This window comes from Allosphingosinicella indica (genome assembly GCF_900177405.1).
Classification (GTDB): domain Bacteria; phylum Pseudomonadota; class Alphaproteobacteria; order Sphingomonadales; family Sphingomonadaceae; genus Allosphingosinicella; species Allosphingosinicella indica.
In genome coordinates this window covers 1,360,693-1,417,063 of the sequence record NZ_LT840185.1, presented here as the reverse complement: position 1 = coordinate 1,417,063, position 56,371 = coordinate 1,360,693, and the positions used below count along the sequence as shown (strand labels likewise).

The window sequence follows — 56,371 nt, the reverse complement described above, 5'->3', positions numbered from 1 at the left end:
TGTTGGCGGCGTTCCAGAAGGACGCGCGCACGCGCCGCCCCTGGTTCATGATCTTCTGCTGCTCGAACAGCTTGGTGAACATGATGTAGAAGGTGAAGACCGACATCGCCACGAGGATGAGGAAGGTCGCCCAGGCGATGAGACCACCCTGTTCCAGGGCGGCCATCAGGCCATACGGGTTCTCCACGGGAGCTGCTGCTGCTGGGGTCGTCATGCTCGTACTTTCCTCTTCGTCTCAAATAACTGGGTTTGCTCAAGAAAGACCGACTAGTTCGGAATCTCCCAGCGGATACGGTTGGAGTAGCTGTCGGCAATCGCGGTGCCGTTCTCATCCTTCGCCGGCGTGAAACGCGCACGGCGGGTGATGAGGCGACAGGTCGCTTCGTCGAGCGCGCTGTTGCCGCTGGACGAGGTGACTTCGCAATTGGTGACACGACCGTCGGCGCCGACCTGGACGCGGAAGCCGGTTACGCCCTGCGCTTCGGCACGAAGCGCGCTGGACGGATAGTCCGCATTGGTGGCCCAGCTCGCCGGGTTACCGCGCGGCTTGGCACCGACGGCAGCCTGCTTGGGCTTAGGCGGCGCGGGCGGCGGCGGCGGCGCGACCGGAGCGGTCGGCGTGATCACAGGCGGCGGCGCGATCGGCACCGACTGGACGATCGGCGGCGGCGGCGCGTTGGTCCGCACGATCGGCGGCGGCGACACGACGGGCGGCGGCTCGACGACCTTCTCGGGCGGCGGGGGCGGCGGCTCCTCGGGGGGCGGCGGCTCTTCCGTCACGTCGAAGGTCTTGAGGTCCTGCGCGACCTTCTTGACGACATTGTAGGCCAGGCCGGTAATCAGCGCATAGCCCAGCAAGGCGTGGAGCAGGGCGACGATGATGATCGCCGTGATCCTGCTCGAGCTCATCTCGCGATCAGCGTAGGACATTAATCAGTCGCACTCCTCTCGAACGCCCGGACCATCGTTTGATGGCGAAAGCCTGCGGATCGGCCCGGGTCCATGCTTAACGCCAGCGTTCCATGGACAAGACCTGTGTCTCTATCGCGACACAATGGGGCGCGCAATCCTCCTGTGGATATCCGCCGATCCGGCCGCGGAAGGGCTGCAATCCGCGGTTAATGGGGCTAAACGCACTGTGGAGAGCCATTTTGGAACGATGTGAATGAAAAAAAGCAATTCATCCCTGCCCCGCATTGCTGCGGCGATTCTGCTCGCCGGCAAAGTTTCGGTCTCGCTACCGGCTGTTGCCGATTCGCAAATCCCCGCCGCTGCCGCCGAGTTGACCTATGCCGATCTCGCCGATCTTGCCGCGCCATCGCCGGTGGTGGCGCATGTCCGCGTGACGCGGGCGACCGCGCTGAAGCCCGATCGCGCACCCGGCGTGCTGCCCGGCATGACGCGCTTCTACGTCCAGGCCGAGGTGGTGAACCTCATCCGCGGCACCAACGGCATTCCCGCCGCCGTCAGCTACCTCGCCGATGTCGCCAACGATGCGCGCGGCCGGCCGGTGAAGTTCGCGCGCCGCGCCGAATTCCTGATTCTCGGCCGCCCGGTCGCGGGCCGCATGGGCGAGGTGCAGCTCACCGCGCCCGATGCGCAGATCCCCTACACGCCGGCGCGTGCCGACCGCATCCGCGCGATCCTGCGCGAAGCCGTCAGCCGCGACGCGCCGCCGCGGATCACCGGCATCGGCCGCGCCTTCCACGTCCCGGGATCGCTGCCCGGCGAGAGCGAGACGCAGATCTTCCTGCAGACCGCGGACCAGCGGCCGGTGTCGCTCAGCATCCTCCGCCGCCCCGGCGAGCGGCCGCGCTGGGCGGTGGCGCTGACCGAGATCGTCGACGACAGCGCCGCGCCGCCCGAGCGCGACACTTTGCTCTGGTATCGCCTCGCCTGCGCGCTCCCGGCCCAACTGCCGCGCGAAAGCCTGGCCGAAACCGACGCGGCCGGCGCGCAAGGCATCCGCGCGGACTATGCTTTCGTGCTGCAGGCGCTCGGCCCCTGCGCAAGAACGCGGCGCTAGAACACTAGAAGGAAGACAGCTCGACGCCCACACCCGCGCAATCGGGGTAGATGTCGGGCTTGCGGCTGGAGACGCGCAGGCCCGTCACCCCGCGCCGGGCGGCGACGATGTCGTAGACCGCGCGCACGAACGTCTCCTGCAGATTGTAGCGGCCCGCGGCGGCGAGGGCGGCGATCTCGGTGCGCAGGAAATCATAATTCCACGCGCGCTCGGGATGATCGGCGTCGGCGAAGCTTGCCTCGTCCACCCACACCTCGACCGAGACGATGAGCCGCTGCGGCGTGCCGACCTCGAAATCGTGAAAGCCGATATCGACCGGCAGATCGAAATCCTCGAGCACGATCTTGCGCGTCCTTGGGGCGAGCGCCTGCGGCACGAGGCCGTCGAGCGTGATGGGGCGGTTCATGGCTTGGGCTCCAGAAACTGGACGTCGCGCGGCAGGCCGAGGAAGCGCTGGCCGCCGTCGAGGGTGATGATCTGCCCGGTGATGGTGGGCGTGGCGATGAGGAAACGGAGCGCGGCGACGATCTCGGCGACATCGACGCCGCGTCCGAGCGCGTTCATCGCATGCACCTCCTCGAAATTCGCGCGGCTCTGCGGGCCGGAGACGAGCGTGACCGACGGCGCGATGCCGCACACGCGGATGCCGCGCTCCGCCCACACCCGTGCGCTGAGCTCGGTAAGGCCGGCGAGCCCCATCTTGGAGATGGTGTAGCTGAAGAAATCAGGGTTGGGCGCGGCAAGCTTGGCGTCGAGAAGGTTGACGATCAGCCCGCCGACATCGCCCGCCCGCGCGGCGAACGCCTGGCTGAGCAGCGCCGGCGCACGCAGGTTGATCGCCTGATGCGCGTCCCATTCGGCAAGCCCGAAATCGTCCGCGGAATCGAGCACGAAACGCGATGCGGAGTTGACCAGCAACCGCGCGGGCGGAAGCCCATCCAGCGCGGCGAAGATGGTATCCGCCGCCGTCGGATCGGCAAGATCGGCAGAGACCGTCCGCGCGTTGCCGAGCTCGGCGGCAAGCGCCTCCGCCGCATCTGCCGATCGGCCGTAGTGGATGAGGAGATGCCAGCCGCCCGCGGCGAGCGCGCGGCACAGCGCCGCGCCGATGCGCTTGGCGCCGCCGGTCACGATCGCGGTGCGCGGGCTTGGAAACTCGTCCATTCCCGCGCCGATAGGAGCGCGCCGGGTTCGCGGCAAGCTTTGCCGGGGCGCAAGCGATGCGCTAACCCCTCGCCTTATGCCGATGGACGAACCGCCCGCCGATCTCGCCGGCCTCAGCCTCGCCGACATCGCCGCGCTGGCGGAGGCGAAGAAGCTGCCCCCCGTCGACAAATGGAACCCGGCGCATTGCGGTGACAGCGCGATGCGGATCGCACGCGATGGCACCTGGTATCACGAAGGATCGCCGATCGGCCGCCCGGCGATGGTGCGGCTGTTCTCGACCATCCTCCGCCGCGAGCCCGACGGGCGGCACGTGCTGGTGACCCCGGTCGAGAAGCTCGACATCGAAGTCGAGGACGCCGCCTTCGTCGCGGTCGAAGTGAAGAGCGAGGGCGAGGGCGACGCCCGCCGCCTCGCCTTTCGGCTCAACACCGGCGACGTCGTGGTGGCGGGGCCGGAGCATCGCCTGCGCTTCGATGCGCGCGAGGACGGGCCGCACCCCTATCTTCACGTCCGCGGCGGGCTGGAGGCGCTGGTCGCACGGCCGGTCTATTACGAGCTGGCGGAGATGGCGATCGCCGACGGCGGTGACACGCCTGGACTGTGGAGCGACGGTATTTTCTTCGCGCTGACTGGTAGCCCCTCCCCTTGATGGGGAGGGGTTGGGGTGGGGTGGCGTCTCCGAATAAGGTGCTAACTTCTCAACCTCCACCCCCACCCAACCCTCCCCCATCAAGGGGGAGGGCTTAAGGCGCGAAAGGTCCCAATGTTCGCACTGGCCATGGAGGGTGCGGACGGCGGGTTCGCGCGGCCTACGACTGCGAACGATAGAAAAGAGCTGAACGCGGGGATTGTCGCAGAAATCGGGGCTGCAGGACATCACGGACGGCGTTTGCGATTATGGCAGCGTCTCCGCTAAGGCGCGGCGGATGAACCGCGCCGCACCTTCCCCCGCCGGCCTTGCCGATCGCCTGCGGCGGGCGCTGGCCGAAGGGCATGCGCACAGCCCCGATCTTCTGCCGGGGGACGGCGGCGAGCCGTTGGGCGCGGTCGAAGACACCGCCGCCGCAGTCCTCGTCGCGATCACCGACCGGGCCGAGCCGGGGGTGCTGCTGACGCTCCGCACCGAGGGCCTCCGCCGCCACGCCGGGCAGGTCGCTTTCCCCGGCGGGCGCGTCGATCCCGGCGATGCGGATGCCGTCGCCGCGGCGCTGCGCGAAGCCGAGGAGGAGATCGCGCTGCCGCCCGCGGCGGTCGATCTGATCGGTCTCGCCGATCCCTATCGCACGATCACCGGCTTCGCGGTGACGCCGGTGCTGGGCGTCGTGCCGCCCGATCTACCGCTGGTCGCCGAGCCGGGCGAGGTCGCGGCCATCTTCGAGGTGCCGCTCGCCCACATCCTCGATCCCGCACACCACCGCCTGCAGAGCGTCTTCTGGCAGGGTGCGCCACGCACCTTTTATGAGATAGACTGGGACGGGCAGCGCATCTGGGGAGCCACCGCCGCGATGATCGTCAACCTTTCGCGCCGGCTGGCGCCCTTCGCATGACGCTGCCGCCCGCCCCCTGGCAGACCGATCCCGACATGCGCCGCCTGCTCGGCGTGCTCGGCGCGCCAGAGGGCGAGACGCGCTTCGTCGGCGGCTGCGTGCGCGATACCCTGCTCGGCATCACCGTCGCCGACATCGATCTCGCCACCCGGCTCCAGCCGCAGGACGTGATGGACCGGCTCAAGGCCGCACACATCAAGGCGGTGCCCACCGGCATCGCCCACGGCACCGTCACCGCGGTGATCCATGGCCGCCCGGTCGAGGTGACGACGCTGCGCCGCGACGTCGCCACCGACGGCCGCCGCGCGACGATCGCCTACACAGGCGACTGGGCCGAGGATGCCGCGCGGCGCGACTTTACGATCAACGCGCTCTCTGCCGATCCCGACAGCGGCGAATTGTTCGACTATTTCGGCGGGCTCGACGATCTCCACGCGCGCACCGTGCGATTCATCGGCGATCCGCTGATCCGCATCGCCGAGGATCACCTCAGGATCCTGCGCTTCTTCCGCTTCCACGCGCGCTTCGGCGCCGGCCATCCCGACGCCGCCGGGCTCGATGCCTGCACCGCGCGCGCCAACGATCTGATGGCCCTGTCACGCGAGAGGATCGCGGACGAGCTGCTGAAGCTGCTCGCGCTGCCCGATCCGGCGCCGACGATCGCGCTGATGCTGGAGCGCGGCATCCTGAAGCCGGTGCTGCCCGAGCTGGCCGATGCCGCGCTGCTCGCCGATCTCGTGTTGCGCGAGCGCGCCGCCGATGTAGCGCCCGACGCGCTCCGCCGCCTCGCCGCGCTGCTTCCCGCCGACCCGAAGGTCGCCGAGGATATCGCCGCGCGGCTGCGCCTCTCCAAGAAGGCGGGCAAGAAGCTGGTCGCGGTGGCGGGGCGCACCCCATCCGATCGCGCCGACGGACCCGCGCTCGCCTACCGCATCGGCCGCGAGGAGGCGGTCGACCGGCTACTGCTGATCGGCGAGGCGGAAGCCGCGCGCGGCCTTGCCGGCTGGCAGCGCCCGCATTTCCCGCTGACCGGCGGCGATCTCATCGCCATGGGCCTGCCCCCCGGCCCCGCCGTCGCCAAGACGCTGCAGGCGATCGAGCGCGAGTGGATCGCCTGCGGTTTCCATGGCGATGCGGCGGCAGTGCGGGAAATGGCGAAGGAGATGCTGCCGGAGGGCTGATCGACGCGGCGCCCGACCCCCATCATCCGTCATGCTGAACTTGTTTCAGCATCCATCCCGATGACGATCGGGACCGTCTCCGAGATGGACCCTGAAGCAAGTTCAGGGTGACGAGAGAACAGATCAGCCCCGCAGCTCCGCGCCGAGCTTGGCGGCGGCTGCGACGATGCGGTCGGCGATGGCTTTCAGCTCCTCGTCGGTGAAGCTCTTCTCGCCTGGCTGGAGCGTGACTTCGATGGCGATCGACTTCCTGCCCTCGGGCACGCCGGCGCCGGTGAAAACGTCGAACAGGCTCGCGCCCGCGATCGCCGCCTTGTCCGCGCCCCTGACCGCGCGGAGCAAAGCGTCGGCGGCGAGATCGGCGGGGACGAGGAAGGCGAAATCGCGCGTCACTGCCTGCAGCGCGGGCGGCGCATAGGCGCTGCGGATGCGGCCCTGTGCGCGCTTGGGCGGGATGGCATCGAGGAAGATTTCGGCGGCGACCGCAGGGCCGGCGAGATCGAACGCCTTGAGCGTCGCCGGATGAAGCTCGCCGAACTCCGCGAGAATCGTCTTGGGGCCGAGGCCGAGCCGCGCCGAGCGGCCCGGATGATAGACGCCCGATGCGCCGGCGAGCGCCTGGAGATTGTCGACCGGCGCGCCGGCGGCGGCGAGGATCGCCATCACCTCGGCCTTGGCGTCATAGGCATCGACGCCGCCCTTGCCGCCCTGCCAGTGGCGCGGGCTGCGATCGCCGGTGAGGACGAGGCCCAGGGTCGGCCGTTCGCCCTCCTCCAGATAGCGGCGGCCGACCTCGAACAGGCGGACGCGCGTGCTGCCGCGTGCCGAATTGCGCCGCGCCGCGGCAATGAGGCCGGGGAGCAGCGAGGGGCGCATCGCCTTCATCTCCTCGCTGATCGGGTTGGCGAGCACCCAGGCACTGCCGCCGAACGGCACCGCCTCCGCTTCGGAAATGAAGCTCCACGTCACCGCCTCGTTGAGGCCGCGCGCCGCGGCAGCGCGGCGGACGCGGCGCTCCTGGAGTTGCGCCGGGGTCGCGGTCGGTGCGGCGACACCCGCGGGGCGCGGCAGCGGTGTCGCGGGAACCTTGTCGATCCCTTCGATGCGGATCACTTCCTCGACCAGATCGGCGGTGCCGTCGACGTCGCGGCGCCAGCTCGGCGGCGTCACCCGCCAGTCGCCGCCGACCGTGAAGCCGAGCGATTCAAGGATCGCGCGCTGCCGTTCGGGCGCGATGGCGAGGCCGCCGAGCGTCTCGGCGCGGGCGGGATCGTAGATATAGCTGCGCGCGCCCTGCGGCGCCTCGCCGCTACGGGTGACGCCGCTTGCGGTGCCGCCGCAATGATCGAGCACCAGCCGCGTCGCGATCGCGATGCCGGTATCGAGGAAAGCGGGATCGGCGCCGCGCTCGAAGCGCTGGCGCGCGTCGCTGGTGAGGCCGAGCGCCTGGCCGGTGCGGGCGATCCGCTCGGGATCGAACCAGGCGCATTCGATGATCACGTCGGTGGTGGTCTCGCTCACCCCCGAATCCTCGCCGCCCATGATGCCGCCGATGTCGTGGACATGCGCGTCATCGGCGATCACCGTCATCTCGGGCGTCAAGGCGTAGCGCTTGCCGTTGAGCGCCAGCACCGTCTCGCCATCGCGCGCACGGCGGGCAACGAGGCCGCCGGAGAGCTTCGCCTTGTCGTAGACGTGCAGCGGACGGCCGAGATCGAGCATCACGAAATTGGTGATATCGACGAGAACCGAGATCGGCTTCTGGCCGACCGCGCGGAGCTTGGCCGCCATCCATTCGGGCGCGGCGCCGTTCTTGAGGCCGCGGACTTCCTGCCCGTAGAAGGCGGGACAGCCGGCCGGATCCTCGGTGCGGACATCAGGCCCCGGGCCCTCGCCCTCGACCGGCGCGATGCCGCAGCGGTAGACGTCGTCCAGCGGCTTCAGCGTGCCGAGCCCGGCGGCGGCGAGATCGCGCGCGATACCGCGCACGCCCATGCAATCCTGCCGGTTGGGCGTGATCGCGACGTCGAACAGCGGATCGTTCAGCCCGGCATATTCGGCATAAGCGGTGCCAACCGGCGCGTCGGCGGGAAGCTCGACGATGCCCTCATGATCCTCGCCCTGCTCCAACTCGCGCGTCGAGCACATCATGCCGTTCGACGTGACGCCGCGGATCGCGGAGACCTTGAGCTCCATGCCGTTGGCCGGCACCACCGCGCCGGGAAGGCCGAGTACGCCGACCATGCCCGCGCGCGCATTGGGCGCGCCGCACACCACCTGAAGCGGCTGGCCGTCGCCGGAATCGACGCTGAGCACCTGGAGCTTGTCCGCCTGCGGATGGCGATCGGCGGTGAGCACCCTCGCGACGCGGAAACCGGAGAGCTTCGCGCCCGGATCCTCGACGCTTTCGACCTCCAGCCCGATCCGCGTCAGCGCATCGGCGATCGCGTCCACGTCCGCGCCGGTCTCGAGATGCTCCTTGAGCCAGGACAGGGTGAATTTCATGAGCGCAATCCTGCTCCCCTCCCTGCACGCAGGGAGGGGTTGGGGGTGGGTACGTATCCGAAGGGGGCGGCGCGGTTGGCGACCCACCCACCCCCGGCCCCTCCCTGACAGATAGGGGCGACTTTGATGACCCCTCCCCGGCAGCAGGGAGGGGAGGAAAGGACGGTCATGCCCCTACCCCTCCGCTCAGCGTGGGCACGTCGAGCGCGGCGAAACCGTAGTGCTTCAGCCAGCGGATATCGCCGTCGAAGAAGGCGCGGAGATCGTCCATGCCATATTTGAGCATCGCCAGCCGGTCGATGCCGCAGCCGAAGGCGAAGCCCTGCCACTCCTCGGGATCGAGCCCGCAGGCGGCGATCACCTTCGGGTGGACCATGCCGGAGCCGAGCACTTCCATCCAGCCATCGGAACCGCCAATCACACGGCGCCACTTCTCGTAGGAGAAGCCGACATCGACCTCGGCGGACGGCTCGGTGAACGGGAAGTAGCTCGGCCGCAGCCGCAGCACGACGTCGTCGCGCTCGAAGAAGGCCTTGAGGAAGGTCTCCAGCGTCCATTTGAGATGGCCGAGCGTGATGCCCTTGTCGATCACCAGCCCCTCGACCTGATGGAACATCGGCGTGTGCGTCGCGTCGCTGTCCGACCGGTAGGTGCGGCCGGGCGCGATGATGCGGATCGGCGGCGGCTCGCTCTGCATCGTGCGGATCTGCACCGGCGAGGTGTGGGTGCGCAGCAGCATCGGCCGCCCTTCACCGTCCGTGCGCCCGAAATAGAAGGTGTCGTGCATTGCCCGCGACGGATGCGCCTCGGGAATGTTGAGCGCGGTGAAATTGTGCCAATCGTCCTCGATCTCGGGGCCGGTGGCGACCGCGAAGCCCATGTCGGCGAAAATCTCGGCGAGCTCGTCCATCACCTGCGCGACTGGGTGGACGGTGCCGATGTCGAGCGGCGCGGCGGGGAGCGTCATGTCGAGCGTCTCGGTGGCAAGCCGCCGGTCCAGCTCCGCCGCTTCCAGCGCCGCCTTGCGCGCGGCGATCGCTTCGGTGACGGCCTCGCGCAGCGCATGGATGCGCGGCCCTTCGGCCTGGCGCTCCTCGGGCGACATGCCGCCCAGCGTCTTCAGGAGCGCGGTGACCGCGCCCTGCTTGCCGAGCGCCGCGACGCGCTCCGCCTCCAGCGCGGCGAGATCGCCCGCGCCTTCGATTCGCGCCAGCCAGTCGCCGGTCATCTTTTCCACATCGGACATGCCAGCGCCCCTAGAGGAGAATCCCGGCTCAAGGAAAGCCCCTCGCCGCCGGGCGGTGCCCGGCCGCATTGCACCGGCCCCGCTCGGCGCCTAGATTTGCGACATGCTCGACATCCAGATCGCCGCCGCTGCGCCGCCGCCCTTCGTCCGCCGCGAGGAATACCGGCCGCCTGAGTGGCTGGTGCCCGAGATCGCGCTGGACTTCGATTTGGGCGCCGAGCGGACGCAGGTGCGCGCGACGTTGACCGTCGCGCGCAACGGCGATCATGCCGCACCGCTGAAGCTGGACGGCGAGGCGCTGAAACTGATCTCGCTGACCGTCGACGGCGCCGAGGCCGACTACAATCACGAGGCGGACGAGCTGACCGTGCCGATCGCCGGCGACCGCGCGGTCGTCGAAACATTGGTCGAGATCGCTCCCGCCGCCAACACCCAACTCATGGGCCTCTACGAATCAGGCGGCATCCTCTGCACCCAGTGCGAGGCCGAAGGCTTCCGCCGCATCACCTTCCTGCCCGACCGGCCCGACGTGTTGAGCCGCTATCGCGTCAAGATGACCGCGGACAAGGCGCGCTATCCGGTGCTGCTCGCCAACGGCGATCCCGTGGGCGCGGGCGATCTGGCGGACGGGCGGCACTGGGCGGAGTGGCACGATCCCTTCCCCAAGCCCTCCTATCTCTTCGCGCTGGTGGCGGGCGATCTGGTCGCCAACCGCGACAGCTTCGCGACGCGATCGGGCAAGACCGTCGATCTCGGCATCTGGGTGCGCGACGGCGATGTCGAGCGGACGCGCCACGCGATGGCGGCGCTGAAGGCTTCGATGGCGTGGGACGAGAAGGTCTACGGTCGCGAATACGACTTGGCCGTGTTCAACATCGTCGCCGTCGCCGATTTCAACTTCGGCGCGATGGAGAACAAGGGCCTGAACATCTTCAACTCGCGCTACATTCTGGCCGATCCCGACACCGCGACCGATGCCGACTACGACGCGGTCGCGGGCGTCGTCGCGCACGAATATTTTCACAATTGGTCGGGCAATCGCGTCACCTGCCGCGACTGGTTCCAGCTCTCGCTGAAGGAAGGCTTCACGGTCTTTCGCGACCAGCAGTTCAGCGCCGACCAGGGGAGCGCCGCGGTCAAGCGGATCGAGGACGTCCGCGCGCTCCGCGCCGCGCAATTCCCCGAGGATTCGGGCCCGCTCGCGCACCCGATCCGGCCGGAATCCTATATCGAGATCTCCAATTTCTATACCGCGACCATCTACAACAAGGGCGCCGAAGTCATTCGGATGCTCCACACCATCTTGGGGCCGGAGAAGTTCCGCGCCGGGACCGATCTCTATTTCGACCGGCACGACGGCGAGGCCGCGACCTGCGAAGATTTCGTCAAGGCGATGGAGGATGCGGGCGGCACCGACCTCGCTCTCTTCCGCCGCTGGTACAGCCAGGCCGGGACGCCGCGGGTGCGTGCGTCGCTGACCCATGACGCCGGCGCGGGCCGCGCGCATCTGACGTTGGCGCAGCAGGTGCCGCCGACGCCGGGCCAGCCGGTGAAGCAGCCGATGCCGATCCCGCTCAAGATCGCGCTGTTCGGCGAGCGATCGGGCGACAAGCTCGCCGACCGGCTGGTGCTGCTGGAGGGCGATGAACAGGAGATCGTGCTCGACGGCGTCGGCGAGCGGCCGGTGCTTTCGATCAACCGAGACTTCTCCGCGCCGGTGGTGGTGGAGGCGGAGCGCAGCGCCGCCGATCTCGCCTTCCTCTCGGCCAACGACGACAATCCCTTCGCGCGCTACGAAGCGATGCAGCAGTTGATGCTCGACACGCTGATCGCCGCGGCGGCGGGCCAGACGCCTGATCACCGCCCGGTGATCGAGGCAGTCGAGCAGACGCTGACCAATACGGACCTCGATCCCGCCTTCGTCGCCGAGGCCGTGCTGCTGCCGAGCGAGGCGTTCGTCGGCGATCAGATGCTGGTCGTCGATCCCGAGGCAATCCACCGCGCCCGCGAGGCGCTGCGCGCCGATCTCGGCACCGAGCTGGAGGGGCTGTGGCGCAGCGCCTATTCCGCGCATGCGGCCAACCGCTTCGAATATTCGCCCCCCGCCAAGGGCGCGCGGCGGCTGCGCACCGTGAGCCTCGGCTATATCGCCGCATCGGGCGCATCGGATGCGCCGCAGATGGCGAAGCGCCAGTTCGACAATGCCGACAATATGACCGACCGGCAGGGCGCGCTCGGCATCCTCGTCAATTCCGACGCGCCCGAGCGCGCGGCGGCGCTGTCGGCTTTCTACGATCGCTATCGCGCCGACGGGCTGGTGCTCGACAAATGGTTCGCGGTGCAGGCGCTCTCGACCCGGCCCGACACGCCCGATGCGGTGGCGGCGCTCGCCGAACATGTCGATTTCACGCTCGCCAACCCCAATCGGCTGCGTGCGCTCGTCGGCTCCTTCTCGGTCAATCAGCGCGCCTTCCACCGTGCCAACGGGCAGGGCTATCGCTTCCTCGCCGACATGATCCTCAGCGTCGACAAGCTCAATCCGCAGACGGCGGCGAAGCTGGTGCCCGCGCTCGGCCGCTGGCGCCGCTTCGACGAGGACCGCGCGGAGAAGATGAAGGGCGAGCTGCAGCGGATCGTCGCGACGCTGGGGCTCAGCAAGGACGTGTTCGAGCAGGCATCGAAGAGCCTCGCCTGACGAGGCATCCGTAAGCCTTCTTGCGCGTTGGGGCAGGCACCCAGCGTTGGAGAAGGATATGACCAGCAAGTCGCTCGCCGATCTCGCGGAAAAGATGCGCGACATCGATTTCACGATGCTTTCGACCAAGACATCGGGCGGCGCGATCCACGCGCGGCCGATGAGCAACAACCGCGACGTCGATTATGACGGCGATTCCTATTATTTCACCAATGGCGACACCGCGATGGTGGCCGAGATCGAGCGCGATCCCGAAGTCGGCCTAGCCTTCCAGGCCAAAGCCGGCATCATCGGCCAACGCCCGCTATTCGTGGCGGTGCAGGGCCGCGCCGAGCTGATCCGCGACCGCGACCGTTTCGCCGCGCACTGGACCAAGGATCTCGACCGCTGGTTCGAGCAGGGGATCGACACGCCGGGCCTGGTGATGATCAAGGTCCATGCGCATCACGCGCATTACTGGGACGGCGCCGAGGAAGGTGAAGTGTCGCTGGAGCGCGCGGCCGCCTAGGGCTGGCGCGGCGCGCGGCGGAGGCGGATCACCTCGTCGATCGGCAAGGCTTCGATCCGCCCGCCCGCGCCGTCCATCGCCTCGGCCTTGAACATCGAATTGAGCACCGCTTCCTCGGTCGCTTCGACGGCGGCGTGGAAGAGCGGCGTCATCGCCTCGTTGGGGAGTTCCGCATAGTTGGCCGCAGCGGCGCGGCGCGCGGGCGTGCGGCGGACATCGGGGTGCGTTGAGAAAGCGACGGCATAATCGCCCGATCCGTTGGTGATCGGCGATCCGGTGCGCCCGATCGCGAGGAAGGCACGGCGCGCGAGCCGCGTCAGATTGCGGTCGGAGAGCGGCGCATCGGTGGCGATGACGATGATGATCGAACCATCTCCGCCCGCCGGCGGCTCGGCGGGCGACAGATAGTGCCGCCCCATGAGCTGATCGAACGGCAGCCCGTCGATGGTGAGCGCGCCGCCGTAATTGCTCTGAACCAGCACGCCGATCATATGGCCACCGAGCTTTTCGGGCAGGCGGCGCGAGGATGTGCCAATGCCGCCCTTGTAGCCGAACGCCACCGTGCCCGTCCCGGCGCCGACCGCGCCTTCCGCCACCGGCCCGCCCTTCGCTGCGGCAATCGCCTTCTTGCCGTCGGCGATGGTGACGCGGCGCGCGCGGATGTCGTTGAGGAAGCCGTCGTTGGTCTCGCCGACCACCGCGTTGACCGAGCGCACCTCGCCATTGCCCGGCTGCGCTAGCGTCCATCCGATCGCCGCCGCCGCGGCCTCGGGCACCGACAGCGTGTTGGTGAGGAGGATCGGGCTTTCGATCTCGCCGAGCTCGGCGATCTGGGTCGATCCCATGAACTTGCCGAAGCCATTGGCGACTGCGAAGCCGGCGGGCACCTTGTCCTGGAAGAGGTTGCCGCCATGCGGCAGGATCGCGGTGACGCCGGTGCGCACCGATCTGCCCTCGATCCTGGTGACATGGCCGACTGCGACGCCCGCGACATCGGTGATCGCATTGGCCGGGCCGGTGGGGAGCACGCCGACGACGATCCCCGCCTCCCGTGCGCGTGGCCGATCGGCGGCGGACGCGGATGCGGCGAGGCTCGCCGCGCAGGCGATGGCGATGGCGGATCGGGTGGGCTTGCGGGGCATGGCGGAAAGCTAGAAGCTCGCCACGCCGCCCGCAACCGGTGGAGCGAGACATGACCGGCGATCATCAGGACCGCGTGCTGACCGAACTCGCCATCGCAGCGCCGGCGGACGCGGTGTGGCAGGCGCTGCGCGACAAGCAGAGCATCCTCCGCTGGTTCGGCTGGGATGCGGATACGCTCGACGCCGAGGTCGACATGATCTTCGCGCAATATGGCCGCGAGGAGGGGCGCACGCTGCATTTCGAGGGGACGCAGGACCGGTTCGAGGTGACGGCGGACGGGGCCGACGCCTGCCTGCTGCGTGTCGTACGCGCGGCTCCGGGGGACAGCGACGCGTTCGACGAAATGGCCGAGGGCTGGATCAGCTTCGGCAACCAGCTCAAGCTGGCGATCGAGCAGCATGGCCTGGCCGAGCGGCGGACGCTCTATTTTTCCGGAGCGTTGCGCGAGGGGCAGGCCGCACTCCTCCGCCAGCTCGGCATCGCGGTCGACACGCTATCGCCGCAGCTTCCGACCGGCGACGAAACCGGATCGCTCTGGCACCGGACGCCCTTCCAGGTGGGACTCACCATGCCGGGCTGGGGCCACGGTCTGCTGATCGCGATGGACATGCCTGCCGATGCCAAGCCCCCTAATGGCGCAGCCTCGGCGATCCTCACCACCTACGGGCTGGACGACGCGACATTCGCCGCGCTTGCAGCGCGCTGGAAGGACTGGTGGGACGAGCGCTTCGACAGCGCCCAGGCGCCGGCCTGCGAATGAGGCCTCGCCGCATCACACGGTTGGGCGGCCGCCGGGATCGGGGGGAGGGGGTTGTCCCGGCGGCCGGCCGCCCCCGTGGGGGTCTCTATTCGGCGGCCTGATCGAACAGCATCCGGCTTTCGGTGCCGCTCGATCCGGTTGCGTAAAGGCGGTTGAAGACGTCGGGATAGCCGTAATCGACGACGCCGCGACGGCTCGATCCCGGGCCCGGCGAGGGCATTTTTGGCGGCACGGGAACGGTGGGCGCGATCGCGCGGCGGGCGTGGACCGGCTTGTCGACCACCGTCTGCTTGAACCATTCGCCGACATAGCTGCCGTCCAAGCGGTGGACGCGCGACCCGAAAATCCGGCCGAGCGGATTGCCGTCGAGATCGTAGACATAGATTCCGGACAGGAAGCCGACGGTATGCCCGTCGGCATGGTACACATACATCGCCATCGCATAACCCCCGCGAACGAATCCGCCCGACCCCGCGTCGAACCGGCGAATCCTGGTTAACGCATGTCAGAATAGAGACTTGGGGGCCGCGCGCCAGCCTAATCAATATTGGGGATGCAACGCTTCGCCGCATGCCAAGCCCGGTTCGGCGGAGCCACGCTAATCAGCGGTTGTCGCGGGCCAGGATTTCCTCGGCGACGCGGTGCGTCCGCTCGTTGTCGACATCGATCGCGAGGCGTCCTTCGCCCTCGAAGACATGGGCGCCGATAACGACGCCGAAGCGACGCGAGACCGACTCGAAGATCTGGTCGAGCCGATACCAGCCGGTGCGGAAGCGCAGCAGATTGAGCAGCCCGAACGCCTTGACGATGCGCGCCGGATTCTTGCCGAACTGGCCGCCGTGGCGAAACGTCTCGGCTGCGTGCATCGCCTTGGCATCCTTGAGATAGAAGAGGTTGCAGTTGGAGAAAGCGCCGTCGCGGAACGCGTAGAAGCGCCGCTGCCCATCGGGATGTGCGGCGAGAATGTCCTCGCGCCGCGCCATGCCGGCGAGCGCCTCGACCGGGCGCGTCTCCGCCGCCGTGACGAAGCGGCGCATCGCGTCCGGCGTCATCAGCACATTGTCGGCAGTGGTGACCAGCAGCGGGAAGCCGGTGACCGCGGCGGCATCGACGATGCTGTCGACGATATGCGCGCGCGACGGCAGCAGGGTGAGCCGGCCCGCCGCCCGAAGCCGCACTACCGTCGGCTCTTCCGCCAGCACCGCTTCGTTCTCGATCGAGACGTGGAGCGGCGAATCGGGGAAGGCCGTGTCGCACGCCTCCAGCACCCGGACGATCATCGGCACGCCAACGACGGGCACCAGGCATTTGTGGCTGACACCGAACGCGGTGGCGAGCGCATCGGGCGCCCCCGGCCGGCGGCCGGCGAGGATCAGGACTTTGGGAGACGCAGGCATCGCCGCCACCCCTTCACCAAGGCTATGACAATCGCAAGATCGGGGTTTCGCGGTCGTCCATCTCGGACCGTCATGCTGAACTTGTTTCAGCATCCATCTCGATGAAGTCTGCGACCGTCCCCAACATGGACCCTGAAACGAGTTCAGGGTGACGGAAGGCTATCAGGCCGCGGCGCTGCCGATCGCCTTCTGGCGGCGGCGCTGGACCGAGGAGCCGATGCCGAGCGCCTCGCGATATTTGGCGACGGTGCGACGGGCGATGTCGAAGCCCTTGGCGCGGAGCAGATCGACGAGCTGGTCGTCGGAGAGGATCGCTTTCGCATCCTCGGCGCCGATCAGCGCCTTGATCTGGCTCTTCACCGCCTCCGCCGACACCGCATCGCCGCCGTCGGCCGACTGGATGCCGCTGGTGAAGAAATATTTGAGCTCGAACAGACCGCGGTCGCAGGCGAGATATTTGTTCGAGGTGACGCGGCTGATCGTCGATTCGTGCATCCCGATCGCTTCGGCGACGGTGCGCAGCGTCAGTGGCTTCAGCGCCGAGACGCCGTGGCGGAAGAAGCCGTCCTGCTGCTTCACGATCTCGGTCGCGACCTTGACGATGGTGCGCGCCCGCTGGTCGAGCGCCTTCATCAGCCAGTTGGCGCTCGCCAGGCATTCGCCGAGCCAGGCCTTGGACTGTTTGTCCTGCGCGCCCTGCGCCAGCTCGGTATAATAGGTGCGGTTGACGAGCAGCCGCGGTAGCGTCGCCGAATTGAGCTCGATCGCCCAACCCGAGGTGCGGCGGCCGACGAAGACGTCGGGCACCACCGGATCGCCGCCGCCACCGCCGTCGAAGCGGCAGCCGGGCTTGGGATCGTAGGCGCGAAGCTCGCGGATCATGTCGCGCATGTCCTCGTCATCGACCTCGCAGATGCGCTTCAGCGCGGCGAGATTGCCCTTGGCGAGATAATCGAGATTGTCGATCAGCCGCGCCATCGCCGGATCGTAGCGGTCGATCTCGCGCGCCTGGATGGCGAGGCATTCGGCAAGGCTGCGCGCGCCGATGCCGGAAGGATCGAATGTCTGAATGACGCCCAGCACGCGCTCCACCTCGACGAGCGCGATGCCGAGCCGCTGCGCGATGTCGAGCAGCGACGCGGTGAAATAGCCGGCCTCGTCGATAAGCTCGATGATCTGCTGCGCGACGACCAGATCGGCGGCATCGAACGCCGTCCCGGCCTGCGCCATGAGATGTTCGTGGAGCGACAGATCGGCGCCGGCGATTGCGTCGAAGTCCATCCCCTCGCCGCTGCCGCCGCCCTCGGAGCCGCCGAGGCCGAGACCGCCGTCCATGCCGGGGCCGGAGCCCTGCATCGCATCGGCGGCGCTGTCCTGATGGAGATTTTCGTTGTCGCGATCGATGTCGAGCGCGCCGTCGCCGCCTGCGCTGAATGAATCCTCGATGTCGGGCGCGTCGCCGCTGTCGGTCTCCGGCGCTTCGGGCGCGGTGGGATCGGCTGGATCGGCGCCTGCTTCCAGCAGCGGATTCTTCTCGATCTCCTGGGCGATGAAACCCTCGATCTCGAGGTTGGAGAGCGCCAGCAGCCGGATCGCCTGCTGGAGCTGCGGCGTCATCACCAGCGATTGTGTCTGCCGAAGATCGAGGCGGGGTCCTAGCGCCACTTTAGTTCCCGATCAGTCTCTTCCCGTCACCCCGGCGAAGGCCGGGGTCCATCGTGCGCTGGACTGGATCACGGCATTCGCCGGGATGACGTAAAGGGAGACGGCCGTCACAGCTCGAAGCTCTCGCCCAGATACAGGCGGCGGACATTCTCGTCGGCAACCAGTTCGGCGGGGCTGCCCGCGAACAGAACCTGGCCGTCGTAGATGATGCAGGCGCGGTCGACGAGATCGAGCGTCTCGCGGACGTTGTGATCGGTGATGAGCACGCCGATGTCGCGCTTCTTCAGTTCGAGCACCAGATCGCGGATGTCGGAGATCGAGATCGGATCGATACCGGCGAACGGCTCGTCGAGTAGCATGATCGACGGGTCCGCCGCCAACGCGCGCGCGATCTCGGCGCGGCGCCGCTCGCCGCCCGACAGCGCCATCGCGGAGGAATCGCGCAGCCGCTCGATATGGAATTCGGACAGCAGCTGCTCGAGCCGCTCGGCGCGGACGGCAGGATCGGGCTCGGCGACTTCGAGCACCGCCATGATGTTCTGCGCCACCGTAAGCCCGCGGAAGATCGAGGTTTCCTGCGGCAGATAGCCGAGCCCCAGGATCGCGCGGCGGTACATTGGGAGGCCGGTGATGTCGTTGCCGTCGAGCAGGATGCGGCCCGCATCGGGCTTCACTAGCCCCATCACCGAATAGAAGCAGGTCGTCTTGCCGGCGCCGTTGGGGCCGAGCAGCCCGACGACCTCGCCGCGATCGACGCCCAGCGAGACGTCTTTCAGCACCACCTTCTTGTCATAGGATTTGGCGATCGAGATCACCGACAGGCCCAGCTCCATATGGCCGAGCGTCGATGCCTCATCGGGTCTGGCAAGAGTGGCTACGTCGTTCATCGTCCCCGCTTCGATTGGGATGTAGGCGAAGCTCCGCCCCGGCTCAACTGGCAAGCTTTATGCATAGCCGTCTTGGCGGGCGATTTTCGCGATGGACGGCAATCGCTTCCTCAGGCGCCTCGTCAGGTTCCGGGATTGTTGGCGCCAGCGCGTTGCGGAACGGTGAACGTGCCGGTGACGCGTCCGCCGCCCGAATTCACTCCGGCCGGCGCGCCGCCATCGACCACCGCGCGGCCGCTGTCGAGATCGATGGTCAGCCGCCCGCCGCGCACGACGTTGCGGCCCTGCGTCAGCGTGACGCCGCCGATCATGGTGATGAGCCGCCGGTTGAGATCATAGATGGCGCTGTTGCCCTTCGCCGTCTCGGACGGGCTGGTGACGGTGACGCCGCCGCTCGCGTCCAGGCGGTCGATCTCGATCCCGCCGCCGCTCGAATAAGCGACGGTCACGCGCGAAGCGTTGAGCGTAAGACCCGCCTGCTTGGCGACGACATTGCCCGAGAAGATCGCACGATCGGCGCGGTCCTGCACCTCGATGCGGTCCGCGGCGACATCGACCGGCGCGTTGCTGTTGTGGCCCTTCAGCGCCGAGGTGCCGCTCTGCGCGAGCGCACTTCCCGCCAGGATCAGCGCGCCGAGGCCCGCCAGGCTGTTCTTGACTGCACTCATCTCACCCCACCCTGTTCGATCCGGAGGCGTGCGCGGCCGGTCAGCACGACCTTGCGCTCGCCCAGATCCGCCTGGACATTGTCTGCCGAGAAGCGCCCCAGCGGCATCGACCCCTCAATACCGTCCTGTCCGCTCAGCGTTCGCGTGGTCATGTCGACAGCGACGTCGCGGGTTTCAAGCCTGTAGCCGTCGGTGGTGTTGAAAAGAATGGGGCCGATCACGTTCACCGTCTCGGTATCCAGATTGTAGCGCGCCTTGTCCGCGGTCAGATTGGCGGGGCCGTTCTCCAGCCCCATGCGCGCCGACATGCCGAGGATATCGACGATCGGCTCACGCGAGGTCTGCTGCACGGCGGAACGTGCATCGATGCTGAACGGGCGGCCCGCATCATCCTCGCCGCGATAGCGGGCGGAGGCGACGCGCATCCGCTCCTTCGCCACCTCGACCTTGTTCTTGTCGAGGATGAAGGAGAGATCCTTGTCCTTGCCGAGCGGGACGAGCGCGAGGAAGGCGAGCAGCATGCCGATGCCGGCGGGCAGCGCGATCTTGAGGATGCGGACGACGCGATCGTGCGCGCCGCCGGGCGAGGCCCACCCCTGCTTGCGCTCGCGCTCCCTGCTGGCGGCCTCGGACATGGGATCAGACGTGCGCGAAGATATCGACCTCGTCCCAGCCGGCGAGATCGAGCAGCGCGCGGTGGGGCAGGAAATCGAAACAGGCCTGCGCCAGATCGGCGCGCCCCTCGCGCGCCAGCCGCTCGTCGAGCTTCTCGCGGAGCTGGTGGAGGTAGCGGACGTCGGACGCGGCATAATCCTTCTGCGCGTCGGAGAGCTCGGGCGCGCCCCAGTCGGAGCTCTGCTGCTGCTTGGAGATTTCCTGGCCCAAGAGCTCCCGCACCAGCTCCTTCAGGCCATGCCGGTCGGTATAGGTGCGGATCAGCCGCGACGCCGTCTTGGTGCAATAAACGGGCGCCGGCATGATACCGAGATAGGCGCGGACGATCGCCAGATCGAAGCGCGCGAAATGGTAGAGCTTCAGCCGGTTGGGATCGGCGAGCACGGCCTTGAGGTTGGGCGCGGCGTAATCGCTGCCCGGCGCGAAGCGGACGAGATGCTCGTCGCCGCGGCCGTCGGAAATCTGGACGACGCACAGCCGGTCGCGGCCCGGGCGCAGGCCCATCGCTTCGGTGTCGACGGCCACCGGGCCGTCCGCAAGCACGCCTTCGGGAAGGTCTTCTTCATGAAAATGCACGGTCATGCGCCCCGCATAGGCCGATGCGCCGCCACCCTCAATGGCCGATCGGGGCCTTGATCGCGCGCGGCTTTCCGCCCACATGCCGGCCATGCTGATCCAGACCGAGACCACGCCCAATCCGGCGACGCTGAAATTCCTGCCCGGCGAGACGGTGATGGGCGCCGGCACGCGCGATTTCGCGACGCCCGAGGAAGCGGAAGCGAGCCCGCTGGCGCACGCGATATTCTCGACCGGCGACGTCGAGGGCGTGTTCTTCGGCCGCGACTTCATCTCGGTGACCGCGGGCGCGGGAGTCGATTGGACCTATCTCAAGCCCGAAGTGCTGGGCGTGCTGCTCGATCATTTCGCCAGCGGCGCGCCGCTGTTCAACCCGGGGAGCGCGGCGGGCATCGCGGTGCCGGCAGCCGAGGCTATCGACGACGATCCGGCCGACGCCGACATCGTTGCGCAAATCCGCGAACTGATCGAGACGCGCGTCCGCCCCGCAGTGGCGCAGGACGGCGGCGACATCGTCTATCGGGGTTTCCGCGAGGGCAAGGTGTTCCTGGCGCTGCACGGCGCCTGCGCGGGATGCCCGTCCTCCACCATGACGCTGAAGAACGGGATCGAGGGGCTGCTCAAACATTATGTACCCGAGGTCGAGTCCGTCGAAGCCGTCTAGGACCGCGCGCGGGTGATCCTCGCGATCAGCAGCTCGACCGCGGCCTGCTCCGCGGCACTGATCCAGCGCGGCGACCTGATCGACGAGCGGCACGAGCTGGTCGGCCGTGGCCACGCCGAGTGGCTGATGCCGATGATCGCCGATCTGCTCGCCGGGCGGCGCCCGGATGCGATAATCGTCGATTGCGGGCCGGGCAGTTTCACCGGCGTGCGCGTCGGCCTCTCCGCGGCGCACGGCCTTGCGATCGGATGGGGCGTGCCGCTCAACGGCTGCTCGTCCACTGCGCTGCTTGCCGCGGCCGCGGACGCGGAGGGCGAGATCGGCGTTGCGCTTATCGGGGGACATGGCGAGCTTTTCGTGCAAAACTTTTCGCATGATCCCCTGTCGCCTCTCGATGCGCTGCGATCGCTTGCGCCCCAGGCTGCCGCGGCGGCGATCGGGGCCGAGGCGGTGACCGGATCGGCGGCCGAGGAACTGGTCGCACTCCGCGGCTTCGGGCGCGCGATCGCCGCCCTCCCCCGCGCCGCCGATGCGCGGCTGCTGCCGGACGAACTCGCCAGCCTGCCGCCGACCCCGCTCTACGGCCGCGCGCCCGACGCGAAACCAGCATGACCACCGCCGAGATCAGCATCGACGCCGGCAGCCTGCTCGACATCGAAGCGGTGATGGCGGTGATGGACGACAGTTTCGACGCCGCGTTCGGCGAGGCGTGGACGGCCCCGCAATGCGCGGGGCTGATGCCGATGGCGGGCGTCTGGCTGACCCTCGCGCGGCGCGGCGACGAGGCCGTGGGCTTCTCCTTGTCGCGAGTCGTGTTGCGTGAGGCGGAACTATTGTTGCTCGCAGTGCGCCGTGACGCGCAGCGCAGCGGCACAGGACGGGCGCTGCTCGACGCCTTCATCCATTCCGCAGCGGCGCGCGGCGCCGAGCATCTCCATCTCGAGGTGCGCGACGGCAATGCAGCCGTAAAACTCTATTCCGCCGCCGGTTTTTCGGAAGTCGGACGTCGTCCTGCTTACTATCGCGGGAGTGACGGGCAAGTCTTCGATGCGCTGACCTTGGCGAAGTCGATCCACAACTGATCCGTCATTTGCGGATCATTGCCATATGAAAATTGCACCCTTGTAAAGCCGTGCAATTTGGATCATTCCGCCCAACATCCGAACTCCTCCCCGAAACTCGGACAACAAGGCGAAACATCAGATGGCACAAAGCGACGAAATCAACGAGACGCTGATCACCCTTACCGCCGACATCGTGTCGGCCCATGTAAGTAACAACAGCGTTGCCGTTTCGGACCTGCCGACGCTCATTCAGAACGTCCACTCGGCGCTGAACGGACTGGGCCAGGCCGCGCAAGAACCGGAGGCCAAGCTTGAGCCTGCGGTGTCGATCCGCTCCTCGATCAAGCCCGATTACATTGTGTGCCTAGAGGATGGAAAGAAGCTGAAGATGCTGAAGCGGCATCTGATGACCCATTACAGCATGACCCCGGACGAGTATCGTCAGAAGTGGGGCCTCAACGCCGACTATCCGATGGTCGCGCCGAACTATGCCGAGCAGCGCCGCACGCTCGCCAAGAAGATCGGCCTCGGCACCAAGCGCCGGACGGCGCGCAAGTAAGGACGCGATGCGCCGGGCCGTCCCGAGCGGGCGGCCCGGCGCCCGCGGTTTGACGGGCGGCAGAAGTTAGCTAAAGCTAAAGTCATGCACCGCACCATCGATATCGAGGCGCTCTGCGCCGAAAAAGGCCTCAGGATCACCGAGCAGCGCAAGGTGATCGCGCGCGTTCTTTCCGAGTCCGAGGATCACCCCGACGTGGAGACGCTGCACCAGCGCGCCGCCGCGGTCGACCCCGGCATCTCGATCGCCACCGTCTATCGCACGCTCCGGCTGTTCGAGGATGCGGGCATCCTGGAACGGCATGATTTCGGCGATGGCCGCGCGCGCTACGAGGCGATGTCGGAAAGCCATCACGACCATCTGATCGACGTGGAATCGGGCAAGGTGATCGAGTTCGTCGACGACGAGATCGAGGCGCTGCAGCGCAAGATCGCCGAGAAGCTCGGCTTCCGGCTCGTCGATCACCGAATGGAGCTTTACGGCGTCGCGCTCGACCGCAAGGCCTGATCGAAGACCCGGCGGGCGATGCACCGCCTGATCCTCCGCGTCGCCGGTATCGTCCTGACGCTGCTGGCGTTGCTACCACTCCACTATCTCTGGAAGATCGCTGGGCGTCCCTCGCCCTGGCCGCGCCGCTTCCTGGGCCGCGTGGCGCGGATCGCGGGGATGCGCGCGTCCGTTTTGGGGCAGCCGCTCCCCGGCCACGTCCTCTTCGTCTCCAATCATCTGAGCTGGCTCGACATCCTGCTGATCGCCGGCGCCTCGGGCGCGTCGTTTGTGTCCAAGGCTGAAGTCGCGGACTGGCCGGTGGTCGGCTGGCTGGCGCGGCTCCATCGCACCGTCTTCGTCGCCCGCGCCGAGCGATCGGCGGTGAAGGGGCAGGCCGATGCGCTGCGCGGCGCGCTCGCCGCCGGGCAGCCGATGGCGCTGTTCCCGGAGGGCACGACCGACGCGGGCGCCCTCGTCCTCCCCTTCCGCCCCAGCCTCTTCGCCTCGCTCTACCCGCCGCTGCCCGGCGTACACGTGCAGCCGGTGGCGATCGACTATGGCGCGGCGGCGGACGATATCGCCTGGGTCGGCACCGAAAGCGCGCTCGCCAATGTCCGCCGCGTCCTTTCGCGCCGTGGCACGACGCCGGTGACTTTGCGCTTCCTGGCCCCGATCGATCCCGAGGCGGCTGGCGACCGCAAGGCACTGGCGGCGGCGGCGCGGGACGCCATCGTCGCCGCGCTGGGCGCTTCCGCCCGGCCCGCCGATCCCTTATAGGCGCGCCGATGAAAGACCCGCGGACCTTCCACGTCAAATCCTTCGGCTGCCAGATGAACGTCTATGACGGCGCGCGCATGGCGGAGCTGCTGGAGGCCGAAGGCATGACCGCCGCCGGCGACGGCGCATCTGCGGACCTCGTGGTGCTCAACACCTGCCACATCCGCGAGAAGGCCGCCGAGAAGGTCTATTCGGACATCGGCCGCTTGCGCCGCGATGACGGCACGCGGCCGATGATCGCCGTCGCCGGCTGCGTCGCGCAGGCCGAAGCCGCCGAGATCCCGCGTCGCGCCCCAAGCGTCGACATCGTCGTCGGCCCGCAGGCCTATCACCGCCTGCCCGCGATGATCGGCGCGGCGGCGAGGGGCGGCCGCGCGATCGACACCGACATGCCTGCCGAGACCAAATTCGGCGCGCTCCCGGCGCGGCGGCGGCAGGGACCGACCGCCTTCCTGACCGTGCAGGAAGGCTGCGACAAATTCTGCACCTATTGCGTCGTCCCCTATACGCGCGGCGCCGAGATCAGCCGGCCGTGGGCCGCGATCGTCGACGAGGCGAAGGCGTTGATCGATGCCGGCGCGAAGGAAATCACCCTCCTCGGCCAGAACGTCAACGCGTGGGAAGGCGAGGACGAGACAGGCCGCGTGCAGGGGCTCGACGGCCTAATCCGCGCGCTCGACCGTCTGCCCGGCCTTGCTCGCATCCGCTACACCACCAGCCATCCCAACGACATGACCGACGGGCTGATCGCCGCGCATGGCGACGTCGAGACGCTGATGCCCTATCTCCACCTGCCTGTGCAGTCGGGCAGCGACCGGGTGCTGAAGGCGATGAACCGCAGCCACAGCGCAGCGAGCTACCTCGCCATTCTCGATCGCGTCCGCGCGGTCCGTCCCGACATCGCAATCTCGGGCGATTTCATCGTCGGATTCCCCGGCGAGACCGAGGTGGAGTTCACCGCGACGCTCGAGATCGTTTCGGCGGTGAACTACGCGCACGCTTATTCGTTCAAATACTCCCCGCGCCCCGGAACTCCGGCGGCGGGCATGGACGGACAGGTGGATGCGGCAGTGATGGACGAGAGGCTGCAACGGCTGCAGGCGCTGCTCACGGAGCAGCAGATGGCATTCAACCGCGCCACAGTCGGCCGCCGCACGACCGTGCTGCTTGAGCGCAATGGTAAGAAGCCCGGCCAGAAGATCGGCAAATCGCCCTGGCTGCAATCGGTGCATGTCGAGGGCGATGCCGCGATCGGCGATCTGGTCACCGTCGATATCGCTTCGGCCGGCCCGAACAGCGTGGGCGGCATCCTGGTCTCTCCCGAACGGAAAGCGGCCTGATGGCGAAGAAATCGGACGCGGCAGCGCCGGGCGAACGCGCGCGGCTGGAGATCGAGTTCGAGCAGCCGCACCTGCTGGGGCCGCTGTTCGGCGAGTTCGACCGCAACCTCGTCGCCATCGAGGACCGGCTCGGCGTCTATATCGCCGCGCGCGGCAATCGCGTGCAGATCGAGGGCGATCCGGAGGCCGCGGCGCGCGCGCGCGACGTGCTGGCGGGTCTCTACAACCGGCTCGACCGCGGCGAGGATATCGACGCGGGCACCGTGGACGGCGTCATCGCCATGTCGGCGCAGCCGACGCTGGACGGCATCGTCGCGCGCGACGTCGCCGATCCGCCGAAGGTGATGATCCGCACGCGCAAGAAGACGATCGTCCCGCGCTCCAAGACGCAGATCGAATATATGGAAGCGCTGGCGCGCGACGACATGATCTTCGCGCTCGGCCCCGCGGGCACCGGCAAGACCTATGTCGCGGTGGCGCAGGCGGTGCAGCAGCTCATCGGCGGTAGCGTCGACCGGCTGATCCTCTCGCGCCCCGCGGTCGAGGCGGGCGAGCGGCTTGGTTTCCTCCCCGGCGACATGAAGGAGAAGGTCGATCCCTATCTCCGCCCCTTGTACGACGCGCTTTACGACATGCTGCCGACCGAGCAGGTGGAGCGGCGCATCGCCAGCGGCGAGATCGAGATCGCGCCGATCGCCTTCATGCGCGGCCGCACGCTGAACGACGCCTTCATCATCCTCGACGAGGCGCAGAACACCACGCCCGCGCAGATGAAGATGTTCCTTACCCGCTTCGGCATGCGCAGCCGCATGGTGATCTGCGGCGATCCGCGGCAGGTCGATCTGCCCGACATCGGCAAGTCGGGCCTCGGCGACGCGGTCGGCAAGCTCGAGGGGATCCCCAAGATCGCGATGATCCGCTTCGGCGCCGCGGACGTGGTCCGCCATCCGCTGGTCGGTCGGATCGTCGAGGCCTATGAAGGGCCCGACGAGTGAGGGCGCTTCGCTCCAAGGATGACCCCTCCCCCTTGCGGGGAGGGGCTGGGGTGGGGGTGCGCAGCGAAGCTGCGCGCCGTCCTTTGGACGGCACCCGCCTCCCTACCCTCCCCCACAAGGGGGGAGGGATTATGGCGCGGCAGCCATGATCCTCGTCGAATCCGATGCTTCGGGAGACTGGGAGCGAAGCGGCGGTTGGGACGCCCTCGCCGAGGGCGCGGTGCGCGCGGCGGTTGCGGCGAGCCGCCACGCGGCGCTGATCGACAGCTCGCTCGCCGTCGAGGTTTCGGTCAAATTCACCTCCGACGAGGAAGTGCGCGCGCTGAACGCCGCCTATCGCAACAAGGACAGGCCGACCAACGTCCTCTCCTTCCCGCTGTTCGACGCCGAGCTGCTCCCCGATATCGCCCGCGCCGACAGCGGCGAGGCGTTGCTCGGCGATATCGTGCTGGCGCACGGCGTCTGCGCGGCGGAAGCGGAGACGAAAGGCGTTGCGGTCGCCGTCCATGCCACGCATCTTGTGGTTCATGGCACGCTGCATCTGTTAGGCTATGACCATGAGGCGGGGGAGGAGGATGCGGAGGCGATGGAGCAGGTGGAGCGCGTCGCGCTCGCGTCGCTCGGCATCGCCGATCCCTATGCCATTCCCCCCGACGACGATTTCCTTCAAGTCACCAGCGAGGTGCGATCCTAAGCTCGATGTCCGACGACGATAGTAGCACCGCCCAGCCGAACGGGCGCACATTCTGGAGCGGTCTTCGGACCCTCCTGTTCGGCGAGGACAGCGAGGCCACGCTTCGCGACCAGATCGAGGAAGCGATCGAAAGCCACGAGGGCGAAGTGCCGATCATCGGCGACCTAACCTCGATCGAGCGGCAGATGCTGCGCAACCTCCTCCATTTCGGCGAGCGGACCGCGACCGATATCGCGGTGCCGCGCAGCGACATTATCGCGGTGCCCGCGACGGCGAGCTTCGACGATCTCGTCGCGGCCTTCGTCGATGCGGGGCACAGCCGCCTGCCGGTCTATGCCGAGAGCCTCGACAGCGTGATCGGCATGATCCACGTCAAGGACGTATTCGCGCTCCGCGTCGCCGGCGCCGCGCCGCCCGGCGACATCAAGGATCTGATCCGCAGCCCGCTCTATGTGCCCGAATCGATGGGCGCGCTCGATCTGCTCGCGCGGATGCGGGGCGAGCGGGTGCATCTCGCCATCGTTGTCGACGAATTCGGCGGCACCGAGGGGCTCGTCACCATCGAGGACGTCGTCGAGGAGATCGTCGGCGAGATCGAGGACGAGCATGACGAGGAGCTGCCCGGCCTGCTGGTCGCGCTCGACGACGGCGCGTGGGAGGCCGACGCCCGCGCCGAGCTGGAGGATGTCGCGCGGTTGATCGACGCGCGGATCGCCGACGTGAACGACGATGTCGAGACGATCGGCGGCCTCGCCACCGTGCTTGCGGGGCATGTCCCCGATGTCGGCGAGATCGTCGAACATGCCAGTGGCTGGCGGCTGGAAGTGCTGGAGCGCGATTCGCGCCGCGTCGCGCGGTTGCGCCTGTTGCCGCCCGACGAAGGCGCTCTGATGACCGAGGGAGACGAGGAATGATCCGGGTCCATACCGCCGCCGCGCTCGCCGCGCTGACGCTCGCCGCCGCCTGCGGCCGCCCCGCGCAGCTCCAGGTGGCGGAGGTGACGGGACCCAACCCCAAGATCGTCGAGCCGCGCAGCTCGCTGTTCCCGACCGTCAACACCGCGGACGCGACCGGCTGGGGCGAGGGGCAGGCGCCGCGCGTGATCGCCGGGCTCCAGCTCAACGCCTTTGCGGCGGGGCTCGATCATCCGCGCTGGGTCTACGTCCTTCCCAACGGCGACGTACTGGTCGCGGAATCGAACAAGCCGCCCAAGCCCGAAGGCAGCGGCGGCATCAAGGCCTGGGTGCAGGGGCTGGTAATGAAGAGCGCGGGCGCTGGCGTGCCGAGCGCGAACCGCATCACCCTGCTCCGCGATGCCGACGGCGATGGCGTGGCGGAGGTGAAGACGCCGTTCCTCACCGGGCTCTTCTCGCCCTTCGGCATGGCGCTGGTCGGCGACACGCTCTACGTCGCCAATGCCGACGCTGTGGTCGCCTTTCCCTATGAGGAAGGCGCGACGCGGATCACGGCCAAGCCGCGCAAGGTCGCCGCGCTTCCCGCCGGCCGGAACCATCACTGGACCAAGAGTCTCGTCGCCAGCGCCGACGGCAGCCGCCTCTACGTCGGCGTCGGATCGAACAGCAACATCGCCGAGAACGGCCTCGACGAGGAGGTCGACCGCGCCGCGATTCTCGAGATCGACCCGGCGAGCGGCAAGAGCCGCGTCTATGCCTCCGGGCTCCGCAATCCCGTCGGCCTCGCCTGGAACCCGGAGACCGGCCAGCTCTGGACTTCGGTCAACGAGCGCGACGAGATCGGCAGCGACGTGCCGCCCGATTATATGACGAGCGTCCAGCCCGGCGGCTTCTATGGCTGGCCCTGGTCCTATTGGGGCAAGCATGTCGATGCGCGCGTCGAGCCGGCGCGGCCCGACATGGTCGCCAAGGCGATCACCCCCGATTATGCGCTCGGCCCGCACACTGCCTCGCTCGGCCTCAGCTTCGCGACCGGCGCGCGGCTCGGCGACGGTCTCGCCAACGGCGCCTTCGTCGGCCAGCACGGATCGTGGAACCGCAAGCCCAGGAGCGGCTACAAGGTGATCTTCGTTCCGTTCGCGGGCGGCAAGCCGGCGGGCATGCCGATCGACATCCTCACCGGCTTCCTCAGCGCTGACGACAAGGCGCTCGGCCGGCCGGTGGGCGTGACGATCGCGAAGGACGGATCGCTGCTGGTGGCGGACGATGTCGGCAACCGCATCTGGCGCGTCAGCAACCGCCGCGCGATGGCCGAGCGGCCGATTTCGCTCGGCGACGCGGCAAAGGCCGGGCAGGCGGCATCGCGCGAGCCATGACCTACACCCATATCCGCCTCGATCCCGGCAAGGTCGCGACGATCACGCTGGCGCGGCCCGAGCGGCTCAATGCGCTCAGCGCGGCGATGATCGACGAGATCACAGCGGCCGTCGGCGAGGTCACGGAGTCGGATGCGCGCGCGCTACTGATCACCGGCGAGGGGCGCGGCTTCTCTAGCGGCGCGGACCTCGCCGCGGACGCCGGCAGCGGCCTGCCCGAGGATGTCGGCGCGTCGCTGGAGCAGCATTTCAACCCGATGATCGAGGCGCTGTTCGCGCTTCCGATACCGATCGTCACCGCGGTCAACGGCCCGGCGGCGGGCGCCGGGTGCAGCCTCGCGCTTGCCGGCGACATCATCATGGCGGCCGAATCCGCTTATTTCCTCCAGGCGTTCGTCAACGTCGGGCTGATCCCGGATGCCGGCGCCAACTGGCTGCTGCCGCGCCTTGCCGGGCGCGCGCGGGCGATGGAGATGATGATGCTGGGCGATCGCATCCCGGCCGCGACCGCGCTGGACTGGGGCATGATCAACCGCGTCGTCGCCGACGATGCGCTGCCGGGCGAGGCGCGCGCGATGGCGGAGCGACTGGCGAACGGCCCCACCGTCGCCCTGGGCCTCATCCGCCGCATCGCGCGCGAAGCGGAGCACAGCAGCCTGAGCGAAATCCTCGCCGCCGAGCGCGCCGGGCAGAAGACCGCGGGCGAGAGCGGCGATTTCAAGCGCGCCGTCTTCGCCTTCCTCAGCAAGCAGCCGCCGGTGTTCGAGGGGCGCTGAGCCGGCCACCCGCCGCCTTTGTTGCCTTCCGCGGCAAGCTCTGGAAAAGGATGGCCATGACAGACATCATCGAACAGCTCGAAGCGCGGCGCGCGGAAGCGCGGGCCGGCGGCGGCGAGAAGAGGATCGCGGCACAACATGCCAAGGGCCGCCTCACCGCACGCGAGCGGGTCGAGGTGCTGCTCGATCGCGGCAGCTTCGAAGAATATGACATGTACGTCGAGCATAATTGCGTCGACTTCGGCATGGCCGAGCAGAAGGTACCGGGCGACGGCGTCGTCACCGGATCGGGCACGATCAACGGCCGCTTGGTCTTCGTCTTCGCGCAGGATTTCACCGTCTTCGGCGGATCGCTCTCCGAACGGCACGCGCAGAAGATCTGCAAGGTGATGGACATGGCGATGAAGGTCGGCGCGCCCGTCATCGGCCTCAACGACAGCGGCGGCGCGCGCATCCAGGAAGGCGTCGCGAGCCTCGGCGGCTATGCCGAGGTCTTCCAGCGCAACGTGCTGGCATCGGGCGTCATCCCGCAGATCAGCCTCATCATGGGCCCGTGCGCGGGCGGCGCGGTCTATTCGCCGGCGATGACCGACTTCATCTTCATGGTGAAGGATTCGAGCTACATGTTCGTGACGGGCCCGGACGTCGTGAAGACCGTCACCAACGAAGTGGTGACGCAGGAGGAACTGGGCGGCGCGATCACGCACACCGCCAAATCGGGCGTCGCCGACGTCGCGTTCGAGAATGACATTGAGGCGCTGCTCGCGACCCGCGACTTCTTCGATTTCCTGCCGCTTTCCAACCGCCACCCGCTGCCCGAGCGCGAGTGCGCCGACGCGTGGGACCGGATCGACGAGAGCCTCGACACGCTGATCCCGGACAGTGCGAACAAGCCCTACGACATGCACGAGCTGATCCGGAAGACCGTCGACGACGGTGATTTCTTCGAGGTGCAGCCCGCGCATGCCGCCAACATCATCACCGGCTTCGGGCGGATCGAGGGGCGGACGATCGGCATCGTCGCCAACCAGCCGATGGTGCTCGCCGGCGTGCTCGACATCGCAAGCTCCAAGAAGGCGGGGCGCTTCGTCCGTTTCTGCGACGCCTTCGATATCCCGATCGTGACCTTCGTCGACGTGCCCGGCTTCCTGCCCGGCGTCGCGCAGGAGCATAACGGCATCATCAAGAACGGCGCCAAGCTGCTCTTCGCTTATGCCGAGGCGACCGTGCCCAAGATCACCGTCATCACCCGCAAGGCCTATGGCGGCGCCTATGACGTGATGGCGTCGAAGCACCTGCGCGGCGATTTGAACTACGCTTGGCCGACCGCCGAGATCGCGGTGATGGGCGCCAAGGGCGCGGTGGAGATCATCTTCCGCAAGGACATCGGTGACCCCGAAAAGATCGCGGAACGCACCCGCGAATATGAAGCCCGCTTTGCCAACCCCTTCGTCGCCGCGAGCAAGGGCTTCATCGACGAGGTCATCATGCCGCACTCGACACGGCGCCGGATCGCGCTCGGGTTAAGGAAGCTCAGGGACAAGCAGCTTGAGAACCCGTGGAAGAAGCATGACAATATTCCGCTGTGACGAATCCCCTCATTGGCATCCTGCTGTTGGCTATCTCGATAATTGCAAGTCGCCGTCTGATTAATGACTGGAAAGCGCGCAGCATGGTATTTATCGGGCGCATTCGCGATTGGGGCCCCTTTGACCGCGACACCCAGCCAGTACGCTTTTGGTTATGTATAGTGTGGGCCGCACTGTTCAGTCTTTCCTTTCCCTTTTGGCTTTTATCTCTCCTAGAGAAGCAATCCACATGATCTTCGGTCATCTCAGACCTAGTGGCGATTGGCTTGCGAGACATGGTGCTGCACATTACAATGACATTGTAATGCCAAGGAGACAGAGATGCAGACCGAGCGCGTGACGTTCCTGACCACGCCCGACCAGAAGGCGGCGCTGGATGCGTTTGCGTCGAGCAACGGCATGTCGGTGGGGCATGTCGTGCGCGAGGCCGCCAATCGGTACATTTCCGAGGGCGCGGGCGATGACGAGGCGGCGCTGGCTGCGTTGATCGACGAGGTCAATGATGCGGTGCCGCGGATGCGCGCAGATCTCCAGCAGTCGATCGCGGCAATAAGGGCCGCGAATGCGCGCGTGGATGCGATACTGAGCGACGAAGGCGTGCGGCGGCTATGAGCACGATGGGCGATGCGCTCAAGGCGTTTCAGAGCGTACTGTTGATGCGGGAGGATATCCGCTCGCTCAAGGAGGCGTCGCTGGAGCAGAGTGAACGCCTGACCAAATTGGCCGAGGCGCATGCCGCATTGCGCGACCGGGTGAGCAGGCTGGAAGGGATCATCGAGGGCGCGGCAATGGCATCCGGCCGTGCCGCGTCGCCAAGGATCGAAGGATGAAACTCGGCCGTATCAACCATGTCGGCGTTGCCACGCCTTCGATCGACCAATCGATCGCTGCCTATCGCGACCTGATGGGCGCGACGGTGATCGGGGTGCCGTTCGACCTGCCGGCACAGGGGGTGCGAGTGTGCTTCGTCGATACGCCCAACACGCAGATCGAACTGATCGAGCCGCTGGGTGCGGACTCGCCGATCGTGAAGTTTCTGGAGAAGAACCCGCAGGGCGGGCAGCATCATGTCTGCTTCGAAGTGCCGGACATCGACGCGGCGCGGGCGTGGTTCGACGATAAAGGCGCACGTATCCTCGGGCCGACGCGGACCGGGGCGCATGGCACGCCGATCTTCTTTCTGCACCCGAAAGACATGGGCGGAGTGCTCACCGAGATCATGGAGAGCCCGGGTGACGAACATTGAACTCCTCTCCCCTTGCGGGAGAGGATACGGAGACTTGCTCGCGCGCGAGCTAGTCGCAGTTGGAGAGGGGTTGCGAGGCATGGTCTCGCGCGGCGCGTTGCGCCGCTTACCCCTCACTCAGCTCCGACTAGGCGGCGGAGCCGCCAAGTCTGCGCAACCCTCTCTCGCAAGGGGAGAGGGGGAGGTTTGTTATGTCTGATAAGAAACCCACCCGCGCCGACTGGGAGGCCCTCGCCGCCAAGGAGGTGAAGGGCCGCGATCTTACCTGGCACACGCCGGAGGGGATCGCGGTGAAGCCGCTTTATACGGCCGAGGACGTGGCCGACATCGACCCCGGCCTCCCCGGCTTCGCGCCTTTCACGCGCGGCGTGCGTGCCTCGATGTACGCGGGGCGGCCGTGGACGATCCGCCAATATGCCGGCTTCTCGACCGCCGAGGAATCGAACGCTTTCTACCGCCGCAACCTCGCCGCGGGGCAGAAGGGTCTCTCCGTCGCCTTCGATCTCGCCACCCACCGCGGCTATGACAGCGACCACCCGCGTGTCACCGGCGATGTCGGCAAGGCGGGCGTTGCGATCGACAGCGTCGAGGACATGAAGATCCTGTTCGACGGCATCCCGCTCGACAAGATGTCGGTGTCGATGACGATGAATGGCGCGGTGATCCCGATCCTCGCCTTCTTCATCGTCGCGGGGGAAGAGCAGGGTGTTGCTCAGGAGATGCTGGACGGCACGATCCAGAACGACATCCTGAAAGAGTTCATGGTCCGCAACACCTATATCTACCCGCCCGAGCCGAGCATGCGGATCATCTCGGACATCTTCGCCTTCACCTCGGCCAACATGCCGAAGTTCAACTCAATCTCCATCTCCGGCTATCACATGCAGGAGGCCGGCGCCACGCAGGTGCAGGAGCTCGCCTTCACCATCGCCGACGGCATGGAATATGTGAAATATGGCGTGGCCTCCGGCCTCGACATCGACAGGTTTGCGGGCCGCCTCTCCTTCTTCTTCGCGATCGGCATGAACTTCTTCATGGAGATCGCCAAGCTGCGCGCGGCGCGCGTGCTGTGGTACCGGGTGATGACCAGCCTCGGCGCGAAGGATGAGCGATCGAAGATGCTGCGCACCCACTGCCAGACGTCGGGCGTCAGCCTCACCGAGCAGGACCCGTACAACAACGTCATGCGCACCACGATCGAGGCGATGGCGGCGATGCTGGGCGGCACTCAGAGCCTCCACACCAATGCGCTCGACGAGGCGATCGCGCTGCCGACCGACTTCTCCGCCCGCATCGCGCGCAACACCCAGCTCGTCATCCAGGAGGAGACGGGGATGACCAACGTCGTCGATCCGCTCGGCGGCTCCTATTATGTCGAGGCGCTGACCCAGCGGCTGGTCGACGAGGCGTGGGCGATCATCGAGCGGGTCGAGGCCGAGGGCGGAATGGCGAAGGCCGTCGCCGCGGGCTGGCCCAAGGCGATGATCGAGGAAGCCGCCGCGGCCGCCGCCGCGCGGATCGACCGCGGCGAGCAGGTGATCGTCGGCGTCAACCGCTATCGCAAGGCCGAGGAGGATCCGATCGAGATCCTCGATGTCGACAATCACGCGGTCCGCGAAGCGCAGATCCGCCGCATCGCGAAGGTGAAGGCCGAGCGGGACGAGGCCGCGTGCCAGTCCGCGCTGGGCGCGCTGCGCGAAGGGGCGAAGCGCGACGGCAATCTCCTCGCCCTTGCCGTCGAATGCGCGCGCCGCCGGGCGACGCTCGGCGAAATCTCGTCGGCGATGGAGGATGCGTTCGGGCGTTATGGCACCAACCCGGCGCCGGTGTCGGGCGTCTATGGTGGCGCATATACCGGCGATGCACGCTGGACCGGGCTGGTCGACGGCGTCGAGATGGTCGGCAAAAGGATGGGCCGGAAACCGCGGCTGCTGGTCGCCAAGATGGGGCAGGACGGGCACGACCGCGGCGCCAATCTCGTTTCCAGCATGTTCGGAGATCTGGGGTTCGAGGTCGTCCCCGGCCCGCTGTTCCAGACACCCAAGGAAGCCGCCGCGCTCGCAGTCGAAAGGCAAGTCGACGTAGTCGGCGCCTCCAGCCTCGCCGCCGGGCACAAGACGCTGGTGCCGGAGCTGATCGGCCATCTGAGGGACATGGGCCGCGCCGACATCAAGGTGGTGGTCGGCGGCGTCATCCCCGCGCAGGATTACGACATGCTGCGCGAGGCGGGGGTGCAGGGCATCTTCGGCCCCGGCACCAATCTGATCGACGCCGCGGGCGAGGTGCTGAAGCTGCTCGGCCACAACCGCCCGCCGGTGGACGAGGCCGCGGAATGACCGACGACGACGAAGCCCCGCTGTCGGGTGAGGACCGGCACCGCGCCGAGACCCTGCTCTATGATCACTTCAAATTCCTGACGACGCTGTCGCTGTTGGCGCTGGGTGGCGTGCTGACGCTCAGCCAGTCCGGGCAGATCGAGCCTATGACGGTGCGCCAGGTCTTGCTCGTGCTGGCGCCGATCAGCATCGGCGGCGCCTGCGCGCTTTCCGGCGCGACCGGCATCGTCGCCGCCCGCCATGCGGGTAAGGAGCCCCGGCAGCGCCAGCTCGGCCTCTATCGCCGCGTCTCGGTGCTTGGCATCGGCATCGGCACCGGCGGTTTTCTCGCCCTCTTCATGGACGCGCTGCGATGACGACGATGACGAAATACCCCTCCCGCCTGCGGGAGGGGCCAGGGGAGGGAATGCCCGGGGTTGGGGAACAGGCCCTCCCCCATCCCCTCCCGCAAGCGGGAGGGGAGCTGCGCACCGACTGGTCCCGCGCCGAAATCACCGCCCTCTTCGATCTCCCTTTCACCGCCCTCGTCTTCCGCGCGGCGGAGGTCCACCGCGCGCATCACGCGCCGGATGCGGTGCAGCTTTCGACCCTGCTCAGCATCAAGACCGGCGGCTGCCCGGAGGATTGCGGCTATTGCTCGCAGTCGGTCCATGCCGAGAGCGGGATCAAGGCGACCAAGCTGATGGACGTGCGCGCGGTGCTGCAGGCCGCGGCGCAGGCGCGGGACCATGGCTCAACCCGCTTCTGCATGGGCGCTGCGTGGCGCAACCCCAAGGATCGCGACATCCCCGCGCTCGCCGAGATGGTGAAGGGCGTCCGCGCGATGGGGATGGAGACGTGCATGACGCTTGGCATGCTGACCGAGGCGCAGGCCGACGCGCTGGCCGAGGCGGGGCTCGATTATTACAACCACAATATCGACACCTCGCCGGAGAATTACGGCGCGGTGATCGGCACGCGCAGCTTCGCCGACCGGCTGGAGACGCTGGAGAATGTCCGTGCCGCAGGGATCAACGTCTGCTGCGGCGGCATCGTCGGCATGGGCGAGACGCGCGAGGACCGCATCGGCTTCCTCCATGCGCTGGCGACACTGCCCGAACATCCCGGATCGGTGCCGATCAACGCGCTGGTGCCGGTGAAGGGCACCGTGCTCGGCGACATGCTGGCCGACACGCCGCTCGCCAAGATCGACGATATCGAGTTCGTCCGCACGGTCGCGGTCGCGCGGATCACGATGCCGGCGAGCATGGTCCGCCTCTCCGCGGGCCGCGAGAGCATGAGCGACGCGGCGCAGGCGCTCTGCTTCCTTGCCGGCGCCAATTCAATCTTCACCGGCGACAAGCTCCTCACCGCCGCCAACGCCGGCGACGACAAGGACGCGGCGCTGTTCGCACGGCTGGGGCTGACGGCGATGGCGGCGGCGTGAGGCGCTTGCTGCTTCTCCTCGCCACGCTGCTTCTCGCGACGCCCGCGATCGCGGAGCCGGTGGCGAAGCCGATCGTGATCGGCGAGGCTTATGCGCTGGCGTCGAAAGCGCTGGGCGGCGAGCGGACGGTGAACGTCTGGACGCCGCCGTCCTATGCGAAGGGCGAGCAGCGCTATCCGGTTCTCTACCTGATCGACGGCGGGATGGCGCAGGACTTCCACCACATCTCCGGCTTGGCGCAGCTCGGGGCGATCTCGTGGCTGACGCAGGAGTTCATCGTGGTCGGCGTCGAGACGGTCGATCGGCGCCGCGAGCTCGCCTTTCCCGTCGAACGCGACGCGAAGCTGCGCGCGGAATATCCGACGGCGGGATCGTCGGACCTCTTCCGCCGCTATCTCATCGACGAAGTGAAGCCGATGGTCGAAGCGCGCTATCGCACATCCGGCGAGGACGTGCTGATCGGCGAGTCGCTCGCCGGGCTGTTCATCGTCGAGACGCTGCTCAAGACGCCCGACGCCTTCGACACCTATATCGCGATGGACCCGAGCCTGTGGTGGGACGACGGGCGGCTGACCGACGAGGCGGCGGGTCTGCTCGCGGCGCACCCGGCGAAGGGGAAGCCGCGCGTCTGGATCAGCATCGGCAAGGAGACGCTGCAGCAGCCGCGTTTCGCCGACCGGCTCGCCGCCGCGCTGCGTGCGCGGGGCACTGCGCTGGAGCTGCACTGGGAGCCGCGTCCGGCGCTCAGCCACGCGACCATCTATCACCCGACGGCGTGGGACGCGCTGCAGGCGCTCTTCCCCCGTCCGGAGTAGCGGCTGGATTCGCGCGGCGGTCAGGCTAGAGAGGGACGCATGTTCAAGAAGATCCTGATCGCGAACCGGGGCGAGATCGCCTGCCGCGTCATCCGCACGGCGCGGGCCATGGGCATCAAGACGGTCGCCGTCTATTCGGATGCCGACGCGCGCGCGCCGCATGTCCGCCTGGCCGACGAGAGCGTGCGGCTCGGCCCGCCGCCGGCCGCCGAATCCTATCTGAAGGCCGAGCTGATCATCGACGCCTGCAAGGCGACCGGCGCCGAGGCGGTGCATCCCGGCTACGGCTTCCTTTCCGAGCGCGAGAGCTTCGCCAAGGCGCTGGCCGACGCGGGCATCGCGTTCATCGGGCCGCCGCCCAACGCCATCGCCGCGATGGGCGACAAGATCGAATCGAAGAAGCTGGCGAAGGAAGCGGGGGTCAACGTCGTCCCCGGCTATCTCGGCGAGATCGCGGACACCGACGCGGCGGTGAAGATCGCCTCCGACATCGGCTATCCGGTGATGATGAAGGCGAGCGCCGGCGGCGGCGGCAAGGGCATGCGCCTCGCCTGGAGCGAGCAGGACGTGCGCGAGGGCTTCGAGGCGACCAAGCGCGAGGGGTTGGCGAGCTTCGGCGACGACCGGGTGTTCATCGAGAAATTCATCGAGAGCCCGCGCCATATCGAAATCCAGGTGCTCGGCGATCAGCACGGCAACATCGTCTATCTCGGCGAGCGCGAATGCTCGATCCAGCGCCGCCACCAGAAGGTGGTGGAGGAAGCGCCGTCGCCCTTCGTGACGCCCGAGATGCGCAAGGCCATGGGTGAGCAGGCCGTCGCGCTGGCGCGGGCGGTGGGCTATTATTCGGCGGGCACCGTCGAACTGATCGTCTCCGGCGCCGACACGACGGGCGAGAGCTTCTACTTCCTCGAGATGAACACCCGGCTCCAGGTCGAGCATCCGGTGACCGAGGAGGTGACAGGGCTCGATCTCGTCGAGCAGATGATCCGCGTCGCTTACGGAGAAAAGCTGGCGTTCACCCAGGACGATGTCACGCTCACCGGCTGGGCGATCGAGAACCGCGTCTATGCGGAAGATCCCTATCGCGGCTTCCTGCCGAGCACGGGGAGGCTGGTGCATTATCGACCACCCCAGACTTCCCCCTCCCGCTTGCGGGAGGGGCCAGGGGAGGGACTGTCTGGAAGTGGGGAACAAGCCCTCCCCCGGCCCAGTGCTGGGTCGGCTGTGCCCCCGGCACAGCCTGAGCCGCGCGGGGCGCGGTTCAACCAGCACTCGCAAGCGGGAGGGGAGGTTCGCACCCGCGTCGATGACGGCGTGGTCGAAGGCGGCGAAGTTTCGATGTTCTACGATCCGATGATCGCCAAGCTCGTGACCTGGGCGCCGACCCGCGAGGGCGCGATCGACCGACAGATCCGCGCGCTCGACGCGTTCCGCATCGACGGCATCGGCCACAATATCGACTTCCTGTCCGCGCTGATGCAGCACCCGCGCTTCCGCTCGGGAAACATCACCACCGGCTTCATCGCCGAGGAATATCCCGAAGGCTTCACTGGCGCGCCGCCATCCGACCAACTGATCGCCGATCTCGCGGTGATCGCGGCGCTGATCGGGCATGAGACTGACCGGCGCGCCGGATCGATCGCCGGCCAGCTCAACGGCGCGCCGCCAGCAGTGGGCGAGCGTGTCGTCCGCATCGCCGGGAGCGAGCATCGGCTGACCGTCGCCGATGCCGAGGGCGCGACTTTGATCCGCCGCGCGGGCGAGGAACAGCCGCATGAGGTGATCGGCGTCTGGGCGCCCGGCCAGCTCCGCTTCAAGGGCAGCGTCGACGGGCGCGAGCATATCGTCCAGATCGCGCGACGCGGCCGGCAGTGGCGGCTGACCGCGCGTGGCGCCAGCCATGTCGTTGACGTGCTCCCCGCGCATGTCGCGGAACTCAGCCGCCACATGATCGAGAAGGTGCCGCCCGATCTTTCCAAATTCCTGCTCTGCCCAATGCCGGGGCTGCTGACCGCGCTCCACGTCAACGCTGGCGACAGCGTCGAGGCGGGCCAGCCGCTGGCGGTGGTCGAGGCGATGAAAATGGAGAATATCCTGCGCGCCGAGAAGGCCGGCACGGTCAAGGCGGTGGCCGCCAAGCCGGGCGACAGCCTCGCCGTCGATGCGGTGATCGTCGAGTTCGAATAAAGGCGTGATCGCAGCCCTCCTCGCCGCGGCGCTGCAGCCGCAGGATATCGTCGTCACAGGGTCGGCACTGCCCGATGCGCCGGGCGATGCGGCCTATGCGAGCGTCGATATCGGCCGCGAGCGGCTGACTGGTGCGGCGTCGAACCGGCTGGAGGATATCTTACGCGACGTTCCGGGGCTCCAGCTCTTCCGCCGATCGGACTCGCGCTCGGCCAATCCCACCAGCCAGGGGGTGACGCTGCGCGCCCTCGGCGGCAATGCGTCGAGCCGCGCCTTGCTGACGCTGGACGGGGTGCCGCAGAGCGATCCGTTCGGCGGCTGGGTGAATTGGCCGGCCTACCGCCCCGAGCGGCTCGGCGGCGTGCGGGTGACGCGCGGCGGCGGCAGCGGCGCAGACGGCCCGGGCGCGATCGCCGGCACCATCGCATTGCGCTCCGCTATCCCTTCCGATCTCGATGGGCTCAGCGCGGGCGCCGCTTATGGCAGCCGCGACAGCATCGACGCCTTCGCGGCTTATGGTGGTGCAGTCGGCGAAGGCTTTGCGTCGTTCGGCGCTTCCTACGCGACTGGCGACGGCTTCATCCCCGTCGTCGCCGAAGACCGCGGCCCCGCCGACCGCGCCGCGCGCTACGATCAGGCGAGCCTTGCCGCGCGCGGCGTCGCGCCGATCGGCGGCGCGACCGAGTTGCAGGCCAGCGCCCTGCTGTTCCGCGACGCACGCGACCGCGGGCTCGACTTCACCAACAGCCGCACCAAGGGCGCAGACGCATCGCTGCGGCTGGTGGGATCAGGCGATCTGCCATGGAGCGCGCTCGCCTATGTGCAGACGCGCGACTATTACAACAGCTTCGCCAGCACGACGCCTGGCCGGACCGCGGCGACGCAGGTGTCCGAGCAATATACGGTGCCCTCCACCGGCATTGGCGCGCGCGGCGAAATCCGGCCGCGGATCGGCGCGGTGGAGCTCCGCATCGGCGGCGATGCGCGCCGCACCACGGGGGAGACGCGCGAGCGCTACAATTTCCAGAACGGCAGCGCGACGCGGCTGCGCGAGGCGGGTGGCGCGACGACGACGATCGGCGCCTTTGCCGAAGCGACGATCGAGACTGACGCCTGGACGCTGACGGGCGGCGCGCGGATCGATCGTTGGCGGATTTCAGACGGCCGACTGGAGGAGCGGCCGGTGGCAGGCGGCGCCGCCTTCACCGATACCGATTTCGTCGATCGCAGCGGCTGGGAGCCGACCGCGCGTGCCGGCGCGGTCTTTCATGCGGCGCCCTCCGTCGATCTGCGCGCCGCCGCCTATCTCGGCTGGCGGCTGCCGACGTTGAACGAACTCTACCGCCCGTTTCGCGTCGGGCCGGACGCGGTCGCCGCGAACGACGCGCTTGCGCCCGAGCGGCTGCGCGGGATCGAGGCGGGAGCGGAATGGCGCCCGGCGGAGGGCGCGTGCGTCGGCGTCACGCTGTTCGCCAACCGCCTCGACAATGCCATCGCCAACGTGACGCTCGGCACCGGGCCGGGGACGTTCCCGGGCGTCGGCTTCGTCGCGGCAGGCGGCACCTACAGCCAGCGCCGCAACCTCGACGCGATCGTCTCGCGCGGGATCGAGGCGGACGCGGGCATTCGCCGCGGCGACTGGTCGCTGACCGCAGGCTATGCCTTCGCCGATGCCGAAGTTCGTGCGGACGCCCCGGCAGCGGCGCTCGACGGCCTCCGGCCCGCGCAAACGCCGCGCCACAGCGTCTCCGCCACGATCGGCTGGACGCGCGACCGGGCGGCGGCATCGCTCACCACGCGCTATACCGCCGCGCAGTTCGAGGATGATCTCAACCGCCAGCGCATCTCTTCCGCGCTTACCTTCGATGCCGCCGCGGCGGTGCCGCTCACCGGCGGGCTCGCGCTCGAGGCGCGGGCGGAGAATATCGGCGACCGGCGCGTCGTCGCGGGCATCGCGGGCGACGGCACGGTGGAACGCGCGACGCCCCGGACGCTCTGGATCGGCTTCAAGTGGCGCGGCTGAACGCGCATCGCAGCTTGAGTCGAGCGGGCACACAGCGCTAAGCCGGAGCGTCACTGCTTCACGAGGTGCCGCTTCCTTGGCCTGCCGGACTGCCCTTACCCGCCTGCTGGCGGCGCTGCTGATCGCCGGGGCCGCCGCGCCCGCCGGCGCGCAGCTCCGCGACGACAGGGTAACGGCCGGCTTCCTCCCCAAGCTCGCCCATTATGTCGAATGGCCGGAAGGCGCGCGGCCCGGCGCGGGCGAGCCGATGACGCTATGCGTGCTGGGGATCGATCCGTTCGGGCCTATCCTGGAGCAGGCGGCGCGGCGGCAGGCGGTGCTCGGCCACCGGCTCGCCGTCCGCCACCTCCAGGATGCCGGCCGGGCGGAGGGCTGCGCAATGGCTTATGTCCAGGGATCGAGCGGCCGGACGACGGCGGCGATGCTGGCGGCCCTGAAGGGCAAGCCCGTGCTGACCGTCACCGACGCACGGTTCGGCGAGGTGCGGGGCATGGTCCATTTCGCCGTGCAGAACGGCCGCGTCGGCTTCCATATCGACGATCAGGCCGCGGCGGACGCCGGACTCGGCATCAGCTCGCGCTTGCTCGGCATCGCCCGCAGCGTCCGGCAGCGCGGCCCTTGACGACACCCGAGGCGATCGACGCCCGCTGGCGGCGGGTACCCCTGCTGGCGACGCTGCTCGCACTCTTCCTGTTTCTGGCGGGGGTTGTAATCATCCTGCTGAGCGCCAACGCCAATCAGGCGCAGCGCGCGAGAGAGACCGGCGTGCAGGCGGAGATGATGGCGGCAAGTGTCGTCGCCGCGCTCGATTTCGGCGATGCGGAAGCGGCGCAGGATTCGATGAACGCCGCCCGCGCCAACCCGCAAGTGGTCTACGCTGCAACCTATGACGGCGGCGGCCAGCTCGTCGCCAGCTTCGTTCGCGGCGGCGGGCGGCTTCCCGCCAATCTGTCCGCCGCGCCGAGCGAGGACGGCCTGCGCATCGCCCAGGCGCCGGTGCTGCGCGGCGGCGACAGGATCGGCACTGTGCGCATCGCAGTGGCGCGCGAGCCATTGTCGCGCCGGGCCGCGCGTTTTGCGCTGATCGGCATCTTCGTCGTCATGGCGGCGCTGATCGCCGCGGTGCTCGGCGCTGCGACTGCTGCACTCCGCCGCGCCAACCGGATGCTCACCGAGCGCGCCGACGCCTTGACCGACTCCAACGCGGCGCTGCAGGTCGAGATCGAGGAGCGCGGCAAGGCGGAGGAGCAGCTCCGCCAGGCCCAGAAGATGCAGGCGCTCGGCCAGCTCACCGGCGGCATCGCGCATGATTTCAACAATCTGCTGACGGTAATCCAGGGATCGGCCGACATGCTGACCCGGCCCGGCCTTGCCGAGGACAAGCGCGCGCGCTTCGCCGGGGCGATCGCCGACGCCGCCAGCCGCGCCGCGGCGCTGACCAGCCAGCTCCTCGCCTTCGCGCGCCGCCAGCCGCTCAGCCCCGAAGTGATCGATCTCAACCGCCAGCTCGCGGGGATGGTCGATATGCTGGATCGCGCGCTGGGCGAGCGGGTCGAGGTGCGGACCGCGCTTTACCCCGGCGCCTGCCTCGTCGAAGCCGATCCCGCGCAGCTCGAGGCGGCGGTGCTCAACATCGCGGTCAATGCGCGCGATGCGATGGCGAACGGCGGCGTGCTCACGATCGCCACATCGCCCATCGATTTCGATAGCTGCGATGCCATCGCGCTCGCGATTTCCGACGATGGTTCGGGCATCGATCCCGAGACGCTGTCGCGCGTGTTCGAGCCTTTCTTCACCACCAAGGACGTTGGCAAGGGGACCGGCCTCGGCCTCAGCCAGGTCTACGGTTTCGCGACGCAATCGGGCGGCGATATCCGCATCGAGTCGCGGGAGGGGGAAGGCACGACGGTGACGCTGATTCTCCCGTGCTCGAGAGCCGAACTGGCCGAGGCGCCGCGGGTTGCAAGGGAGCCAGCGCAGGCGCGTCCCGCCGGTCGCATCCTGGTGGTGGACGACAATGAGGACGTCGGCGCCTTCGCCGAAGCGCTATTGAGCGAACTCGGCCACCGCGTCATCCGCGCGCGGAGCGGCGAGGAGGCGCTGGCGATCTTCGCCAAATTCCCGGTCGACGCCGTCTTCACCGATGTCGTGATGCCGGGGATGAGCGGACTGGAGCTCGCCGACCGGCTGCGCAGCGACAATCCCGGCCTGCCCGTTGTGCTGACGACCGGCTACAGCGATCGCATCGCCGAAGCGGGCGCGGGCGGGCTGCCGGTGGTGTTCAAGCCGTATCGCCTAGAATCACTCTCCGCCGCCATTTCGCGCGCGCTCGCCGGGCAGGGCGCCGCCTGAAGCCTGCGGCGATTACGGGTGCCCCGCGCAACCGCGCCTTTGGCCGTCGGCTCTATCGCGGAACAGGAAGAAGCCGATCCTGTTTCCGGACCCTTGCCTTGCCGCCCCCCACCCTTCCCTTCCGCCGCGAACATCGCTTGATCGACCAGGCCGCCCGCCAGCTTCGCATGGTGGTCGCACAGGGAAAGCCGCCCGATCCCTCCATCCTATTCGCTCTGCGCCAGCGCTTCTCGGCGCTGCTCACCGCGCATCTCAATGGCGAGGACTGGATGATGTATCCGCGGATACGCGCGGGTCAGGATGCGAGGGCGGCGGCGGTGGCCGACCGGTTCGTGGCTGAGATGGGCGCCCTGTCGCGCGACTATGCCGCTTACGACCGGCAATGGACCGGCACCGCGGCGGCGGCCGATTGGCCCGCGTTTCGCGCCGCTACCAGCGCCATCCTGGATGCGCTCGCGATCCGCATCGCGCGCGAGGAGGAGGAGCTCTATCCGCTGCTCGACGTGCTGGCGTCGTGCGTCAGCGCGCCGGATGCTTCAGCCGCTGCTCGATCAGTTCGGCCATCTCGGCAAGCTGGAACGGCTTGTGGAGCAGCGGCACGTCAGGCCCCACCGCCTTCTTGATCGCGCGCTCCTCCGCGAAGCCGCTGGCGAAAATCACCGGAATGCCCGGATGGATATCCTTTGCGCGGCGCGCGAGTTCGGCGCCGTCCATGCCCGGCATCGCATAATCGAGGATCACCACGTCGGGACGCTCTTCCTTCAGCAGCGCGATCGCGGCATCGCCGTCCGCTGCCTCGATCGGCGCATAGCCCAGCGTCTCGAGAAGCTGACGGATGGTGGCGCGGACATCCTCGTCGTCGTCGACCACCAGCACCTTTTCGCCGCCGTTCATAGCGCCAATCTCCTGCCCCGACCGCCGCGATCATGCCCCGAAATCACCGGGATATAAAGCGAAACACGGCGTGCATGCGGGTTTCACGGGGGAAAGGTTGCAAAGCCGGAGGCAAACGCCCAAGGGGTGGCGATGCTTTCTCAACGAACTCGGTATACAATCCGGGCGCTCCTCCACCTTGCCGATCGCTATGGCGCAGGGCCGGTGCAGCTTGCCGAGATCGCAGAGGCGCAGGCCATCCCGTCCAAGTTCCTGACCGTGATGCTGTCCGAGATGCGGCGCGAGGGGCTGGTCAATTCGCTGCGCGGGCGCGAGGGCGGCTATTGGCTCGCCCGACCGCCGCACGAGATCAGCTACGGCGAGATCGTACGCCTGACGCGCGGATCGCTCGGCCTGCTGCCCTGCGCCAGCCGCCGCGCCTATGAGAAGTGCGAGAATTGCATCGACGAGGATCGCTGCCGCCTCCACCGCGTAATGCTGATGGTGCGCGACGAGACCGCGCGCATCCTCGACGGGCTGACCCTCGCCGATCCGGTGCCCGAGATCGCCGAGCCGTCCGCGGTGCAGGCCGCATGAGCCGCCGCGTCGCGGTCATCGGCGGCGGCTATACGGGCGCCGCGCAGGCAATCGCGCTCAAGCGGGCGGGCGCGCATCCGATCCTGATCGAGCGCGCCGGCCAGCCCGGGCGCGGCGTCGCTTATGCGACCCGCTACGACGATCATCTCCTCAACGTCCGCGCCGGGAGCATGAGCGCGTTTGCCGATGCGCCATCGCACTTCGCCGAATGGTTCGTGCGGCATGGCGGCGATGCGGCCGGCTTCGCGCCGCGCAAGCTCTATGGCCGCTACATCGCCGAGCAGCTTGCCGAAGCGGGCGTCGAGATCGTGCGCGGCGAGGCCGTGGCGATCGCGCCGGGCGGGGCAGACGTGACGCTGGCCGACGGGCGCGTGATCCAAGCGGATGCTGCGGTGCTGGCGGTCGGCAATTTGCCGCCGGCGACTCCAGGCGGGCTCTCCGCCGCGCTGCGCGCCAGCCCGCTCTATGTTTCCGATCCATGGGCGGTCGATGTCGCCGCCGGTCTCGGGCCCGACGATGCGGTGATGCTGATCGGCACCGGGCTCACTGCGATCGACATGGCGCTGATCCTCGACAGCGCGGGCTTCGAAGGATCCACGCTGGCGCTCTCGCGCCGCGGCCTCGCGCCGCGCGCGCACGTCGAACCCGGCCCGGTAACACCGGTGAACGATCCGCCCGCGCCGCCGAAGGGATCAGCGCTGCTTCGCGAGGTCCGCGAGACGGCCGAGGCGCTCGGTTGGCGCGCGGCGGTGGACCGGCTCCGCCCGGTGACCCAGCGGTTGTGGCGTGAAGGCAGCGACGCGGATCGCGAGCGCTTCCTCCGTCACCTCCGCCCGTGGTGGGACGTGCATCGCCACCGCATCGCCCCCTCCGTCGCGGCGCGGATCGCGGGCATGGAGAAAGCGGGGCGCCTTCGCTTTGCAGGCGGACGCATTCTCGGCGCCGATCTCGCCGGCGATCGCGCCGAAGTGCGCTGGCAACCGCGCGGCTCCGTATCTGTCGAGACGATCAAAGTGGCACGCATCGTCAATTGCACCGGGCCGCTCGCCGACATTCGCAAGGCGGGCGATCCGCTGCTCGACGCGCTGCTCGGCGCGGGCCGCATCCGCCCCGACACGCTGCGGCTGGGCATCGACGTCGATGGCGAAGGCCGCGTGCTTCACGCCGACGGCAGCGCCGATGCGCAGCTCCGCGCGGTCGGCCCGCTGACCAAGGGCGCGCTGTGGGAGATCGTCGCGGTGCCGGACATCCGCGTCCAGGTGCAGGCGATGGCGGAGCGGGTCGCCTAGATCAGTATCCGGAACGCGGCGCCGCCCTCGGCGCTTTCGGTCAGCGCGATCGAGCCGCGGTGGGCGAGCACGATCTGCCGTGCGAGGCTGAGGCCGACGCCGGTGCCCTTCGCCTTGGTGGTGAAGAAGGGCAGGAACACGTCCTTGCGGATCGATTCGGGCACGCCCGGGCCGTTGTCGCCCACCTCGATCTGGATGCGGCCGCGGTTGGTGAGGCTGAACGACAGACGCACCACCGGCTTGTCGCTATGCCCCGAAGCCGCCTCCGCACCATTCTTCATCAGGTTGATCAGGACCTGGCTCATCAAATCGGGATCGAGCTCGACCGGCAAATCGTCCGGCGTGACGTCGAGCTGGAAATCCACCTTGCCGTCCGCATCGGCCGCGCACGCGATGCGGACCAGCTCCGCCGCCCAAGGCTCGGCGGCGAAGGTCTGCACGCGGATCTCCGGCGTACGGCTGATCTGGCGGTAGCTTTCGACGAAATGCATCACCCCGTCGGCGCGGCGGGCGAGCGTATCAATCGCCATGCGCGCATCGGCGACCGCGCGGGCGTCGCCCTTTTCGGCATCGGCCATCAGCTTCGCCGCGGTCTGCGCGAGCGAGGTGACCGGCGTCATCGAGTTCATGATCTCGTGGGTCAGCACGCGCACCAGATCGCTCTGCGCGGCCAGCTCGACCGCGTTGAGCTCGCCCTGGATCGGCTGCATCGCGATGACGCGCACCTGCCCGCCGAGCCGGTGCACCGATGCCGCCGTCACCATTGCCGATTGCGGCAAGCTCTCCAGCATCACCGGCAGCAGCCGCGCGCGGCCGACAGGGAGCTCGGTCAGGCTCTTGGCGAAGGCGTCGCCGTAGATCTGGAAATCGGCGACGCGGACGCCGCTGTGGCGGACCATCAGCCGCCGTGCCGCCTTGTTGGCGAGCTCGACGCGGCCTTCCTCGTCGATGGTGATGAGCGGCGTCGGCGCATCGTCGAGCACCGATTCGTAGAAGCGGCTGGCGTCGGTCAGCCGGTTGCGCTCGGCGCGCAGCTTGGTCATCGCATCCTCGAGCGCTTCGCCGATCTCGCCGAATCCGCTGCCTTCGTGGCGGTGGCTGAAGCCCTGGCTGAGATCGCCGAAGCGCACCGCATCGACGAAGCGCGCCAGCTCGACATTGGTGCGCTGGATGTAGCGCCACAGCCCCGCCACCGCACCGAGTGTGAGCATGCCCGCGACAAGCCGTGCCGCGCCCAGCCCTTCGGTGCCGAACGTCCAGACGAGCCCGTAGACCGCCGCGACGAGCAGCCCGACGCGCCACGCGAGGCCGGACAGGAAGCGCCGGCGGAAGTTCATCCGAACGTCTCGCTGGTTAGCGGCAGACGGTAGGAACCGGCGCCGCGATCAAAGCCCATGCTTTTCCATCCGACGGTAGAGCGAGGCGCGGGTGAGACCCAGATCCTGCGCGGCAAGCGAGATGTTGTAGCCGTGGCGCTTCAACGCCGCCTCGATCATGTTACGCTCGGCGCGTTCCAGATTGAGATCGTCGCCGCCGGAAGGCGCAGCCGGCACCGTCGCCGCGGCGGGGCGCGGCGCTGCAGCACGCGACAGCGAGAAATCATCGACGGTGAACGCCTCGCCGTCTCCCAGGATCACCGCGCGTTCGCATGCGTGGCGGAGCGCGCGGACGTTGCCGGGCCAATCATATTCCTCGAGCGCGCGCGCGACATCGGCGGGGATGGCGCGCGGCGGCTTGCCGTATTTCCGGCTGTAGAAGCCGGTGAAATGATCGACGAGCATCGGCACGTCGCGGCGGCGATCGCGCAGCGGAGGCAGGTCGATCTCCACCGTGTTGAGCCGGAACAGCAGATCCTGGCGAAACAGCCCCTCGTCGGCGAGCCGGTCGGGCGGCAGGTTGGTCGCGGCGATGACGCGGACGTCGATCGGCACCGGCCGGTTGGCGCCGACCGGCGTCACCTCGCGCTGCTCGAGCGCGGTCAGCAGCTTGGGCTGGAGGTGAAGCGGCAGATTGCCGACCTCGTCGAGGAACAGAGTGCCGCCGTTCGCCGCCTGCAGCCGCCCGATCCGGTCCCCCCGCGCATCGGTGAACGCACCCTTCACATGGCCGAACAACTCGCTTTCGAAGAGATTCTCGGCGACCGCGCCGAGATCGACCGAGACGAAGACGTTGCCCGCGCGGCGCGATTTCTCGTGCAGCGCGCGCGCGACGAGCTCCTTGCCGGTGCCATTCTCGCCGAGGATCAGCACGTTCGCCTCGGTCGGCGCAGCGCGCTCGATCAGCGAGAAGACGCGCGCCATGCCGGGCGAATTGCCGAGGATCGGCGTCTCCGATCCGCCCGCCGGCGTGGCGATCACCGCGGCGCGCTTGCGCTCGGTCGTCGCCTCCTCGCGCGTGTTGCGGAGCGCGGCGGCAGTGCGCACCGTCGCCAGCAGCCGCTCGTTGGACCAGGGCTTGGAAATGAAGTCGGTCGCGCCGCGCTTCATCGCCTCGACCGCGATCTGCACGCCGCCATGCGCGGTGATCATCACCACCACCGCGTCGGGATCGTGCTTCAATATCTCGGTCAGCCAATGAAAGCCCTCGGCCGCATTGGTCGCGCCGCGGCCGAAGTTGGCGTCGAGAAGGACGACGTCGGGCAGCGCCTCGTCCATCGCCGCCATTGCCTCCTCGGGCGTCTGGAAGGTCGCGACTTCCTCGAACAGGTCGCGCAGCAGCAGCCGGGCGGACAGCAGGATGTCGGGATCGTCGTCGACGATGATGCAGCGTTTGAAAGTCTGCCCCCGGGTCACGTCTTCCTCCTATTCGCTCAACGCCGCTGCACAAACAATTTCCGTGCCAGCACTGTCCGCCCGCGGACGGACCCCGTCCGTTTCCGGACAATTTGCCGCCGGGCTTCCGGCCAGAGCATGCCCCGAAAATGGCTCAAATCCGCGCTCCGCAGCGCTTGGCACGGCTGATGCTGGGTAAGCGGCGGGGAATCCATCCCGCCAACGGAGTAAGGACAATGCCGAAGCTGGAAACCATCGCGTTCGTGACGCTCGGGATGCTTGCACCCGTCGTGATGACGAGTGTCGCGCTGGAGCCGGTGCAGGCCGGCAAGCCCAAGGTGGAATCGGTGCAGAAGTGCAGCCGGGCCGCGATGGCGCCGATGTGCGAATACGTCCGCGCGTGATTGTCCGTTCGCGAACAGTTTCTGTCCGGTTTCGGACACCGTATCCGGTCGCACCGGCAGGAAATCCGCCCCTCGCTTCTGGCACGCGCCTTGCGAGGGACGGATTTCCACAGGGGCAGCTAAGATGAGCGTCATCACCATGAAATCGCACGAAGGCGACGCGCCGGTGACCGGCGGCGCGATGGACCGTGTCGTCGAGAAGAAGGGTCTGTCGAAGCAGGTCAAGATCGGCATCGGCGCGGCGCTGCTCGCGATCGGCGCGGCCGGCTTCTATACGATGGCGCCGGACGCTGCGAGCCAGACGGTGGCGACCAGCCGCCTCACCATATCCGAAGTGCGCAAGGGCCGGTTCGACGACTTCCTGCCGCTCCGCGCCCGCGTCACCCCGCTCGTCACCGTCTATCTCGATGCGGTCGAGGGCGGCCGGGTCGAGAAGGTGATGGTCGAAGACGGCGCGATGGTCCAGCAGGGCCAGCTCCTCGCCGTCCTCTCCAATTCCGATCTCCAGCTCAACCTGCTCGCGCGCCAGACCGAAGTCTCGCGTGAGATCAACTCGATGCGCAGCCAAGAGCTCGCGCTCGCGCAGACCCGCATCCAGGACGAGCGCTCGGTAATCGAGGCGCAGCTCGCCGCCGACAAGGCGCGGCGCCAATATGAGGTGCAGAAGCCGCTGGCCGACAAGGGCTTCGTCGCGGGCAAGACGTTTCGCGACAGCGAGGACGAATATCGCTCCAACAAGGAGCGCGCCGAGGTGCTGCGCCGCGCGCAGGCGGTGAACGAGCGGCTGCAATCGAGCCAGCTCGCCCAGCTCCGCGCCTCCAACGCCTCGCTCGCCGGCAGCCTCGACATCGCGCGCGCCACGCTCGACGCGCTGAACCTGCGCGCGCCGGTCTCGGGCCAGCTCACCGCTTTCTCGATCCAGGTCGGCCAGTCGATGAACCGCGGCGAGCGCCTCGGCCAGATCGACAGCGCGGGCCGCAACAAGCTCGTCGCGCAGGTCGACGAATTCTATCTTGGTCGCGTCCAGCCAGGGCAGATCGCCACCGCCGAATGGGGCGGCAAGACCTATCAGTTGAAAGTCGCGAAAATCTATCCGCAGGTCCGCAACGGCACGTTCGAGGTCGATCTCGGCTTCACCGGCGCGGAGCCCGAGCAGGTCCAGCGCGGCCAGACGCTGCAGATGCGCCTGACGCTGGGCGATCCGTCGCCGGCGCTGCTGATCCCCAACGGCGCCTTCTACAACGAGACCGGCGGCGCCTATGTCTTCGTCGTCGCGCCGGGCGGCGGCGAGGCAGTCAAGCGCCCCGTGCGCCTCGGTCGCCGCAACGCCGATTTCATTGAGGTTCTCGAAGGGCTCGAGCCCGGCGAGCGCGTCATCACCTCTCCCTACACCGGTTTCGCCGACAAGGATCGGCTCGACCTCTCCAGCGAATGAAGGAGCCGAACCTCATGCTCAGCATGCGCAATATCCAGCGGACCTATCGCACCGACACGATCGAGACGACCGCGCTCGACGACATCCAGCTCGATATCGCGGACGGCGAGTTCGTCGCGATCATGGGCCCGTCGGGCTGCGGCAAATCGACCTTGCTCAACGTCGTCGGGATGCTCGACAGCCCGACCGGCGGCTCCTACGTCTTCAACGGCACCGAGGTCGCGAACCTGCCGGAGGCCAAGCTCGCCGATTTCCGCAAGGAGAATATCGGCTTCATCTTCCAGAGCTTCAATCTGGTCGACGAGCTTTCGGTCCGCGAGAATGTCGAGCTCGCTTTGCTCTACCACAACGTCCCCGCCGCAGAGCGCCGCGCGCGCGTCGATGCGGTGATGGACAAGGTGGGCATCGCCCACCGCGCCAAGCACCGGCCGAGCCAGCTTTCGGGCGGCCAGCAGCAGCGCGTCGCCGTCGCCCGCGCGCTGGTCGGCGAGCCCAAGCTGATCCTCGCCGACGAGCCGACCGGCAACCTCGACACCAGCCATGGCGAAGAGGTGATGAAGATGCTCCAGCAGCTCAACCGCGAGGGCTCGACCATCGTCATGGTCACCCACTCGCCGAGCCACGCCGATTATGCGGGCCGCGTCGTCAACATGCTCGACGGCCGCATCCTCCAGGAGCGGAGGCGCGCCGCGTGATAACGCCGCTCCGCCTTGCGAAAGCCGGCGCGCTCGCCTTCGCAGCGGTGTTTCCCGGCCCGCTGTTCGCCCAGGCGCGGACGGCGGAGACGGTGCTGATGTCGGAGAATGCGGCGCATCGCGCTTCGCAGGAAAGCTACGGCTATGCCGATGCGGTGATCGCCGGCGATCTCGTGTTCCTTTCCGGCATCGTCGCCGGGAAGGCACCGGGCGAGACCGACCTCAAACCCGCTTACGAGCGCTTGTTCAAGCAGATCGGCGCGATCCTGAAACGCGCGGGCGCCGACTATGGCGACATCGTCGACATGACGAGCTTCCACACAGACATCACGGCCGAGATCGACGCGATGAGCGCCGTCCAGAAGCAATATCTGGGATCGCCCCCGCCCGCCTGGACCGCGATCGACGTCGATCGCCTGCTGCCCGACGGCGGCATCACCGAAATCAAGATCGTCGCGCGGCGCAAGGCCGCTGCGGCCGGCTGAATTAGAAGGATCGAAGGATCATGTGGCGCAATTATGTGACGGTGGGCCTGAGGGCGCTGGCGAAGAACAAGACCTACGCCTTCATCAACATCTTCGGCCTCGCCATCGGCCTCGCCGCCTGCCTGATGATCCTGCTCTACGTCCGCTACGAGACGAGCTACGACCAGACGCTTCCCAATGCCGAGAACACGTACCAGCTCCAAGCCTGGTACACTTCGCGCGAGACCGGGGAGACGATGAATCTCCAGATGACGTCATTCTCCTCGGGCGCCGCGCTAAAGCGCGATTTCCCGCAGGTCGACAAGGGCGTCTACGCGCTCGGCGCGTCGCCGGTGGTGATGAAGGGCAGCGAGGCGCTGACCATCGATCAGGCGTTCCTCGTCAACGACCGCTTCTTCGACGTGCTGCAATATCCGCTGGTGGAGGGCAATCCGATGACCGCGCTCGCCAAGCCCGGTGACGCCGTGATCAGCGAGACCGAGAAAAAGCGCCTGTTCGGCGACGGCCCGGCGCTCGGCAAGACGATGACCATCGTCACCGGCGGCCGCCAGCTCGATTACCGCATCGGCGGCGTGATGAAGGACATCCCCAAGAACAGCCACACCAAGTTCAGCCTCGTCGCGCGGTTCGATCCGGTCAGCTATTTCGCCGACCAGCCCGACTTCCTCGACAGCTTCGACTGGCAGTCCGGCTGGTATTATTTCACGCTGAAGCCCGGCACCGACCCGAAGAGCATCCAGGCGCAGATGCCCGCGTGGGAGAAGCGCAACATCCGCGATCAGGTGTTCGACGGCCGCCGCACCAATTCGGGCGACGACCAGGACTGGAACCTCGTCAACATCCGCGACGTCCACCTGGGCGAAGCGCAGTCCGGCGCGACCCGGCCGGGCAATGACGCGCGGAGCATCACCACCTTCGCCATCGTCGCGGCGCTGATCCTTGCGATGGCCTGTGTCAACTTCACCAATCTCGCTACTGCCCGCGCCAGCCAGCGGGCGCGCGAGGTGGCGCTGAGGAAGGTGCTGGGCGCCAGCCGCAAGCAGCTCATCCTCCAGTTCCTCGGCGAATCGATCATGGTCGCCGCGCTTTCGATGTGCGTCGCGCTGGCGCTGGTCGAGCTGGCGCTGCCGGGCCTCTCCGCCTTCCTCGACGCCGATCTGGAGCTTCATTATTTCGGCGCCAACGGCCTCATCCTGCCGATCATCGGGCTGGTGCTGTTGGTCGGCGCGGCGGGCGGGATCTACCCCTCCTTCTATCTCTCGCGCTTCCAGCCCGCACAGGTGCTGAAGGCCAACAAGTCGGCGGCGGAAGCCTCCGGCACTGGGCGGCTGCGCAACGTGCTGGTCGTCGGCCAGTTCGCCGTCTCGATCGGCCTCATCATCTGCACCGCCGTCGTCTATGCGCAGACGGTCTACGCACAGACCGCCGATCCCGGCTACAATCGCGACGGGCTGATCCAGGTCGAGAGCATCGGCCGCCGCCAGCTCACCGAGCGCGCGGATTCGATCGTCGAAGCGATGAAGCGCGTGCCGGGCGTCGTCGCGGTCGGCCGCTCCGCGATCGGCATCGCGACCCGCAACAACATGAACACCGGCGTCCAGGTGCCTGGGCGCGAGGAACCCGCAACGATCGGCAATTACGCCGTCGATGCCGGCTTCTTCGATGCGATGGGCGTTAAGGTGATCGCCGGCCGGCAGTTCGATGAGAACCGTCCGGCGGACGATTCGCAGACGCCCTTCCCGGAAGATGAAGCTGCGGAGCGGGCGCTGATCGCACGCGGCTCCAACATCGTCATCAACGAGCTTGCCGCCAAGCGGCTGGGCTTCACCCCGCGCGAAGCGGTCGGCAAGCAGGTCAACCTCACCACGCGTGAGGAATATGGCGGCCGTCTACCCGCGACGATCATCGGCGTTGTCCAGGATTCGCGCTTCCGCTCGATCCGTCAGCCGCTCGATCCGATCATGTTCCGCCTCGCCAAGGCCGACACGGGCGCGATGATCGTGCGCTACGACACCAGCGATCCGCGTGCGGTGATGCAGGCGCTCGAGAACACGTGGCGCCAGCTTGCGACCGACGTGCCGTTCGACGGCAAGTTCAGCGAGGATATCGTGCGCGAGCTGTACGAAGCGGAATCGGCGCGCGCGCAGATCTTTGCCGCCTTCGCGGTCCTCGCGGTCATCGTCGCCTGCCTGGGCCTGTTCGGCCTCGCCGCCTTCACCGCCGAGCGGCGCACCAAGGAGATCGGCATCCGCAAGGTGCTGGGCGCGCGCAGCCGCGACATCGTGCGGCTGCTGACGTGGCAGTTCTCGAAGCCGGTGATCATCGCCAACCTCATCGCCTGGCCGGTCGCCTGGTGGGCGATGCGCGACTGGCTCAACAGCTTCGACACGCGGATCGACCTCGGGCCCGGGCCCTTCCTGCTCGCCGGCGTGCTCGCGCTCGCCATCGCGATCGGGACGATCGCCGGCCACGCGCTGAAGGTCGCCCGCGCCAATCCGATCCACGCACTCAGATACGAATAGTAACGACAAGAGAAACGCCAAACGGGGAGTAGGCGGCGATGTGGCAGAATTACCTGACGGTCGCTCTTCGTGCGCTGACGAAGAACCGGACGTTTGCCGTGGTCAACATCCTCGGCCTCGCGCTCGGGCTGGCGGCCTGCCTGCTGCTATTGCTCTACGTCCGGTACGAGACGAGCTACGACGCCTGGCTGCCCGATTCCGACCGCATCTATCAGGTTCAGAGCGTTCGCACCGATCCCGAGACGGGAGACGTGCGGACGCTCCAGGCGTCCCACGGTGTCATCGCCGAGAGCCTCGCCAAGGATTTCCCGCAGATCGAGGCGATCGCGCGCGCGGACTCCAGCGAGCTGGTCTTCGTCCAGGATGGCGAGGCGACCTACGGCAACGTGTATTTCGCCGATCCAACCCTGTTCGACATCCTGCAGCTCCCTTTCATCGCCGGCAATCGCGACACGGCGATCGACGCGGTCGATACGCTGGTGCTCAGCCGTTCCGAAGCGATGCGACGGTTCGGCACCACCGACGTCGTCGGCAAAACCATCTCCCGCATCATCAGGGGCGAGCGTCGCGACATGCGCATTACCGGCGTGTTCGAGGACATCCCGCGCAACAGCAATATCGAAATGCAGATGGTGTCGCGGATCACGCCGGAGCGGATCGAGCAATGCGGCTGGGGCTGCATCAACGGCTACGTCTATCTCAAGCTGAAGCCGGGCGCGTCGCCGGACGACATCACCCGCGGCCTGCCGGCCTGGGAGAAGCGCAACATCCCGGTCCAGCTCGCCGGCACCGTCCGCACCAGCGAGGGCGACGCTTTCGACTGGAAGCTCGTCAACATTCGCGACGTCCACCTGAGCGGCGCGGAGGGCGAGCCCGAGCGGCCGGTGAACGACCGCCGGACGATCATCACCTTCGCGATCGTCGCACTGCTCATCCTCGCGATGGCGACGGTCAATTTCATCAATCTCGCCACCGCCCGTGCCAGCAAGCGCGCGCGGGAGGTTGCGCTCAGGAAAGTACTCGGCGCCA

The 56,371-nt window shown here is 68.0% G+C and carries 57 protein-coding genes (2 of these 57 running past the window's edge); 40 read left to right on the top strand and 17 right to left on the bottom strand.

Features of this window, described 5'->3' with window-relative positions; genetic code table 11:
• Both B9N75_RS06960 and B9N75_RS06955 read right to left on the bottom strand, forming a co-directional pair.
• Positions 1-214: the start of a MotA/TolQ/ExbB proton channel family protein gene (locus B9N75_RS06960; RefSeq protein ID WP_085218147.1), read on the bottom strand. Its footprint begins 566 nt before the window's first position; the window shows 214 of its 780 coding nt (coding positions 1-214); it begins with the start codon at positions 212-214; the stop codon falls past the left edge of the window.
• A 53-nt stretch (positions 215-267) separates the two neighbouring features.
• The gene (locus B9N75_RS06955) at positions 268-930 is read right to left on the bottom strand and encodes an energy transducer TonB (RefSeq protein ID WP_085218146.1); all 663 of its coding nucleotides are present in this window, start codon (positions 928-930) and stop codon (positions 268-270) included.
• A gap of 235 nt (positions 931-1,165) precedes the next feature.
• On the opposite strand from B9N75_RS06955, the gene B9N75_RS06950 reads away from it, so the two are divergent.
• Positions 1,166-2,026, top strand: a complete 861-nt coding sequence (locus B9N75_RS06950; protein ID WP_157123735.1) for a hypothetical protein — start codon at positions 1,166-1,168, stop codon at positions 2,024-2,026.
• A gap of 4 nt (positions 2,027-2,030) precedes the next feature.
• On the opposite strand, the gene B9N75_RS06945 is transcribed toward B9N75_RS06950, so the two are convergent.
• Both B9N75_RS06945 and B9N75_RS06940 read right to left on the bottom strand, forming a co-directional pair.
• The gene (locus tag B9N75_RS06945) at positions 2,031-2,432 is read right to left on the bottom strand and encodes a dihydroneopterin aldolase (protein WP_085218145.1); all 402 of its coding nucleotides are present in this window, start codon (positions 2,430-2,432) and stop codon (positions 2,031-2,033) included.
• On the bottom strand, positions 2,429-3,190 hold the full coding sequence (locus B9N75_RS06940) for an SDR family NAD(P)-dependent oxidoreductase (RefSeq protein ID WP_085218144.1): 762 nt from the start codon (positions 3,188-3,190) through the stop codon (positions 2,429-2,431). Before B9N75_RS06940 ends, B9N75_RS06945 begins: the two co-directional genes overlap by 4 nt.
• 76 nt (positions 3,191-3,266) lie before the next feature.
• On the opposite strand from B9N75_RS06940, the gene B9N75_RS06935 reads away from it, so the two are divergent.
• From B9N75_RS06935 to B9N75_RS06925, 3 genes are all read left to right on the top strand, one after another.
• Positions 3,267-3,842 carry a DUF1285 domain-containing protein gene (locus B9N75_RS06935; RefSeq protein WP_085218143.1) on the top strand — a complete coding sequence of 192 codons (576 nt, stop codon included), beginning with the start codon at positions 3,267-3,269 and terminating at the stop codon, positions 3,840-3,842.
• Between the two features lie 277 nt (positions 3,843-4,119).
• Positions 4,120-4,740, top strand: coding sequence for a CoA pyrophosphatase (locus B9N75_RS06930; RefSeq protein WP_085219452.1), 621 nt, complete (start codon positions 4,120-4,122; stop codon positions 4,738-4,740).
• Positions 4,737-5,921, top strand: coding sequence for a CCA tRNA nucleotidyltransferase (locus B9N75_RS06925; protein ID WP_085218142.1), 1,185 nt, complete (start codon positions 4,737-4,739; stop codon positions 5,919-5,921). The genes B9N75_RS06930 and B9N75_RS06925 overlap by 4 nt, the downstream gene beginning before the upstream one ends.
• Before the next feature lie 123 nt (positions 5,922-6,044).
• Here the strand turns inward: B9N75_RS06925 and pheT are convergent, their stop codons facing one another.
• Together pheT and pheS are read right to left on the bottom strand one after the other, a co-directional pair.
• Positions 6,045-8,426, bottom strand: a complete 2,382-nt coding sequence (gene pheT / locus B9N75_RS06920; RefSeq protein WP_085218141.1) for a phenylalanine--tRNA ligase subunit beta — start codon at positions 8,424-8,426, stop codon at positions 6,045-6,047.
• Positions 8,427-8,592: 166 nt separating this feature from the next.
• Positions 8,593-9,672 carry a phenylalanine--tRNA ligase subunit alpha gene (pheS, locus tag B9N75_RS06915; protein ID WP_085218140.1) on the bottom strand — a complete coding sequence of 360 codons (1,080 nt, stop codon included), beginning with the start codon at positions 9,670-9,672 and terminating at the stop codon, positions 8,593-8,595.
• Positions 9,673-9,775: 103 nt separating this feature from the next.
• Between pheS and pepN the strand changes: the two genes are divergently transcribed.
• Positions 9,776-12,367 (top strand): aminopeptidase N, encoded by a 2,592-nt coding sequence (gene pepN / locus B9N75_RS06910; RefSeq protein ID WP_085218139.1) that lies wholly within the window; start codon positions 9,776-9,778, stop codon positions 12,365-12,367.
• 58 nt (positions 12,368-12,425) lie between these two features.
• A complete protein-coding gene (locus B9N75_RS06905; protein WP_085218138.1) occupies positions 12,426-12,875 on the top strand; it encodes a pyridoxamine 5'-phosphate oxidase family protein in 450 nt (149 codons plus the stop codon).
• Here B9N75_RS06905 and B9N75_RS06900 read toward each other — a convergent pair.
• Positions 12,872-14,017: a DmpA family aminopeptidase gene (locus B9N75_RS06900; protein ID WP_085218137.1), complete on the bottom strand. Its 1,146-nt coding sequence runs from the start codon at positions 14,015-14,017 to the stop codon at positions 12,872-12,874. The two genes, B9N75_RS06905 and B9N75_RS06900, sit on opposite strands and share 4 nt — an antisense overlap.
• Before the next feature lie 50 nt (positions 14,018-14,067).
• Here B9N75_RS06900 and B9N75_RS06895 point away from each other — a divergent pair, with 50 nt between their 5' ends.
• Complete coding sequence (locus tag B9N75_RS06895; protein ID WP_085218136.1) at positions 14,068-14,778, top strand: SRPBCC family protein; 711 nt, start codon at positions 14,068-14,070, stop codon at positions 14,776-14,778.
• 85 nt (positions 14,779-14,863) lie between these two features.
• Here B9N75_RS06895 and B9N75_RS06890 read toward each other — a convergent pair whose 3' ends face one another.
• From B9N75_RS06890 to B9N75_RS06860, 7 genes are all read right to left on the bottom strand, one after another.
• The gene (locus tag B9N75_RS06890; protein WP_085218135.1) at positions 14,864-15,217 is read right to left on the bottom strand and encodes a 4-fold beta flower protein; all 354 of its coding nucleotides are present in this window, start codon (positions 15,215-15,217) and stop codon (positions 14,864-14,866) included.
• Positions 15,218-15,380: 163 nt separating this feature from the next.
• A complete protein-coding gene (locus B9N75_RS06885; RefSeq protein WP_085219451.1) occupies positions 15,381-16,175 on the bottom strand; it encodes an NTP transferase domain-containing protein in 795 nt (264 codons plus the stop codon).
• Between the two features lie 162 nt (positions 16,176-16,337).
• On the bottom strand, positions 16,338-17,840 hold the full coding sequence (gene rpoN, locus B9N75_RS06880; RefSeq protein WP_085218134.1) for an RNA polymerase factor sigma-54: 1,503 nt from the start codon (positions 17,838-17,840) through the stop codon (positions 16,338-16,340).
• A gap of 107 nt (positions 17,841-17,947) precedes the next feature.
• Positions 17,948-18,727 carry an LPS export ABC transporter ATP-binding protein gene (gene lptB, locus B9N75_RS06875; protein ID WP_085218133.1) on the bottom strand — a complete coding sequence of 260 codons (780 nt, stop codon included), beginning with the start codon at positions 18,725-18,727 and terminating at the stop codon, positions 17,948-17,950.
• Between the two features lie 122 nt (positions 18,728-18,849).
• Positions 18,850-19,395, bottom strand: coding sequence for an LptA/OstA family protein (locus tag B9N75_RS06870; protein ID WP_085218132.1), 546 nt, complete (start codon positions 19,393-19,395; stop codon positions 18,850-18,852).
• The gene (locus B9N75_RS06865) at positions 19,392-20,030 is read right to left on the bottom strand and encodes an LPS export ABC transporter periplasmic protein LptC (RefSeq protein WP_085218131.1); all 639 of its coding nucleotides are present in this window, start codon (positions 20,028-20,030) and stop codon (positions 19,392-19,394) included. Before B9N75_RS06865 ends, B9N75_RS06870 begins: the two co-directional genes overlap by 4 nt.
• 4 nt (positions 20,031-20,034) lie before the next feature.
• A complete protein-coding gene (locus B9N75_RS06860) occupies positions 20,035-20,652 on the bottom strand; it encodes a ribonuclease D (RefSeq protein ID WP_085218130.1) in 618 nt (205 codons plus the stop codon).
• 85 nt (positions 20,653-20,737) lie between these two features.
• Between B9N75_RS06860 and B9N75_RS06855 the strand changes: the two genes are divergently transcribed.
• From B9N75_RS06855 to B9N75_RS06735, 25 genes are all read left to right on the top strand, one after another.
• Positions 20,738-21,310 carry a NifU family protein gene (locus tag B9N75_RS06855; protein WP_085219450.1) on the top strand — a complete coding sequence of 191 codons (573 nt, stop codon included), beginning with the start codon at positions 20,738-20,740 and terminating at the stop codon, positions 21,308-21,310.
• Positions 21,311-21,322: 12 nt separating this feature from the next.
• Entirely contained in the window at positions 21,323-21,922 is a 600-nt protein-coding gene (gene tsaB, locus B9N75_RS06850) for a tRNA (adenosine(37)-N6)-threonylcarbamoyltransferase complex dimerization subunit type 1 TsaB (protein ID WP_085218129.1), read from the top strand.
• A complete protein-coding gene (locus B9N75_RS06845) occupies positions 21,919-22,392 on the top strand; it encodes a GNAT family N-acetyltransferase (RefSeq protein ID WP_085218128.1) in 474 nt (157 codons plus the stop codon). The genes tsaB and B9N75_RS06845 overlap by 4 nt, the downstream gene beginning before the upstream one ends.
• Before the next feature lie 121 nt (positions 22,393-22,513).
• On the top strand, positions 22,514-22,933 hold the full coding sequence (locus tag B9N75_RS06840) for a Ros/MucR family transcriptional regulator (protein WP_085218127.1): 420 nt from the start codon (positions 22,514-22,516) through the stop codon (positions 22,931-22,933).
• Positions 22,934-23,017: 84 nt separating this feature from the next.
• The gene (locus B9N75_RS06835) at positions 23,018-23,440 is read left to right on the top strand and encodes a Fur family transcriptional regulator (RefSeq protein WP_085218126.1); all 423 of its coding nucleotides are present in this window, start codon (positions 23,018-23,020) and stop codon (positions 23,438-23,440) included.
• 18 nt (positions 23,441-23,458) lie between these two features.
• A complete protein-coding gene (locus B9N75_RS06830) occupies positions 23,459-24,199 on the top strand; it encodes a lysophospholipid acyltransferase family protein (RefSeq protein WP_085218125.1) in 741 nt (246 codons plus the stop codon).
• A gap of 8 nt (positions 24,200-24,207) precedes the next feature.
• Positions 24,208-25,539: a tRNA (N6-isopentenyl adenosine(37)-C2)-methylthiotransferase MiaB gene (gene miaB, locus B9N75_RS06825; RefSeq protein ID WP_085218124.1), complete on the top strand. Its 1,332-nt coding sequence runs from the start codon at positions 24,208-24,210 to the stop codon at positions 25,537-25,539.
• On the top strand, positions 25,539-26,534 hold the full coding sequence (locus B9N75_RS06820; RefSeq protein WP_085218123.1) for a PhoH family protein: 996 nt from the start codon (positions 25,539-25,541) through the stop codon (positions 26,532-26,534). The genes miaB and B9N75_RS06820 overlap by 1 nt, the downstream gene beginning before the upstream one ends.
• A 145-nt stretch (positions 26,535-26,679) precedes the next feature.
• A complete protein-coding gene (gene ybeY, locus B9N75_RS06815; RefSeq protein ID WP_085218122.1) occupies positions 26,680-27,228 on the top strand; it encodes an rRNA maturation RNase YbeY in 549 nt (182 codons plus the stop codon).
• A gap of 5 nt (positions 27,229-27,233) precedes the next feature.
• A complete protein-coding gene (locus tag B9N75_RS06810) occupies positions 27,234-28,142 on the top strand; it encodes a hemolysin family protein (protein ID WP_085218121.1) in 909 nt (302 codons plus the stop codon).
• Positions 28,139-29,518 (top strand): PQQ-dependent sugar dehydrogenase, encoded by a 1,380-nt coding sequence (locus B9N75_RS06805; RefSeq protein WP_085218120.1) that lies wholly within the window; start codon positions 28,139-28,141, stop codon positions 29,516-29,518. The genes B9N75_RS06810 and B9N75_RS06805 overlap by 4 nt, the downstream gene beginning before the upstream one ends.
• The gene (locus B9N75_RS06800; RefSeq protein ID WP_085218119.1) at positions 29,515-30,294 is read left to right on the top strand and encodes an enoyl-CoA hydratase-related protein; all 780 of its coding nucleotides are present in this window, start codon (positions 29,515-29,517) and stop codon (positions 30,292-30,294) included. The genes B9N75_RS06805 and B9N75_RS06800 overlap by 4 nt, the downstream gene beginning before the upstream one ends.
• 50 nt (positions 30,295-30,344) lie before the next feature.
• Positions 30,345-31,883: an acyl-CoA carboxylase subunit beta gene (locus B9N75_RS06795; RefSeq protein ID WP_425292412.1), complete on the top strand. Its 1,539-nt coding sequence runs from the start codon at positions 30,345-30,347 to the stop codon at positions 31,881-31,883.
• A 321-nt stretch (positions 31,884-32,204) separates the two neighbouring features.
• Positions 32,205-32,495, top strand: coding sequence for a hypothetical protein (locus tag B9N75_RS06790; RefSeq protein WP_085218118.1), 291 nt, complete (start codon positions 32,205-32,207; stop codon positions 32,493-32,495).
• Positions 32,496-32,500: 5 nt separating this feature from the next.
• Entirely contained in the window at positions 32,501-32,713 is a 213-nt protein-coding gene (locus B9N75_RS06785) for a hypothetical protein (protein ID WP_157123734.1), read from the top strand.
• Positions 32,710-33,129 (top strand): methylmalonyl-CoA epimerase, encoded by a 420-nt coding sequence (gene mce / locus B9N75_RS06780; protein WP_085218116.1) that lies wholly within the window; start codon positions 32,710-32,712, stop codon positions 33,127-33,129. Before B9N75_RS06785 ends, mce begins: the two co-directional genes overlap by 4 nt.
• 191 nt (positions 33,130-33,320) lie before the next feature.
• Positions 33,321-35,465, top strand: coding sequence for a methylmalonyl-CoA mutase (scpA, locus tag B9N75_RS06775; protein ID WP_085218115.1), 2,145 nt, complete (start codon positions 33,321-33,323; stop codon positions 35,463-35,465).
• Positions 35,462-35,821, top strand: coding sequence for a hypothetical protein (locus tag B9N75_RS06770; protein WP_085218114.1), 360 nt, complete (start codon positions 35,462-35,464; stop codon positions 35,819-35,821). The genes scpA and B9N75_RS06770 overlap by 4 nt, the downstream gene beginning before the upstream one ends.
• A 50-nt stretch (positions 35,822-35,871) precedes the next feature.
• Entirely contained in the window at positions 35,872-36,891 is a 1,020-nt protein-coding gene (gene bioB / locus B9N75_RS06765) for a biotin synthase BioB (RefSeq protein ID WP_085218113.1), read from the top strand.
• Positions 36,888-37,706: an alpha/beta hydrolase gene (locus tag B9N75_RS06760; RefSeq protein WP_085218112.1), complete on the top strand. Its 819-nt coding sequence runs from the start codon at positions 36,888-36,890 to the stop codon at positions 37,704-37,706. The genes bioB and B9N75_RS06760 overlap by 4 nt, the downstream gene beginning before the upstream one ends.
• A 39-nt stretch (positions 37,707-37,745) precedes the next feature.
• On the top strand, positions 37,746-39,896 hold the full coding sequence (locus B9N75_RS06755) for an acetyl-CoA carboxylase biotin carboxylase subunit (protein WP_085218111.1): 2,151 nt from the start codon (positions 37,746-37,748) through the stop codon (positions 39,894-39,896).
• 4 nt (positions 39,897-39,900) lie between these two features.
• Positions 39,901-41,919 (top strand): TonB-dependent receptor, encoded by a 2,019-nt coding sequence (locus B9N75_RS06750; RefSeq protein ID WP_085218110.1) that lies wholly within the window; start codon positions 39,901-39,903, stop codon positions 41,917-41,919.
• A 76-nt stretch (positions 41,920-41,995) separates the two neighbouring features.
• Positions 41,996-42,541, top strand: a complete 546-nt coding sequence (locus tag B9N75_RS06745) for a YfiR family protein (protein ID WP_172840831.1) — start codon at positions 41,996-41,998, stop codon at positions 42,539-42,541.
• On the top strand, positions 42,538-44,271 hold the full coding sequence (locus B9N75_RS06740; RefSeq protein WP_085218108.1) for an ATP-binding protein: 1,734 nt from the start codon (positions 42,538-42,540) through the stop codon (positions 44,269-44,271). The genes B9N75_RS06745 and B9N75_RS06740 overlap by 4 nt, the downstream gene beginning before the upstream one ends.
• Positions 44,272-44,369: 98 nt before the next feature.
• Positions 44,370-44,894 carry a hemerythrin domain-containing protein gene (locus B9N75_RS06735; RefSeq protein ID WP_172840830.1) on the top strand — a complete coding sequence of 175 codons (525 nt, stop codon included), beginning with the start codon at positions 44,370-44,372 and terminating at the stop codon, positions 44,892-44,894.
• Here B9N75_RS06735 and B9N75_RS06730 read toward each other — a convergent pair.
• Entirely contained in the window at positions 44,791-45,165 is a 375-nt protein-coding gene (locus tag B9N75_RS06730) for a response regulator (RefSeq protein WP_085218106.1), read from the bottom strand. The two genes, B9N75_RS06735 and B9N75_RS06730, sit on opposite strands and share 104 nt — an antisense overlap.
• A gap of 132 nt (positions 45,166-45,297) precedes the next feature.
• On the opposite strand from B9N75_RS06730, the gene B9N75_RS06725 reads away from it, so the two are divergent.
• Positions 45,298-45,741, top strand: coding sequence for an RrF2 family transcriptional regulator (locus B9N75_RS06725; RefSeq protein WP_085218105.1), 444 nt, complete (start codon positions 45,298-45,300; stop codon positions 45,739-45,741).
• Positions 45,738-47,030: an FAD/NAD(P)-binding protein gene (locus B9N75_RS06720; protein WP_085218104.1), complete on the top strand. Its 1,293-nt coding sequence runs from the start codon at positions 45,738-45,740 to the stop codon at positions 47,028-47,030. The genes B9N75_RS06725 and B9N75_RS06720 overlap by 4 nt, the downstream gene beginning before the upstream one ends.
• On the opposite strand, the gene B9N75_RS06715 is transcribed toward B9N75_RS06720, so the two are convergent.
• The gene (locus B9N75_RS06715; RefSeq protein ID WP_085218103.1) at positions 47,027-48,367 is read right to left on the bottom strand and encodes a sensor histidine kinase; all 1,341 of its coding nucleotides are present in this window, start codon (positions 48,365-48,367) and stop codon (positions 47,027-47,029) included. The genes B9N75_RS06720 and B9N75_RS06715 overlap by 4 nt on opposite strands.
• 48 nt (positions 48,368-48,415) lie before the next feature.
• Positions 48,416-49,822 carry a sigma-54-dependent transcriptional regulator gene (locus B9N75_RS06710; protein WP_085218102.1) on the bottom strand — a complete coding sequence of 469 codons (1,407 nt, stop codon included), beginning with the start codon at positions 49,820-49,822 and terminating at the stop codon, positions 48,416-48,418.
• Positions 49,823-50,037: 215 nt separating this feature from the next.
• Between B9N75_RS06710 and B9N75_RS13950 the strand changes: the two genes are divergently transcribed.
• The 6 genes from B9N75_RS13950 to B9N75_RS06685 form a co-directional block, all read left to right on the top strand.
• Positions 50,038-50,205 carry a hypothetical protein gene (locus B9N75_RS13950; protein ID WP_157123733.1) on the top strand — a complete coding sequence of 56 codons (168 nt, stop codon included), beginning with the start codon at positions 50,038-50,040 and terminating at the stop codon, positions 50,203-50,205.
• A gap of 124 nt (positions 50,206-50,329) precedes the next feature.
• Positions 50,330-51,640: an efflux RND transporter periplasmic adaptor subunit gene (locus tag B9N75_RS06705; RefSeq protein WP_085218101.1), complete on the top strand. Its 1,311-nt coding sequence runs from the start codon at positions 50,330-50,332 to the stop codon at positions 51,638-51,640.
• A gap of 14 nt (positions 51,641-51,654) precedes the next feature.
• Positions 51,655-52,335, top strand: a complete 681-nt coding sequence (locus B9N75_RS06700; protein WP_085219448.1) for an ABC transporter ATP-binding protein — start codon at positions 51,655-51,657, stop codon at positions 52,333-52,335.
• Positions 52,332-52,820, top strand: a complete 489-nt coding sequence (locus B9N75_RS06695) for a Rid family hydrolase (protein WP_085218100.1) — start codon at positions 52,332-52,334, stop codon at positions 52,818-52,820. Before B9N75_RS06700 ends, B9N75_RS06695 begins: the two co-directional genes overlap by 4 nt.
• 20 nt (positions 52,821-52,840) lie before the next feature.
• A complete protein-coding gene (locus tag B9N75_RS06690; RefSeq protein WP_085218099.1) occupies positions 52,841-55,342 on the top strand; it encodes an ABC transporter permease in 2,502 nt (833 codons plus the stop codon).
• A gap of 38 nt (positions 55,343-55,380) precedes the next feature.
• Positions 55,381-56,371: the start of an ABC transporter permease gene (locus tag B9N75_RS06685; RefSeq protein ID WP_085218098.1), read on the top strand. Its footprint extends 1,499 nt past the window's final position; only the first 991 of its 2,490 coding nucleotides appear in the window; the start codon lies at positions 55,381-55,383; its stop codon lies beyond the right edge, outside the window.

Coding starts and splice junctions, on each gene's coding strand:
- scpA (WP_085218115.1), top strand. CDS start 33,321: ATGTCTGATAAGAAACCCACCCGCGCCGACTGGGAGGCCCTCGCCGCC.
- B9N75_RS06730 (WP_085218106.1), bottom strand. CDS start 45,165: ATGAACGGCGGCGAAAAGGTGCTGGTGGTCGACGACGACGAGGATGTC.
- B9N75_RS06900 (WP_085218137.1), bottom strand. CDS start 14,017: ATGCCCCGCAAGCCCACCCGATCCGCCATCGCCATCGCCTGCGCGGCG.
- B9N75_RS06865 (WP_085218131.1), bottom strand. CDS start 20,030: ATGTCCGAGGCCGCCAGCAGGGAGCGCGAGCGCAAGCAGGGGTGGGCC.
- B9N75_RS06725 (WP_085218105.1), top strand. CDS start 45,298: ATGCTTTCTCAACGAACTCGGTATACAATCCGGGCGCTCCTCCACCTT.
- B9N75_RS06905 (WP_085218138.1), top strand. CDS start 12,426: ATGACCAGCAAGTCGCTCGCCGATCTCGCGGAAAAGATGCGCGACATC.
- B9N75_RS06715 (WP_085218103.1), bottom strand. CDS start 48,367: ATGAACTTCCGCCGGCGCTTCCTGTCCGGCCTCGCGTGGCGCGTCGGG.
- B9N75_RS06870 (WP_085218132.1), bottom strand. CDS start 19,395: ATGAGTGCAGTCAAGAACAGCCTGGCGGGCCTCGGCGCGCTGATCCTG.
- B9N75_RS06805 (WP_085218120.1), top strand. CDS start 28,139: ATGATCCGGGTCCATACCGCCGCCGCGCTCGCCGCGCTGACGCTCGCC.
- pheS (WP_085218140.1), bottom strand. CDS start 9,672: ATGTCCGATGTGGAAAAGATGACCGGCGACTGGCTGGCGCGAATCGAA.
- B9N75_RS06720 (WP_085218104.1), top strand. CDS start 45,738: ATGAGCCGCCGCGTCGCGGTCATCGGCGGCGGCTATACGGGCGCCGCG.
- miaB (WP_085218124.1), top strand. CDS start 24,208: ATGAAAGACCCGCGGACCTTCCACGTCAAATCCTTCGGCTGCCAGATG.
- B9N75_RS06700 (WP_085219448.1), top strand. CDS start 51,655: ATGCTCAGCATGCGCAATATCCAGCGGACCTATCGCACCGACACGATC.
- B9N75_RS06770 (WP_085218114.1), top strand. CDS start 35,462: ATGACCGACGACGACGAAGCCCCGCTGTCGGGTGAGGACCGGCACCGC.
- B9N75_RS06935 (WP_085218143.1), top strand. CDS start 3,267: ATGCCGATGGACGAACCGCCCGCCGATCTCGCCGGCCTCAGCCTCGCC.
- B9N75_RS06885 (WP_085219451.1), bottom strand. CDS start 16,175: ATGCCTGCGTCTCCCAAAGTCCTGATCCTCGCCGGCCGCCGGCCGGGG.
- B9N75_RS06930 (WP_085219452.1), top strand. CDS start 4,120: ATGAACCGCGCCGCACCTTCCCCCGCCGGCCTTGCCGATCGCCTGCGG.
- B9N75_RS06845 (WP_085218128.1), top strand. CDS start 21,919: ATGACCACCGCCGAGATCAGCATCGACGCCGGCAGCCTGCTCGACATC.
- B9N75_RS06820 (WP_085218123.1), top strand. CDS start 25,539: ATGGCGAAGAAATCGGACGCGGCAGCGCCGGGCGAACGCGCGCGGCTG.
- B9N75_RS06955 (WP_085218146.1), bottom strand. CDS start 930: ATGTCCTACGCTGATCGCGAGATGAGCTCGAGCAGGATCACGGCGATC.
- B9N75_RS06840 (WP_085218127.1), top strand. CDS start 22,514: ATGGCACAAAGCGACGAAATCAACGAGACGCTGATCACCCTTACCGCC.
- B9N75_RS06895 (WP_085218136.1), top strand. CDS start 14,068: ATGACCGGCGATCATCAGGACCGCGTGCTGACCGAACTCGCCATCGCA.
- B9N75_RS06690 (WP_085218099.1), top strand. CDS start 52,841: ATGTGGCGCAATTATGTGACGGTGGGCCTGAGGGCGCTGGCGAAGAAC.
- bioB (WP_085218113.1), top strand. CDS start 35,872: ATGCCCGGGGTTGGGGAACAGGCCCTCCCCCATCCCCTCCCGCAAGCG.
- pepN (WP_085218139.1), top strand. CDS start 9,776: ATGCTCGACATCCAGATCGCCGCCGCTGCGCCGCCGCCCTTCGTCCGC.
- B9N75_RS06940 (WP_085218144.1), bottom strand. CDS start 3,190: ATGGACGAGTTTCCAAGCCCGCGCACCGCGATCGTGACCGGCGGCGCC.
- mce (WP_085218116.1), top strand. CDS start 32,710: ATGAAACTCGGCCGTATCAACCATGTCGGCGTTGCCACGCCTTCGATC.
- B9N75_RS06925 (WP_085218142.1), top strand. CDS start 4,737: ATGACGCTGCCGCCCGCCCCCTGGCAGACCGATCCCGACATGCGCCGC.
- B9N75_RS06830 (WP_085218125.1), top strand. CDS start 23,459: ATGCACCGCCTGATCCTCCGCGTCGCCGGTATCGTCCTGACGCTGCTG.
- B9N75_RS06855 (WP_085219450.1), top strand. CDS start 20,738: ATGCTGATCCAGACCGAGACCACGCCCAATCCGGCGACGCTGAAATTC.
- B9N75_RS06790 (WP_085218118.1), top strand. CDS start 32,205: ATGCAGACCGAGCGCGTGACGTTCCTGACCACGCCCGACCAGAAGGCG.
- B9N75_RS06795 (WP_425292412.1), top strand. CDS start 30,345: ATGGCCATGACAGACATCATCGAACAGCTCGAAGCGCGGCGCGCGGAA.
- B9N75_RS06800 (WP_085218119.1), top strand. CDS start 29,515: ATGACCTACACCCATATCCGCCTCGATCCCGGCAAGGTCGCGACGATC.
- B9N75_RS06755 (WP_085218111.1), top strand. CDS start 37,746: ATGTTCAAGAAGATCCTGATCGCGAACCGGGGCGAGATCGCCTGCCGC.
- B9N75_RS06860 (WP_085218130.1), bottom strand. CDS start 20,652: ATGACCGTGCATTTTCATGAAGAAGACCTTCCCGAAGGCGTGCTTGCG.
- lptB (WP_085218133.1), bottom strand. CDS start 18,727: ATGAACGACGTAGCCACTCTTGCCAGACCCGATGAGGCATCGACGCTC.
- B9N75_RS06810 (WP_085218121.1), top strand. CDS start 27,234: ATGTCCGACGACGATAGTAGCACCGCCCAGCCGAACGGGCGCACATTC.
- pheT (WP_085218141.1), bottom strand. CDS start 8,426: ATGAAATTCACCCTGTCCTGGCTCAAGGAGCATCTCGAGACCGGCGCG.
- B9N75_RS06705 (WP_085218101.1), top strand. CDS start 50,330: ATGAGCGTCATCACCATGAAATCGCACGAAGGCGACGCGCCGGTGACC.
- B9N75_RS06890 (WP_085218135.1), bottom strand. CDS start 15,217: ATGGCGATGTATGTGTACCATGCCGACGGGCATACCGTCGGCTTCCTG.
- B9N75_RS06835 (WP_085218126.1), top strand. CDS start 23,018: ATGCACCGCACCATCGATATCGAGGCGCTCTGCGCCGAAAAAGGCCTC.
- B9N75_RS13950 (WP_157123733.1), top strand. CDS start 50,038: ATGCCGAAGCTGGAAACCATCGCGTTCGTGACGCTCGGGATGCTTGCA.
- B9N75_RS06785 (WP_157123734.1), top strand. CDS start 32,501: ATGGGCGATGCGCTCAAGGCGTTTCAGAGCGTACTGTTGATGCGGGAG.
- B9N75_RS06950 (WP_157123735.1), top strand. CDS start 1,166: ATGAAAAAAAGCAATTCATCCCTGCCCCGCATTGCTGCGGCGATTCTG.
- ybeY (WP_085218122.1), top strand. CDS start 26,680: ATGATCCTCGTCGAATCCGATGCTTCGGGAGACTGGGAGCGAAGCGGC.
- B9N75_RS06945 (WP_085218145.1), bottom strand. CDS start 2,432: ATGAACCGCCCCATCACGCTCGACGGCCTCGTGCCGCAGGCGCTCGCC.